The organism is Limnohabitans rimovensis (SeqCode), from assembly GCF_965234775.1.
In the GTDB taxonomy this organism is placed as follows: domain Bacteria; phylum Pseudomonadota; class Gammaproteobacteria; order Burkholderiales; family Burkholderiaceae_C; genus Limnohabitans; species Limnohabitans rimovensis.
Window position 1 is genome coordinate 1 of sequence record NZ_OZ248573.1, and the last position, 51,335, is coordinate 51,335.

Annotated in this window: 53 protein-coding genes and 2 tRNA genes; 26 read left to right on the plus strand and 29 right to left on the minus strand. The window is 58.9% G+C overall.

Features of this window, described 5'->3' with window-relative positions; translation table 11 throughout:
* The 17 genes from carB to rpsB form a co-directional block, all read right to left on the minus strand.
* The gene (gene carB, locus AC8GFZ_RS17030; protein WP_506646121.1) at positions 1-3,237 is read right to left on the minus strand and encodes a carbamoyl-phosphate synthase large subunit; all 3,237 of its coding nucleotides are present in this window, start codon (positions 3,235-3,237) and stop codon (positions 1-3) included.
* Between the two features lie 78 nt (positions 3,238-3,315).
* Entirely contained in the window at positions 3,316-4,482 is a 1,167-nt protein-coding gene (gene carA / locus AC8GFZ_RS17035; protein WP_506646122.1) for a glutamine-hydrolyzing carbamoyl-phosphate synthase small subunit, read from the minus strand.
* Between the two features lie 160 nt (positions 4,483-4,642).
* Positions 4,643-5,440 carry a TrmH family RNA methyltransferase gene (locus AC8GFZ_RS17040; protein ID WP_506646123.1) on the minus strand — a complete coding sequence of 266 codons (798 nt, stop codon included), beginning with the start codon at positions 5,438-5,440 and terminating at the stop codon, positions 4,643-4,645.
* Positions 5,437-6,066, minus strand: a complete 630-nt coding sequence (gene rnhB, locus AC8GFZ_RS17045) for a ribonuclease HII (RefSeq protein WP_506646124.1) — start codon at positions 6,064-6,066, stop codon at positions 5,437-5,439. Before rnhB ends, AC8GFZ_RS17040 begins: the two co-directional genes overlap by 4 nt.
* Complete coding sequence (lpxB, locus tag AC8GFZ_RS17050) at positions 6,038-7,186, minus strand: lipid-A-disaccharide synthase (RefSeq protein ID WP_506646125.1); 1,149 nt, start codon at positions 7,184-7,186, stop codon at positions 6,038-6,040. Before lpxB ends, rnhB begins: the two co-directional genes overlap by 29 nt.
* A 31-nt stretch (positions 7,187-7,217) precedes the next feature.
* Positions 7,218-8,012: an acyl-ACP--UDP-N-acetylglucosamine O-acyltransferase gene (lpxA, locus tag AC8GFZ_RS17055; protein WP_506646126.1), complete on the minus strand. Its 795-nt coding sequence runs from the start codon at positions 8,010-8,012 to the stop codon at positions 7,218-7,220.
* An 18-nt stretch (positions 8,013-8,030) separates the two neighbouring features.
* Positions 8,031-8,468, minus strand: coding sequence for a 3-hydroxyacyl-ACP dehydratase FabZ (fabZ, locus tag AC8GFZ_RS17060; RefSeq protein ID WP_506646127.1), 438 nt, complete (start codon positions 8,466-8,468; stop codon positions 8,031-8,033).
* An 8-nt stretch (positions 8,469-8,476) separates the two neighbouring features.
* A complete protein-coding gene (gene lpxD, locus AC8GFZ_RS17065; protein ID WP_506646128.1) occupies positions 8,477-9,457 on the minus strand; it encodes a UDP-3-O-(3-hydroxymyristoyl)glucosamine N-acyltransferase in 981 nt (326 codons plus the stop codon).
* 19 nt (positions 9,458-9,476) lie between these two features.
* Positions 9,477-9,974 (minus strand): OmpH/Skp family outer membrane protein, encoded by a 498-nt coding sequence (locus AC8GFZ_RS17070; protein WP_506646129.1) that lies wholly within the window; start codon positions 9,972-9,974, stop codon positions 9,477-9,479.
* An 8-nt stretch (positions 9,975-9,982) separates the two neighbouring features.
* Complete coding sequence (gene bamA / locus AC8GFZ_RS17075; RefSeq protein WP_506646130.1) at positions 9,983-12,277, minus strand: outer membrane protein assembly factor BamA; 2,295 nt, start codon at positions 12,275-12,277, stop codon at positions 9,983-9,985.
* 39 nt (positions 12,278-12,316) lie between these two features.
* Positions 12,317-13,684 (minus strand): RIP metalloprotease RseP, encoded by a 1,368-nt coding sequence (gene rseP, locus AC8GFZ_RS17080; RefSeq protein WP_506646131.1) that lies wholly within the window; start codon positions 13,682-13,684, stop codon positions 12,317-12,319.
* A gap of 10 nt (positions 13,685-13,694) precedes the next feature.
* Positions 13,695-14,885, minus strand: coding sequence for a 1-deoxy-D-xylulose-5-phosphate reductoisomerase (gene dxr, locus AC8GFZ_RS17085; protein ID WP_506646171.1), 1,191 nt, complete (start codon positions 14,883-14,885; stop codon positions 13,695-13,697).
* Positions 14,886-14,893: 8 nt separating this feature from the next.
* Positions 14,894-15,727, minus strand: coding sequence for a phosphatidate cytidylyltransferase (locus AC8GFZ_RS17090; protein WP_506646132.1), 834 nt, complete (start codon positions 15,725-15,727; stop codon positions 14,894-14,896).
* Positions 15,728-15,742: 15 nt separating this feature from the next.
* Complete coding sequence (gene frr / locus AC8GFZ_RS17095; RefSeq protein ID WP_506646133.1) at positions 15,743-16,303, minus strand: ribosome recycling factor; 561 nt, start codon at positions 16,301-16,303, stop codon at positions 15,743-15,745.
* Between the two features lie 28 nt (positions 16,304-16,331).
* A complete protein-coding gene (gene pyrH / locus AC8GFZ_RS17100; RefSeq protein WP_506646134.1) occupies positions 16,332-17,054 on the minus strand; it encodes a UMP kinase in 723 nt (240 codons plus the stop codon).
* Positions 17,055-17,161: 107 nt separating this feature from the next.
* Entirely contained in the window at positions 17,162-18,055 is an 894-nt protein-coding gene (tsf, locus tag AC8GFZ_RS17105) for a translation elongation factor Ts (protein ID WP_506646135.1), read from the minus strand.
* Positions 18,056-18,153: 98 nt separating this feature from the next.
* A complete protein-coding gene (rpsB, locus tag AC8GFZ_RS17110) occupies positions 18,154-18,906 on the minus strand; it encodes a 30S ribosomal protein S2 (RefSeq protein WP_506646136.1) in 753 nt (250 codons plus the stop codon).
* A gap of 194 nt (positions 18,907-19,100) precedes the next feature.
* Between rpsB and AC8GFZ_RS17115 the strand changes: the two genes are divergently transcribed.
* Together AC8GFZ_RS17115 and AC8GFZ_RS17120 are read left to right on the plus strand one after the other, a co-directional pair.
* Positions 19,101-20,351 carry a D-amino acid dehydrogenase gene (locus tag AC8GFZ_RS17115; protein WP_506646137.1) on the plus strand — a complete coding sequence of 417 codons (1,251 nt, stop codon included), beginning with the start codon at positions 19,101-19,103 and terminating at the stop codon, positions 20,349-20,351.
* 21 nt (positions 20,352-20,372) lie between these two features.
* Complete coding sequence (locus AC8GFZ_RS17120) at positions 20,373-21,833, plus strand: NAD(P)H-hydrate dehydratase (protein ID WP_506646138.1); 1,461 nt, start codon at positions 20,373-20,375, stop codon at positions 21,831-21,833.
* Between the two features lie 28 nt (positions 21,834-21,861).
* Here AC8GFZ_RS17120 and AC8GFZ_RS17125 read toward each other — a convergent pair whose 3' ends face one another.
* Together AC8GFZ_RS17125 and rnr are read right to left on the minus strand one after the other, a co-directional pair.
* Positions 21,862-22,617, minus strand: coding sequence for an SDR family oxidoreductase (locus AC8GFZ_RS17125; protein WP_506646139.1), 756 nt, complete (start codon positions 22,615-22,617; stop codon positions 21,862-21,864).
* A 35-nt stretch (positions 22,618-22,652) separates the two neighbouring features.
* Positions 22,653-24,863: a ribonuclease R gene (gene rnr / locus AC8GFZ_RS17130; RefSeq protein WP_506646140.1), complete on the minus strand. Its 2,211-nt coding sequence runs from the start codon at positions 24,861-24,863 to the stop codon at positions 22,653-22,655.
* Between the two features lie 53 nt (positions 24,864-24,916).
* Between rnr and AC8GFZ_RS17135 the strand changes: the two genes are divergently transcribed.
* Positions 24,917-25,001, plus strand: a tRNA-Leu gene (locus AC8GFZ_RS17135).
* A gap of 63 nt (positions 25,002-25,064) precedes the next feature.
* Here the strand turns inward: AC8GFZ_RS17135 and rimO are convergent.
* Complete coding sequence (gene rimO / locus AC8GFZ_RS17140) at positions 25,065-26,474, minus strand: 30S ribosomal protein S12 methylthiotransferase RimO (RefSeq protein ID WP_506646141.1); 1,410 nt, start codon at positions 26,472-26,474, stop codon at positions 25,065-25,067.
* A gap of 36 nt (positions 26,475-26,510) precedes the next feature.
* Positions 26,511-27,065: a polyhydroxyalkanoate synthesis repressor PhaR gene (phaR, locus tag AC8GFZ_RS17145; RefSeq protein WP_506646142.1), complete on the minus strand. Its 555-nt coding sequence runs from the start codon at positions 27,063-27,065 to the stop codon at positions 26,511-26,513.
* Between the two features lie 144 nt (positions 27,066-27,209).
* On the opposite strand from phaR, the gene AC8GFZ_RS17150 reads away from it, so the two are divergent.
* Positions 27,210-27,464: a tautomerase family protein gene (locus AC8GFZ_RS17150; protein ID WP_506646172.1), complete on the plus strand. Its 255-nt coding sequence runs from the start codon at positions 27,210-27,212 to the stop codon at positions 27,462-27,464.
* Positions 27,461-27,757: a hypothetical protein gene (locus tag AC8GFZ_RS17155; protein ID WP_506646143.1), complete on the plus strand. Its 297-nt coding sequence runs from the start codon at positions 27,461-27,463 to the stop codon at positions 27,755-27,757. Before AC8GFZ_RS17150 ends, AC8GFZ_RS17155 begins: the two co-directional genes overlap by 4 nt.
* A gap of 92 nt (positions 27,758-27,849) precedes the next feature.
* Here the strand turns inward: AC8GFZ_RS17155 and AC8GFZ_RS17160 are convergent.
* Positions 27,850-27,926: transfer RNA gene (locus AC8GFZ_RS17160), tRNA-Val, on the minus strand.
* A 165-nt stretch (positions 27,927-28,091) separates the two neighbouring features.
* On the opposite strand from AC8GFZ_RS17160, the gene AC8GFZ_RS17165 reads away from it, so the two are divergent.
* From AC8GFZ_RS17165 to tolA, 15 genes are read left to right on the plus strand one after another with little or no spacing between them, the layout of a single operon-like run.
* A complete protein-coding gene (locus tag AC8GFZ_RS17165; protein ID WP_506646173.1) occupies positions 28,092-28,595 on the plus strand; it encodes a GspH/FimT family pseudopilin in 504 nt (167 codons plus the stop codon).
* Positions 28,583-29,098, plus strand: a complete 516-nt coding sequence (gene pilV, locus AC8GFZ_RS17170) for a type IV pilus modification protein PilV (protein WP_506646144.1) — start codon at positions 28,583-28,585, stop codon at positions 29,096-29,098. The genes AC8GFZ_RS17165 and pilV overlap by 13 nt, the downstream gene beginning before the upstream one ends.
* Positions 29,095-29,868 (plus strand): hypothetical protein, encoded by a 774-nt coding sequence (locus AC8GFZ_RS17175; protein WP_506646145.1) that lies wholly within the window; start codon positions 29,095-29,097, stop codon positions 29,866-29,868. Before pilV ends, AC8GFZ_RS17175 begins: the two co-directional genes overlap by 4 nt.
* The gene (locus tag AC8GFZ_RS17180; protein ID WP_506646146.1) at positions 29,865-30,527 is read left to right on the plus strand and encodes a hypothetical protein; all 663 of its coding nucleotides are present in this window, start codon (positions 29,865-29,867) and stop codon (positions 30,525-30,527) included. The genes AC8GFZ_RS17175 and AC8GFZ_RS17180 overlap by 4 nt, the downstream gene beginning before the upstream one ends.
* Positions 30,524-30,937 carry a type IV pilin protein gene (locus AC8GFZ_RS17185; RefSeq protein ID WP_506646147.1) on the plus strand — a complete coding sequence of 138 codons (414 nt, stop codon included), beginning with the start codon at positions 30,524-30,526 and terminating at the stop codon, positions 30,935-30,937. Before AC8GFZ_RS17180 ends, AC8GFZ_RS17185 begins: the two co-directional genes overlap by 4 nt.
* An 11-nt stretch (positions 30,938-30,948) precedes the next feature.
* Complete coding sequence (gene ribD / locus AC8GFZ_RS17190) at positions 30,949-32,046, plus strand: bifunctional diaminohydroxyphosphoribosylaminopyrimidine deaminase/5-amino-6-(5-phosphoribosylamino)uracil reductase RibD (RefSeq protein WP_506646148.1); 1,098 nt, start codon at positions 30,949-30,951, stop codon at positions 32,044-32,046.
* Between the two features lie 19 nt (positions 32,047-32,065).
* On the plus strand, positions 32,066-32,707 hold the full coding sequence (locus tag AC8GFZ_RS17195) for a riboflavin synthase (protein WP_506646149.1): 642 nt from the start codon (positions 32,066-32,068) through the stop codon (positions 32,705-32,707).
* Positions 32,704-33,834, plus strand: coding sequence for a bifunctional 3,4-dihydroxy-2-butanone-4-phosphate synthase/GTP cyclohydrolase II (ribBA, locus tag AC8GFZ_RS17200; RefSeq protein WP_506646150.1), 1,131 nt, complete (start codon positions 32,704-32,706; stop codon positions 33,832-33,834). Before AC8GFZ_RS17195 ends, ribBA begins: the two co-directional genes overlap by 4 nt.
* Before the next feature lie 20 nt (positions 33,835-33,854).
* Positions 33,855-34,322, plus strand: a complete 468-nt coding sequence (gene ribH / locus AC8GFZ_RS17205; protein WP_506646151.1) for a 6,7-dimethyl-8-ribityllumazine synthase — start codon at positions 33,855-33,857, stop codon at positions 34,320-34,322.
* Positions 34,319-34,837 (plus strand): transcription antitermination factor NusB, encoded by a 519-nt coding sequence (gene nusB / locus AC8GFZ_RS17210; protein WP_506646152.1) that lies wholly within the window; start codon positions 34,319-34,321, stop codon positions 34,835-34,837. Before ribH ends, nusB begins: the two co-directional genes overlap by 4 nt.
* A gap of 26 nt (positions 34,838-34,863) precedes the next feature.
* On the plus strand, positions 34,864-36,054 hold the full coding sequence (locus tag AC8GFZ_RS17215; RefSeq protein ID WP_506646153.1) for a pyridoxal phosphate-dependent aminotransferase: 1,191 nt from the start codon (positions 34,864-34,866) through the stop codon (positions 36,052-36,054).
* Entirely contained in the window at positions 36,047-36,457 is a 411-nt protein-coding gene (gene ybgC, locus AC8GFZ_RS17220; protein ID WP_506646154.1) for a tol-pal system-associated acyl-CoA thioesterase, read from the plus strand. Before AC8GFZ_RS17215 ends, ybgC begins: the two co-directional genes overlap by 8 nt.
* Positions 36,454-37,146, plus strand: a complete 693-nt coding sequence (gene tolQ, locus AC8GFZ_RS17225) for a protein TolQ (protein WP_506646155.1) — start codon at positions 36,454-36,456, stop codon at positions 37,144-37,146. The genes ybgC and tolQ overlap by 4 nt, the downstream gene beginning before the upstream one ends.
* 14 nt (positions 37,147-37,160) lie before the next feature.
* Entirely contained in the window at positions 37,161-37,592 is a 432-nt protein-coding gene (locus AC8GFZ_RS17230) for a biopolymer transporter ExbD (RefSeq protein ID WP_506646156.1), read from the plus strand.
* Between the two features lie 16 nt (positions 37,593-37,608).
* On the plus strand, positions 37,609-38,526 hold the full coding sequence (gene tolA / locus AC8GFZ_RS17235; protein ID WP_506646157.1) for a cell envelope integrity protein TolA: 918 nt from the start codon (positions 37,609-37,611) through the stop codon (positions 38,524-38,526).
* Positions 38,527-38,532: 6 nt separating this feature from the next.
* On the opposite strand, the gene AC8GFZ_RS17240 is transcribed toward tolA, so the two are convergent.
* From AC8GFZ_RS17240 to aroC, 3 genes are all read right to left on the minus strand, one after another.
* Positions 38,533-38,916, minus strand: a complete 384-nt coding sequence (locus AC8GFZ_RS17240; RefSeq protein ID WP_506646158.1) for a c-type cytochrome — start codon at positions 38,914-38,916, stop codon at positions 38,533-38,535.
* Positions 38,917-38,979: 63 nt separating this feature from the next.
* Positions 38,980-40,176 carry an MFS transporter gene (locus AC8GFZ_RS17245; RefSeq protein ID WP_506646159.1) on the minus strand — a complete coding sequence of 399 codons (1,197 nt, stop codon included), beginning with the start codon at positions 40,174-40,176 and terminating at the stop codon, positions 38,980-38,982.
* Positions 40,176-41,276: a chorismate synthase gene (gene aroC / locus AC8GFZ_RS17250; protein WP_506646160.1), complete on the minus strand. Its 1,101-nt coding sequence runs from the start codon at positions 41,274-41,276 to the stop codon at positions 40,176-40,178. The genes AC8GFZ_RS17245 and aroC overlap by 1 nt, the downstream gene beginning before the upstream one ends.
* Before the next feature lie 88 nt (positions 41,277-41,364).
* On the opposite strand from aroC, the gene yghU reads away from it, so the two are divergent.
* Both yghU and AC8GFZ_RS17260 read left to right on the plus strand, forming a co-directional pair.
* Positions 41,365-42,246 carry a glutathione-dependent disulfide-bond oxidoreductase gene (gene yghU, locus AC8GFZ_RS17255; RefSeq protein WP_506646161.1) on the plus strand — a complete coding sequence of 294 codons (882 nt, stop codon included), beginning with the start codon at positions 41,365-41,367 and terminating at the stop codon, positions 42,244-42,246.
* Positions 42,243-43,088, plus strand: a complete 846-nt coding sequence (locus AC8GFZ_RS17260; RefSeq protein WP_506646162.1) for a class II aldolase/adducin family protein — start codon at positions 42,243-42,245, stop codon at positions 43,086-43,088. Before yghU ends, AC8GFZ_RS17260 begins: the two co-directional genes overlap by 4 nt.
* A gap of 9 nt (positions 43,089-43,097) precedes the next feature.
* Here AC8GFZ_RS17260 and AC8GFZ_RS17265 read toward each other — a convergent pair whose 3' ends face one another.
* The 3 genes from AC8GFZ_RS17265 to AC8GFZ_RS17275 all read right to left on the minus strand — a co-directional run bounded on the left by AC8GFZ_RS17265 (position 43,098) and on the right by AC8GFZ_RS17275 (position 45,818).
* A complete protein-coding gene (locus AC8GFZ_RS17265; protein WP_506646163.1) occupies positions 43,098-43,982 on the minus strand; it encodes an alpha/beta fold hydrolase in 885 nt (294 codons plus the stop codon).
* A 1-nt stretch (position 43,983) separates the two neighbouring features.
* The gene (locus tag AC8GFZ_RS17270; RefSeq protein WP_506646164.1) at positions 43,984-45,258 is read right to left on the minus strand and encodes an MFS transporter; all 1,275 of its coding nucleotides are present in this window, start codon (positions 45,256-45,258) and stop codon (positions 43,984-43,986) included.
* A 92-nt stretch (positions 45,259-45,350) separates the two neighbouring features.
* Positions 45,351-45,818: a CBS domain-containing protein gene (locus AC8GFZ_RS17275; RefSeq protein WP_506646165.1), complete on the minus strand. Its 468-nt coding sequence runs from the start codon at positions 45,816-45,818 to the stop codon at positions 45,351-45,353.
* Between the two features lie 108 nt (positions 45,819-45,926).
* Here AC8GFZ_RS17275 and AC8GFZ_RS17280 point away from each other — a divergent pair, with 108 nt between their 5' ends.
* Both AC8GFZ_RS17280 and AC8GFZ_RS17285 read left to right on the plus strand, forming a co-directional pair.
* Positions 45,927-47,267, plus strand: coding sequence for an O-acetylhomoserine aminocarboxypropyltransferase (locus AC8GFZ_RS17280; protein WP_506646166.1), 1,341 nt, complete (start codon positions 45,927-45,929; stop codon positions 47,265-47,267).
* On the plus strand, positions 47,264-48,079 hold the full coding sequence (locus AC8GFZ_RS17285; RefSeq protein ID WP_506646167.1) for an alpha/beta fold hydrolase: 816 nt from the start codon (positions 47,264-47,266) through the stop codon (positions 48,077-48,079). The genes AC8GFZ_RS17280 and AC8GFZ_RS17285 overlap by 4 nt, the downstream gene beginning before the upstream one ends.
* A 10-nt stretch (positions 48,080-48,089) precedes the next feature.
* Here the strand turns inward: AC8GFZ_RS17285 and AC8GFZ_RS17290 are convergent, their stop codons facing one another.
* Positions 48,090-49,295, minus strand: coding sequence for a YihY family inner membrane protein (locus AC8GFZ_RS17290; RefSeq protein WP_506646168.1), 1,206 nt, complete (start codon positions 49,293-49,295; stop codon positions 48,090-48,092).
* A gap of 110 nt (positions 49,296-49,405) precedes the next feature.
* On the opposite strand from AC8GFZ_RS17290, the gene AC8GFZ_RS17295 reads away from it, so the two are divergent.
* Both AC8GFZ_RS17295 and AC8GFZ_RS17300 read left to right on the plus strand, forming a co-directional pair.
* Complete coding sequence (locus tag AC8GFZ_RS17295; protein WP_506646169.1) at positions 49,406-49,768, plus strand: DUF2069 domain-containing protein; 363 nt, start codon at positions 49,406-49,408, stop codon at positions 49,766-49,768.
* Positions 49,765-51,174 carry an FAD-binding oxidoreductase gene (locus AC8GFZ_RS17300; RefSeq protein ID WP_506646170.1) on the plus strand — a complete coding sequence of 470 codons (1,410 nt, stop codon included), beginning with the start codon at positions 49,765-49,767 and terminating at the stop codon, positions 51,172-51,174. The genes AC8GFZ_RS17295 and AC8GFZ_RS17300 overlap by 4 nt, the downstream gene beginning before the upstream one ends.
* The last annotated feature ends 161 nt before the right edge of the window (positions 51,175-51,335 follow it).

Sequence of the window (51,335 nt, forward strand, 5' to 3'; positions counted from 1 at the left end):
TTATGCCGCCAATTGGGCGTGCAACTCCTGGACCGAATAAACCTCGAGGTGGTCCATGTGCTGCATGCCTTGCACCGCAGCCTCCGCACCGGCAATGGTGGTGAAGGTGGTGACCCGGGCCAGCAGTGCAGAGGTGCGGATTTGCCGCGAATCGGCAATGGCATTGCGCCGCTCTTCCACCGTATTGATGACCAGCGCGATCTCATTGTTTTTGATCATGTCCACCACATGCGGGCGGCCCTCGGTCACTTTGTTGACGGCCACCACGGCCAAGCCCGCTGCGGCAATGGCCTGGGCCGTGCCCTTGGTGGCCACCAAGTCAAAACCCATGGCCACCAAATCGCGGGCCACGGCCACTGCGCGGGGTTTGTCGTTGTTTTTCACGGTCAAGAAAACCTTGCGCACGGCATCGGTGGGGCGCGGCAACCTGGTGCCCGCACCCATTTGGCTTTTGACAAAAGCCTCGCCAAAGGTTTTGCCCACACCCATGACCTCACCGGTGGATTTCATCTCTGGCCCCAAGATGGTGTCCACACCAGGGAATTTGACAAACGGAAACACCGCTTCCTTGACGCTGAAATAAGGTGGGGTGACCTCTCGGGTAATGCCTTGGCTGGCCAAGCTCTGGCCGACCATGCAACGCGCCGCCACCTTGGCCAATTGAATGCCGGTGGCCTTGCTGACATAGGGCACGGTGCGGCTGGCGCGTGGATTGACTTCGAGCACATAAATCACGTCTTGGCCGTCCACATGCTGGATGGCGAACTGCACGTTCATCAGGCCCACCACATTCAAAGCCTCGGCCATGGCCGCCGATTGGCGCTTGAGCTCAGCCACCGTTGCGGAAGACAGCGAGTAAGGCGGCAAAGAACAGGCCGAGTCGCCGCTGTGCACACCCGCTTGCTCGATGTGCTCCATCACGCCGCCGATGAAGGTTTTGCCCTCGGGGTCGCGCAAGCAATCGACATCGCATTCAATCGCATCGTTCAAAAAGCGATCGAGCAACACGGGTGAATCGTTGCTGACCTTGACGGCTTCGCGCATGTAGCGCTCCAGGTCGCGTTGTTCGTGCACGATTTCCATCGCCCGCCCGCCCAGTACATAGCTGGGCCGCACCACCAAGGGGTACCCCAAGGCCGCGGCTTTTTCCAAGGCCTCTGGCTCGGTGCGTGCCGTGGCATTGGGCGGTTGGCGCAGCCCCAGTTTTTGCAACAGGCCTTGGAAGCGTTCGCGGTCTTCGGCCGCGTCGATCATGTCGGGGCTGGTGCCAATGATGGGCACACCCGCAGCCTCTAGGCCCAGGGCCAGTTTGAGCGGAGTTTGCCCACCGTACTGAACAATCACGCCCAAAGGTTTTTCTTTGTCCACAATTTCGAGCACATCCTCCAAGGTGAGGGGTTCGAAATACAAGCGGTCGCTGGTGTCGTAATCGGTGGACACCGTCTCGGGGTTGCAATTGACCATGATGGTCTCGTAACCGTCCTCGCGCATGGCCAGGGCGGCGTGCACGCAGCAGTAGTCGAACTCAATGCCTTGGCCGATGCGGTTGGGGCCACCACCGAGGACCATGATTTTTTGGCGCTGGCTGGGCTCGGACTCGCACTCGTCCTCATACGTGGAGTACATGTAAGCGGTATCGGTGGCAAATTCGGCCGCGCAGGTGTCCACCCGCTTGTAAACCGGACGCACCCCTTGTGCATGGCGCTTGGCACGCACCGCCTGCTCGCTGCTGTGGGTGAGCTTGGCCAAGCGGCGATCAGAGAAGCCCTTTTTCTTCAAGGCCCGCATGTCTGCCGCATCAATGGCGTCGAGCGCCGTGGTGTCGAGTTCCAACTCAATTTTGACGATGTCTTCAATTTGCACCAAGAACCAAGGATCGATCTTGGTCAAGGCATGCACCTCATCCACGCTCATGCCTTGGGCAAAGGCGTCGCCCACATACCAAATGCGGTCTGGCCCTGGTGCACCAAGTTCTTTTTCCAAGACCTCGCGGTCTTGGGTTTTTTCGTTCATGCCATCCACGCCGACTTCCAGGCCGCGCAAGGCCTTTTGGAACGACTCCTGAAAGGTGCGACCCATGGCCATCACCTCACCCACCGACTTCATTTGGGTGGTCAATCGGCTGTCGGCCTGGGGGAATTTTTCAAAGGCAAAACGCGGAATCTTGGTCACCACGTAATCGATGCTGGGCTCGAAGCTGGCGGGCGTGGCGCCGCCCGTGATGTCATTGCGCAATTCATCCAAGGTATAGCCCACGGCCAATTTGGCCGCCACCTTGGCAATGGGAAAACCGGTGGCCTTGGAGGCCAGGGCGGAGGAACGCGACACCCGGGGGTTCATCTCAATCACGATCATGCGCCCATCTTTGGGGTTGACCGAAAACTGCACATTCGAGCCACCGGTGTCAACGCCAATTTCCCGCAACACCGCCAAGCTGGCGTTGCGCATGATTTGGTATTCCTTGTCGGTCAAGGTTTGGGCCGGCGCCACCGTGATGGAGTCGCCGGTGTGCACGCCCATGGGGTCCAGGTTTTCAATGGAACACACGATGATGCAGTTGTCCGCTTTGTCGCGCACCACCTCCATCTCAAACTCTTTCCACCCCAGCAAAGACTCTTCGATCAACAACTCATTGGTGGGCGAGGCCTCCAAGCCGCGCTTGCAAATGGTTTCAAACTCTTCGGCGTTGTAGGCAATGCCACCGCCGGTGCCGCCCAAGGTGAAGCTGGGGCGGATGACGGTGGGAAAACCCACTGACTTTTGCACCACCCAAGCCTCGTCCATCGAATGGGCAATGCCAGAACGCGCTGATCCCAGACCAATCTTAGTCATCGCATCTTTGAATTTGAGGCGGTCTTCGGCTTTGTCGATCGCTTCAGGGCTGGCACCGATCAGTTCGACCTGGTATTTGTCCAGCACCCCGTTGCGCCAGAGGTCGAGCGCACAGTTCAGGGCTGTTTGCCCCCCCATCGTGGGCAAGATGGCGTCGGGGCGTTCTTTGGCGATGATTTTTTCCACCGTTTGCCAGGTGATGGGCTCGATGTAGGTCACATCGGCTGTGGCCGGGTCGGTCATGATCGTGGCCGGGTTGCTGTTGATCAAGATGACCTTGAACCCCTCTTCGCGCAAGGCTTTGCAGGCTTGAACGCCCGAATAGTCAAACTCACAGGCCTGCCCAATGACGATGGGGCCTGCGCCGATGATGAGGACGCTTTTGATGTCTGTGCGCTTAGGCATGCTGATCTCTCGGTGTACCGCTGTGAAGGGACTCAACCCCAATTGGGTTTAGAAAAACGATTGGCAGGCGCAGGGTGCTCATGCGCGCGCATCCATCAAACCGACAAAGCGGTCGAACAAATAGGCGATGTCGTGCGGGCCAGGCGAAGCTTCTGGGTGGCCCTGGAAACAAAATGCGGGCTTGTCGGTGCGGGCCAGACCTTGCACAGTGCCATCAAACAAGCTCACATGGGTGGCGCGTAAATGTGCAGGCAGGGTTTGCGCATCCACCGCAAAGCCATGGTTTTGGCTGGTGATGGACACCCTGCCTGAGTCGAGGTCTTTGACGGGGTGGTTGGCGCCATGGTGGCCGAATTTCATCTTGAAGGTTTTGGCACCACTGGCCAAAGCCATGATTTGGTGCCCCAGGCAAATGCCAAACGTGGGCAAGCCCGACTCGATCAAGGTTTGGGTGGCCGCAATCGCATAGTCACAAGGCTGGGGGTCCCCCGGTCCGTTGGACAAAAACACACCATCCGGTTTGAGCTTCAACACCTCTTGCGCGGGGGTTTTGGCCGGCACCACCGTCAGGCGGCAGCCACGTTGCGCCAGCATGCGCAATATGTTGTGCTTGACCCCAAAGTCATAGGCCACGACGTGAAAGCGCGGGGCCGCCAACTGACCATAACCTATGCCCAGTTGCCATTCGGTTTGCTGCCAATCGAAAGTTTGGGGGGTGGAGACTTTTTGCGCCAAATCCAAGCCAGCCATGCTGGGTGCAGCCTGGGCAGCCGCCAGGGCTTGCTGGCACAAAGCGGGGATAACGACCTGCCCGGCGGGCAAGCCCATGATGCAGCCGTTTTGCGCCCCATGGCTGCGCAAATGGCGGGTCAGCTGGCGGGTATCAATGCCGGCAATGGCCACCGTGCCTGACGCGTTCAAATAAGTGGACAAATCCTGCTGGCTGCGAAAGTTGGATGCCACCAAGGGCAGGTCTTTGATGATCAGGCCAGCAGCGTGGACGCGATCGGCTTCGACATCTTCGGCATTGGTGCCGTAGTTGCCAATGTGCGGGTAGGTCAAGGTGACCAGTTGCTGGCAATAGCTGGGGTCGGTGAGGATTTCTTGATAGCCGGTGATGGCGGTGTTAAAGACCACCTCACCCACGGTGGTGCCCGGGGCCCCTATCGACTGGCCTTGCCACAGCGTGCCGTCAGCAAGCGCCAAGATGGCCGCGGGATGTTTCCCCTGTAAAGACAAAAGCACTGGGTTCTCCGAAGTTCGGTGACGCCCCAGCGCGTTCAAAAAATCCCACAGAAAACTGGTTTCGGTGGGATCTGCGTCGCTGCTTGTGAAAGGGGGATGCTTGAGATCGAGCTGAGGGCGTGCGGTTGGGTGCGAAAAGCGCTCCATTGTAACCGAGGGGTTACCCCAGCGGCGCCTGTCCCGCTGCACTGGCATGCAAACACACCGCCGCTGCAGCGGCCACATTCAGCGACTCCTCACCCCCAGGCTGGGCAATGCGCACACAGCGCTGCGCGGCGGCCAGCAGACCGGCTTGAACACCCTGCCCTTCATGGCCCATCAACCAGGCACAGGGCCAAGGCAAGGCCAACGGGCCCACACATTGATGTAGCCAATCGCCCTGGTGAGAACTGGTGGCCAACAAGGGCACGCCCAAAGTCAAGGCGTCTTCCAGCGTTGCCGATTCGACCAAACGCAACGCAAAATGAGCCCCCATGCCGGCACGCAAGACCTTGGGGCTCCACAAGCCTGCCGTGCCCCGCAAGGCCAGGATCTGGGAAAAGCCAAAGGCGGCGGCACTGCGCAAAATAGACCCCACATTGCCGGCATCCTGCACCCGATCGAGCACCACGGTGGCCAACCCAGGCGCCATCACGGGGGCCACGGGCAAATCAATCACACAGCCCATTTTTTGGTCTTTGGCCAAAGGGCTCAAGGTGTCGAAGAGGGCGTCCGGCAGCAACATGATGCGCTGGGCAGAAAGGGGGGACATCTGGCCCAGGTGCTCCCACATCGATTGGGCCACCACGAGTTGTTCCACCACCCATCCCCGTGCCTGGGCAGCACGCGCCAAATGGTCGCCCTCCAGCCAAACCTGATGACGCTTGCGATAGGCTGAGTTGTCTTGGGCCAAAGCACGCAAGGCCTTGAAGGCCGGGTTGTGGCGCGACTCAATGGTTTGAACCAGCGCGGCTTTCATTGTGGCTCCCGAGACAACACGCGGGCCACCGGCGAAAAGCTGCGCCGATGCCAAGGCGTGGCCCCATGCGTTTGCAAAGCCAGCAAATGTTGCGCCGTGCCATAGCCTTTGTGGGCCGCAAAACCATAGGCCGGGTACTCGGCATCGATCTCCAGGCACCACCTGTCCCGCGCCACCTTGGCCAAGATGGAGGCGGCAGAAATGGCTGGCACCTTTCGGTCCCCTTGGACCACCGCTTCGGCAACGATGTCCAGGGTGGGCAAGCGGTTGCCATCTACCAGTACTTTGTGGGGTTTGAGGCGCAGGCCCATCACAGCACGGCGCATGGCCAGCAGAGTGGCTTGCAAGATGTTGAGGCGGTCGATTTCTTCCACGCTGGCTTGGGCCACGCTGAAGCACAGAGCGCGGGCATGGATTTCTGCGCTCAAACGCTCGCGTTGGCGCGGGCTCAAGGTTTTGGAGTCGGCCAGACCGGCAATGGGTTTCAAGTCGTCCAAGATCACCGCCGCGGCCACCACGGGGCCAGCCAGGGGGCCACGCCCAGCCTCGTCCACGCCGGCCACCAGACCAGGCACGTCCCAAGGCAAGGCAACTTGTTCAGCGCGCCAGGGTTTGTTCGATCGCATCGCAGGCCAACTGCGCGGTGTCGCGCAACAAAGAGTGGTGCATTTCAACAAACCGCTGCTGCAATTGCGCCACACGCTGGGCTTGGTTCAACCAGTCCAGCACGGCTTGTCCCAGGGCCTCGGGTGTGGCCTTGTCTTGCAAAAATTCCGGCACCACAAATTCAGCGGCCAAGATGTTGGGCAAGCCCACCCAAGGCTGCAACTTTTGTCGGCGCATGATTTGCCAACTCAATGGGTTCATGCGGTAGGCAATCACCATGGGGCGCTTGAACAATGCCGCCTCCAAGGTGGCGGTGCCGCTGGCGACCAGGCAGACATCGCATGCCGCCAAGGCCCCATGCGACCCCGCCTCTGTCACGGTTAAATTGAGACCTTCCCCCCAGCGGCTGATGCAAGCCTGCAGGCGTGGGCGCAAGGCCGCAAATGTGGGCAAGACAAAATGCAAGTCGGGCTCGCGCTTTTGCAGCCACGCCGCAGCTTGCAAAAAAACAGGGGCCAATTGATCGACTTCGGAGGCCCGGCTGCCGGGCATCAAGCTCACCACCCTGGTCTGCACGGGCAAATCCAATCGTTGGCGCGCTGCGGCTTTGTCGGATTGCATCGGGATGGTCGCCGCAAATGGGTGACCCACATAGGTGCTGGCAATGCCATGCGCTGACAACAAAGCCGGCTCAAAGGGAAAGATGCACAACATGTGGCGCACGCTGTGGCGGATTTTTTCCAATCGGTTGGCGCGCCAAGCCCACACCGATGGGCACACAAAATGCACAGTGGGCACACCGATCGACAGCAATTGGCGCTCCAAATCCAAATTGAAATCGGGCGCATCCACACCGACAAAAACCGATGGAGGGTCGGCCTTCAAACGCTCAAAAAGTTGTCGTCGAATGGCCACGATGCCTCGGTAATGGCGCAGCACCTCCACATAGCCTCGCACCGCCAACCGCTCGTGCGGCCACCATGCCTCAAACCCTTGCTCGGCCATTCGGGGCCCACCAATACCCTGGGCCTTGGCTGTGGGCCATCGGTGGCGCATGCCCTTGAGCAGCAGGCCGGCCAACATATCGCCCGAGGCCTCACCCGCGACCATGGCAAAAGTGGGCGCATTCGGGTCAGGCATGGGTGGGGACAAAAGGGGCTGAGTCCCAGGTTCAGCGAACAATGCCACGCTGAGGGGATGCTTGGCGCAAAAAACCCAGCATCAAATCCACATCCGCTTGGGTCTCGGCGTTTCTCAGGGCCTCAATGGCTTGAATGGACTGCTCCAAAGAAAGGTCGCTGCGGTACAGCGCCTTGTGCATGGCTTTGACCGCAGCCAGGCGTTCAGGCCCAAAACCGCGACGGCGCAAGCCTTCAAAGTTCATGGAGCGGGCCTGCGCCGGTTGACCCTGGCACATCACAAATGGCGGCAGGTCAGCAAACAACAACGAGTTCATGGCCGTGAAACTGTGCGCACCCAAGCGCACAAATTGATGCACCACCGTGAAACCGCCCAAGATCACCCAGTCTCCCACCTCCACATGGCCGGCGAGTTGGGTGTTGTTGGCAAAAATGGTTTGATTCCCCACCTGACAGTCATGGGCCAGGTGAACATAGGCCATGATCCAGTTGTCGTCCCCCAATCGGGTTGCGCTACCGCCCCCGGGTGAGCCGATGTTGAAGGTGCAAAACTCGCGGATGGTGTTGCCGTTGCCAATCACCAACTCGCAAGGTTCGCCGTTGTATTTTTTGTCTTGAGGGATCGCGCCCAAAGAATTGAACTGAAACACGCGGTTGTTGCGCCCCAGCGTGGTGTGGCCTTCGATCACGCAATGAGCGGCCACCGTGGTGCCCGCACCAATGCGCACATGGGGGCCAATCACGGTGTACGGACCGACCTGGACCGAACTGTCGAGTTCGGCTTGGGGGTCAATCAGCGCAGTGGGGTGGATCAGGGGTGGTGTCATCACGCTGCTGGGCTCGCGTCATGCAATGGTGCGCATGGTGCACATCAATTCCGCTTCGGCAGCAATCTCCTCGCCGACCTTGGCACAGGCTTTGAATTTAAAGATGCCCGCTTTCATCCGATCCAGCGTGACCTCCAAAATCAACTGATCCCCAGGTTCCACGGGCCGCTTGAAACGCGCCCCATCAATGCCAGCAAAGTAATAAACGGTTTTGTCATCCGGGGTGGTGCCCAGCATGTCAAAGGCCAACAATGCCGCGGCTTGCGCCAAAGCTTCCAGCATCAACACGCCAGGCATCACGGGCCGGTGCGGAAAGTGCCCCGAAAAATAGGGTTCATTGATAGAGACATTTTTCAACGCCTTGATGCGCTTGCCCTTGTCGATTTCGAGCACGCGGTCGACCAACAAAATCGGGTAACGGTGGGGCAACTGCTTGAGAATTTGATGGATGTCCATGGCGAGGCTCAAAGGGGTGGTTGGGGGCGCTGCTCCAGCGCCTTGATGCGCTCACGCAGTCGGTGAAGTTGGCGCAGGCTGGCGGCATTTTTCTCCCACGCCGCATTGTCATCGATGGGAAAAAAGCCACTGTAATGCCCGCTTTGATGGATCGAACGGGTGACCACACTGGCGGCAGATATGTGTACATGGTCGGCCAATGCCAAGTGGCCCAAAACGATGGCACCACCCCCCAAGGTGCAATGGGCACCAATGCGGGCACTGCCCGCCACCCCAGCACAGCCAGCCAAAGCACTGTGATCCCCAATGTGGACGTTGTGACCAATTTGCACCAAGTTATCGATCTTGACCCCTTGGCCAATGGTGGTGTCTTCCAAAGCACCTCGATCGACGCAGGTATTGGCACCCAGTTCCACCGAATCCCCCAGGCGCACGGCACCCAATTGCTCGATCTTGACCCAGGTCCCCTCATGGGGGGCAAAGCCAAACCCATCGGCACCCAACACCACCCCAGGGTGCAAGATGCAGTTTTGACCCACCACGCAATCGTGGCCCACATGGACGCGGGCATGCAAACGGCTGTGCGCGCCAATGCGGGCCCCGGCCTCGACCACACACAAGGGACCAATGTGGGCTGTTGCATCAACAAAGGCGGCAGGATCAATCACCGCAGTCGGGTGGATGCGCGGCCCCGCAGGCAGGGGGTGATGGGTGCGCCACAACTGGGTCAGTCGGGCAAAGTAATGGTAGGGGTCAGGGGTGACGATGCAAGCACCACGGGCCTGGGCGGCTGGCGCCAATTCAGGAGAAACCACCACGCAGGCTGCTTGGGTGCTGGTCAATTGGGACTGGTATTTGGGGTGGCTGAGGAAGCCTAAATCACTTGGACCAGCAGACCCCAGTGGGGCCAAGCGGTCGATGTGGGTTTGTGGGTTGCCATGCAACTCGCCCCCCAAGGCTTCGGTGATTTGACTTAAGTACAGTCCCACACCGTGCCGCCAACAGCGTTTACTTGGTGCCGTTGATGGCTTTGATCACTTTTTCGGTGATGTCGTGTTTGGGGTTGATATAAACCGCCTCTTGCAACACCAAATCATACTTTTCAGACTCAGCCACCTGTCGCACGACCCGGTTGGCACGCTCGAGCACAAGTTGAAACTCTTCATTTTTGCGGGCGTTCAAGTCCTCTTGGAACTCACGGCGCTTGCGCTGGAACTCACGGTCTTGCTCGCTCAACTGGCGCTGACGCGCAACGCGCTGGGTCTCTGACAAGGTGGGCGCTTCGCGCTCGAGCTTTTCAGAGTTGGTCTTGAGGGTGTTGCCCAAGTCCATCAACTCTTTTTCGCGCCGTGAAAACTCTTGCTCCAGTTTGGTTTGCGCTGCTTTGGCGGTATTGGCCTCGCGGAAGATCCGATCGGTGCTGATAAAACCAATTCGGAATTCTTGCGCCTGGGCAGACGCCCAAGTACCCAGCGCCAAAGCCACTGTCATAGAAAGTGTTCGCATGGTGTTCATCAAAACGATGTCCCGATCTGAAATTGCAATTTTTGTATTCTATCGCCCCGAAACTTGTTCATCGGCTCGGCCACCGCAAAACGCAGCGGACCAACCGGGCTGACCCAGCTGATACCTGCCCCCACAGAAGTTCTCATCAAGGCGAAATCCACGTTGTCGCTCACACCATAGACATTGCCAGCATCAAAGAAGCCATACAAACGCAAAGTGGGGTCGTTGCCCACGCCTGGGAAAGGAATGAAAAACTCGCTGTTGAACACCAGTTTTTTGGCGCCACCCACCACCAAACCCGTGGTGTCACGCGGCCCCAAGGAGCCTTGCTCAAAGCCGCGCACCGAACCCAGACCACCGGCGTAAAAGTTTTTGTAGGTGGGCAGTTCGTAATCTTGCAAGCCTTGCGCCACCCCCACGTCCCCGTTGATCCCCAAGGTATAGCGTTTGGTGAAATTGAAATACTGCTGATACAAGGCACTGGTTTTGGCATAGCGGGTGTCGGCCGCCACGCCGAACTCGGTATTGGCCCGCATCAGGCGACCTTTGGTCGGCGTGATGACACTGTCGCGTCCATCGCGCGCCCAACCCAAGGTGAGAGGGACAGAGGTGCAGGTCTTGTCATAAGAGCAAGACCCAATCAACGAAGCCGGCATGTTCGAGCCCGGCTTGGTGATGGTTTGCTCACCCGCAAGCCCCACAAAAATGCGGTCCAGTTCGGTCATCGGGACGCCAAAGGTCACGCCCGCATTGGTGCTCTCGGTTTGGTAATTACCCGCTTGGTCAATGTAGGGCTTGATGGAGCGGTGGGACACAGAGAAGGTGCGGGATACACCATCTTCGGTGAAGTATGGGTTGGTGGTGGCCACCGAGATCACTTTGTTGTATTCACTGGTGCTGAGTTGAATGCCCAAAAAGTTGCCGCTGCCAAAAATATTGTCTTGCTGCACACCAAAGGTCAAAACCAGTTTTTCAGCGCTGGAAAAACCCGCACCCAACTGCAAGGACCCCAGTGGCTTTTCTTCCACTTTGACCAACAAATCCACCTGGTCAAAGCTGCCAGGCACTTCTTGGGTTTCGATGTTGACATCTTTAAAGTAGCCCAAGCGCTTCAACCGGTCACGAGAAAGTTTGATGCGCTCGCCGTCGTACCAGGCCGACTCCAATTGTCGAAACTCTCGGCGAATGATTTCGTCCCGGGTTCTGCTGTTGCCCGTGAGGTTAATTTTTCGCACATAAGCGCGCCGAGAGGGGTCGGCTTGCAGCACCAATGCCACACGGTTGGTGCTGCGGTCGATTTCATTGACCGCCTCAACCCGCGCAAATGCAAAGCCAAAATTACCAAAATACTCAGTGAATGCAGCCGTGGTTTTGGTCACGTCTTCGGCGTTGTAGGCCTGCCCCACTTTGATGCCGATCATGGTCTTGAATTCGTCATCTTTGCCCAGGTAATAACCTTGTAAACGGACAGAGGAGACAGCGAACATCTCGCCTTCAAAGATATTGATGGTGACGCTCAGGTCTTGCTTGTTGGGCGAAATCGACACCTGTGTGGAGTCAATGCGAAAGTCCAAGTAGCCGCGTGCCAAATAAAACGAGCGCAAGGTTTCCAAATCGGCATTGAGTTTGGGGCGCGAGTAACGATCAGATTTGGTATACCAACTCATCCAATTGCCGGAATTCAAGTCCATCAAATCCTCAAGGGTGGAGGATTTGAAAACTTTGTTGCCCACAAATTGAATTTGCTTGATTTTGGCCATGTCGCCTTCGGTCACATTGAAGGTCAGGTTGACGCGATTGCGTTCCACCGGGGTGATGGTGGTGACGATGTCAACCCCATACAGGCTGCGATTGACGTATTGGCGCTTGATGTCTTGTTCGGCCAAATCGGCCAATGAACGGTCATAAGGACGACCGTCGGACAGACCAATTTCTTTCAAGGCCTTGCGCAATGCCTCTTTGTCAAATTCTTTGGTGCCAATGAAGTCGATGCTGGCAATGATGGGGCGCTCTTCGAGCAACACGACCACCACATCGTCCTTGACCTCGATGCGAATGTCTTTAAACAAGCCCAAACCAAACAAAGCGCGAATCGCTGCGGTGCCTTTTTCATCGGTGTAGGTCTCACCCACCCGAAACGGCAGGGTGGCAAAAACGGTTCCTGGCTCAACCCGTTGCAGGCCTTCAATGCGGATATCACGTGCGATGAAAGGCGACACAGCCCAAGCCATGCTGGCAGCCAATGAGAACAAGGTCAATGCCTGGGCTATTCGATACAAGGCGCGGGAAAACAAAGCATTCATGTCGTGATTGGGGTTTGAACTTGCAACCGGTGCCATTGATCAAAAAAGCCAGCGAGCCACATCGTTGTAAAGGGCCACGGCCATCAAGGAGAGAACCGCTGCCAGACCCACTTTTTGCAGCCCGGCCATCCAAGCCTTGGCAGGTGGCGACCCTGTCACTGCCTCCCAAAGATAACACATCAGATGCCCCCCATCCAAGATTGGAATGGGCAACAAATTCAGAACCGCCAGGCCAACGCTGACGAAGGCCAAAAAAGCCAGAAATGTGGTCCATCCTTGTTGTGCAGATTGGCCCGCCTGCTCGGCCATGGTTACCGGGCCAGACAGATTGCTCCAGGAAGCTTGCCCGACCAACATCCGCGCAAAAATGTGCAAGGTCGTGACGGACAACTCCCAACACCTTTGCACCGCCAGTTGAGCGGCTTGAACAGGTCCATGGCGCACCAAAGTTTGGGCCGGCGGCTCTCCCAAGCGCACCCCAATCCGCCCAACCCAAGCCTGGCCCTCTTGCATGCGCTCGGGCTTGACTTCGATCAACAAGGCACTGTCGCCACGGCGTTGCACCTCCCATATTTGCGCTTTGGGCGGGTCGTTTTGCCCCGCCTGGCGGATCAGCTGGCGCAATTCACTGGCATCTTCTGGCACTTTGCCATCCACCCGCAAAACCCGGTCGCCGCGTTTGATGCCTGCGCTCTGGGCCACACTGGCCACCACCACTTCGGTCACCACGGGCGCAGTCCATGCGCCTTGCAAACCCAAACTGCGCAGCCATTGGGCATCACTGGTGTCGGTGTGTGCTTGGGTCAAATCCAATTGCACCTGGCGTTGCTTGCCACTGTCACGCGACTGCACCAGCAAATCCAATACCGCACCGACGTTTTGCATCAGCGCCCAGTTCAAGTCAGGCATCGAATAAATGTCTTGGGGCGTGCCACCTTGATTTGCCACACTTAAAACCATGTCGCCACTGCGCAAACCCGCTTGATCGGCAATGGATGCAGAGACAGGTTTGGCCAAAATGGCTTGGGGCATGGAAACCCCCCATACATTCAAGACCCAAAGCAATACAAACGCCAGCAACAAATTGGCCATGGGACCTGCGGCCACAATGGCGCTGCGACGCCACAAGCTTTGTCGATTAAAGGCCCGTTCGCGCTCATGGACTGGGACCTCGGATTCGGTTTCGTCGAGCATGCGCACATAGCCGCCCAAGGGGATCCAGCCCACGACAAACTCGGTGTCTTGCCCCTGCCGAGGGCGGTTGGAACGCCAGCGCCAAATGGGGTGGCCCAGACCGATGGAAAACTGCAAAACCTTGACATCACATGCCACGGCCATGCGGTAATGGCCATACTCATGGACAGCAATCAATACCACCAGGGCCACCAAAAAAGCAAGCAAGGTCATGGATGCCGCTTCATGCGCCCCAGCGCTGGCACAAGCCCAAAGCCGTGCGTCTGGCTTGTTGATCGATGCTCAAGACATCCTCCAAATTGAGCGGTGCATCAGGCAAGCAGGCCGACAAAGTCTCCAAGTTGAGGTGGTGAATTTGGTCAAAGCGGATGCGCCCATTCAAAAAGGCCTCCACCCCCACTTCGTTGGCCGCATTGAGCACAGCCGTGGTACCTGGGGCGGCACGCAGCACTTGCCATGACAGCCACAGGCCAGGGAATCGCTTTGGGTGATCCAAGCTGTCGATGGCCTCAAATGTCATGGCTGACAGGGTTTGAAAGTCCAGGGCCTGGGCCCCAGAGGCGATGCGCTCGGGCCAACCCAAGCCAAAGGCGATGGGCACCCGCATGTCGGGGGTACCCAACTGCGCCACCACAGAGGTGTCGCGGTACTGCACCATAGAGTGAACAATGCTTTGAGGGTGGATGACCACCTCGATGCGCTCAGGCGCCAGACCAAAGAGGTAACGCGCCTCAATGACCTCCAAGGCTTTGTTCATCATGGTGGCCGAGTCGACCGATATTTTTCGCCCCATTTGCCAATTGGGGTGGGCACAGGCTTGGTCGGGGGTCACCGAGGACAACTCATGAACTGGTCGCTGGCGAAACGGACCACCGGATGACGTCAGGATGATTTTCTCCACCCGCGCGTCCCAAGTGCGCGCGTCTTCGGGCAGCGATTGGAAAATCGCAGAGTGTTCGCTGTCAATGGGCAGCAACGTCGCACCGCCCTCGCGAACAGCGGTTAAAAAAACTTCGGCCCCCACCACCAAGGCTTCTTTATTGGCCAACAACAAACGCTTGCCCGCACGTGCAGCAGACAAGCAGGAGGACAAACCTGCGGCACCGACAATAGACGCCATGACCGTGGTGACTTCGATGGCACTGGCCACTTGGTCCAAGGCGGAAGGGCCCGACAGCACCTCAATGGGCAAGCCCAATTCACGCACTTTTTCACGCAACTGTGCCGCATGGGGCGCGCTGCTCATCACCGCATAACGGGGCAAAAAACGCTGGCACTGGGCGAGCATGGTGTCAACTTGTACCGCTGCCGTCAAAGCGAAAACCGAGAACAGATCAGGATGACGCGCCACCACATCCAAGGTGTTGGCGCCAACGGAGCCTGTGGAGCCCAAAATAGTCAGGTTTTGCTTCATGGGCAGACTCATGCTTGCACCAGCATCAGGGCCAAAGGCAATGTGGGCAACAAGGCGTCCACCCGGTCCAACACACCCCCGTGACCGGGCAACAAGGCACTGCTGTCTTTGACACCTGCGCTGCGTTTGACCAACGACTCTGCCAAATCGCCCACCACACTCATGCCCACCAGCACAGCCACGCCCAAGAAAGCCCAAACCGGAGAGTGTTGCAACAGCATGCTGAACAGACTGGGGCTTGCACGGGTTTGATGATCATCCAATATCAACCAAATCAAAGCCAATACACACACGGCCAGCACACCACTGAAGACGCCCTCCCAACTTTTTCCAGGGCTGATGTTGCTCGCCAGCTTGCGCCGACCAAAGGCACGACCGCCAAAGTAGGCCGCCACATCGGCCACCCAGACCAAGGCCAACACCGATAAAAGGTAATTCACGCCCATGTTTTTGGACTGACACAAAGCCAACCAAGTCAGCCACAAAACCAAGATTCCACCCAGCCACCGGGCCCCACGGGGCCACAAGCCCCAACCCACCACGCCCCGGCGCAGCATCCAAGCCCCGCCCAGCAACCAAACCAAACCCGCTATCCACCACAAGGCCGCTGGCGCTTGGACGGCCCAACCCGCCCACCAACTGGCAGCACACAGAGATATGCATATGCCCGTCAAGATCAGGGAAGGGCGGAAACCCAGCCCGTTGAGGCGTCCCCACTCCCAACTGGCCGCAGCCATCAGGATCAAGGTGAACAAGGCCAAGGGCTCTGGGTGGGTGGCAAACAATGCCGGCAATAGAAGCGCCAACAAAACCAAGGCGGTGATGATGCGCTGCTTGAGCATGAAACCTTGGCCGTCTCAGACGGACATGATGTCCTGCTCTTTGGCCGCGATCAGTTTGTCCACTTCGGCAATGTGCTTGTCGGTGGTTTTTTGCACCTCGGCCTCGGAACGCTTTTGCTCATCTTCAGAGGCCAATTTGTCCTTGACCAATTTTTTTACCGCATCGTTGGCATCGCGGCGCAAATTTCGAATCGCCACCTTGGCGTTTTCACCTTCGCTGCGAACCACCTTGGTCAACTCCTTGCGCCGCTCTTCGGTCATGGGCGGCATGGGCACGCGGATCAAGTCGCCCATGGAAGCGGGGTTGAGGCCCAAATCGCTGTCACGGATGGCTTTTTCGATTTTGGCGCCCATGCCCTTTTCCCACGGTTGCACGCTGATGGTGCGGGCATCGAGCAAGCTGACATTGGCCACCTGCGTGATGGGGGTCATGTTGCCGTAGTAATCCACTTGCACCGAGTCCAGCAAACCCGGATTGGCCCGACCTGTGCGGATTTTGGTCAGGCCATGGCCAAAAGCTTGAATGGATTGGTCCATTTTGCTTTCCATGGTTTTTTTGATGTCAGCGATGGTCATGCGTCTTGTCTCCTGTGCTGAAGGTTGTTCAGGCGTGGACCAAGGTGCCTTCGTCCTCGCCCATGATCACCCGTTTGAGGGCACCATTTTTGACGATGGAAAAAACCTTGATGGGCAACTTTTGGTCGCGGCACAAGGCAAACGCCGTGGCATCCATGATGCCCAAATTACGCCCGATGGCTTCGTCGAAACTGATGGTGCTGTAGCGCGTGGCTGTGGGGTCTTTGTGCGGATCAGCCGTGTAAACGCCATCGACCTTGGTGGCTTTGAGGACCACCTCAGCACCAATTTCAGCCCCGCGCAAAGCCGCTGCCGTATCGGTGGTGAAGAATGGGTTGCCGGTGCCCGCAGCGAAAATAACCACCTTGCCTTCTTCCAGATATTGCAAGGCCTTGGGGCGCACATAGGGCTCGACCACTTGCTCAATGCCAATGGCTGACATCACACGGGCCGTCAAACCCGCTTTGTTCATGGTGTCGGCCAAAGCCAAGGCATTCATGACGGTGGCCAGCATGCCCATGTAATCTGCCGTGGCGCGGTCCATACCAACTGACCCACCAGCGACGCCGCGAAAAATATTGCCGCCACCAATCACAACGGCCAGCTGCACGCCCAATCGGGTGACTTCTGCCACCTCTTCGACGATGCGCACAATGGTCGCGCGATTGATGCCAAAAGCATCATCCCCCATCAATGCCTCCCCAGACAGCTTGAGCAGTATGCGCTGATGGGCGGGCTTGGGCGATGGCATGTTCAGGTTCCTTGCAGATCAGTCAAAGTGTAATGGCAGTCCCTGGCAAAACGATGCCCAAGAACCAGGTCACACCGAACTTCCTGCCCGGCGTGACCTTAACTTTATCAAGCGCCTTGTTTGGCGGCCGCTACCTGGGCAGCCACCTCGGCAGCGAAATCATCGACCTTTTTCTCAATGCCTTCGCCGACCACATACAAGGTGAATGAGTGGATGGTGGTTTGGGTGGCCTTGAGCATTTGCTCTACCGTTTGCTTGTCGTTCTTCACAAACACCTGGTTGAACAGCGACACTTCTTTGAGGTATTTTTGGACCGATCCTTCGATCATTTTGGCTGCGATATCAGCAGGCTTGCCTGATTCAGCCGCCTTGGCGGTGGCGACCGATCGCTCCTTTTCGATCAAATCGGCAGGGACATCTTGGCTGGTCAATGCCACGGGCTTCATCGCCGCCACATGCATGGCCACGTCTTTGGCAGCTTGCGCGTCACCGGTGTACTCGACGGCCACACCGATGCGCGTGCCGTGCAGATAGTGAGCGAAATCATGGCCGCGATCGAAACGCACGAAACGGCGCAGGCTCATGTTCTCGCCAATCTTGCCAATCAAGCCTTTGCGAACATCCTCCAAAGTCGGGCCAAACCCGTCTTGGCTGTAAGGCAGGCCGGCCAATGCGCTCACGTCGCTGGGGTTGTGCAAGGCCACCAACTCAGCCGTGGCGCTCACCAAGGCCAAAAAGCTGTCGTTCTTGGTGACAAAGTCAGTTTCACAATTGAGTTCGACCAGGGCACCCACTTTGCCATGGGCATGTGCAGCAACAACACCCTCAGCGGTGATGCGGCTGGCTGCTTTTCCGGCCTTGCTGCCGAGCTTGACACGCAGCAACTCTTCGGCCTTGGCCATGTCGCCCTCGGCTTCGGTCAAGGCTTTTTTGCACTCCATCATGGGGGCATCGGTTTTGGCGCGCAGTTCGGCGACCATGCTTGCTGTGATTGCGACCATAGGTGTTCTCCGTTAGAAATCAAATGTTGTTCAAAAAATAAAGTTGTGAAAAAGGGGCTGCTCGAGCCCCTTTTGGCAAACGCCTGCCACGAAAAATATCAGGCGGAAGCGGCCTCATTGACCTCAACAAACTCGTCATCACCCTCGCCCACGGCCTTGACGATGTCGTTGACGGCATTGGCGCGGCCTTCCAAGATCGCATCGGCAATGCCGCGCGCATACAAAGTCACGGCCTTGGAAGAATCGTCGTTGCCTGGAATCACGTAGTCAATGCCTTCGGGCGAATGGTTGGTATCCACCACACCAATCAACGGAATGCCCAGTTTTTTGGCTTCGGCGATGGCAATTTTGTGAAAGCCCACATCGATCACAAAGATCGCATCGGGCAGCGTGACCATGTCTTGAATGCCGCCAATGTCTTTTTCCAGCTTTTCGAGTTCGCGGGCGAACATCAATTGCTCTTTCTTGCTCATGGCATCCAAACCCAGCTCTTGTTGGGCTTTCATGTCCTTGAGACGCTTGATCGATGTCTTGACGGTTTTGAAATTGGTCAACATGCCACCGAGCCAGCGCTGGTCCACATAAGGAACGCCTGCACGCTGGGCCTCTTGGGCCACGGTGTCGCGGGCTTGGCGCTTGGTGCCCACCATCAAAACGGTGCCACGGTTGGAGGCCAATTGGCGCACGAACTTGGTTGCCTCTTGGAACAAGGGCAATGTTTTTTCCAAATTGATGATGTGAATTTTGTTGCGATGACCAAAGATGAACGGAGACATCTTGGGGTTCCAAAAGCGGGTTTGGTGTCCAAAGTGGACGCCGGCTTCAAGCATTTCGCGCATGGTGACTGACATGGTATTTCTCCAAAGGTTGGGTCTAAAATCCAGCCCTTCATTGACCCACTTGTGAAAACAGGTCAACACCTTGTGGGGGCTGGTTTGGGATTGATTCGTCAACTGTGAAAGACCAAGCCCTCACGCCAACAAAACCCAATGATCTTAACATACACACGCTCCGCCACCCCAGGGTCCCATGACTGGGATTCCCCATGAAGATCGCCGTCATAGGGGCGGGCATCGTCGGGGTGAGCACCGCCTATGAGTTGTCCCGCCAAGGACACACCGTCATAGTTTTTGAACGCCACGGCAGCGTGGGTGAAGAAACCAGTTTTGCCAATGCCGGCGTGGTTGCACCGGGATACGTCACGCCCTGGGCTGCGCCGGGCATGCCTTGGAAAGTTTTTTTGCATTTGTTTGGACGCCATGCGCCCGTGCGCCTGGGTTGGCCCAGCGGCGCTGAAGTCTCTTGGATGGCATCATGGCTCAAGGCCTGCCGCGCCAGCCGATATTTCACCAACCGCGAGCGCATGCAGCGTTTGGCGTTTTACAGCCGCGAACAACTGCATGACACTGCCGCGCGCGAGCGCATCGAATTTGATCGATCTGAAGGCTATATGGTGCTGTTGCGCAGCGCCAAAGACCTGGCGTTGGCACAAAACAATTTGCAGTTTTTGCGCGATGCCGGTGTCACCCACAAACTGCTTGATGCTGCGCAAGCCCTGGCGTTGGAACCGGCCCTGAACCCAGAAACCGCGCTGCACGCAGCCATTCATTTGCCCCAGGATGAGGTGGGCAATTGCCGCCAATATGCCTTGCTGCTGAAACAAAAAGCCGAGGGCCTGGGCGTGCAGTTTGCATTCAACACCACGCTTTTGCCCCTGTCGCGCAGCCAGCCCACCCAATTGCAGGTCAAAGGCAATGGCGCAGCAGAGTCCTTCGATGCCGTGGTGGTCTGTGCTGGCATGGGCAGCTTGCCTTTGCTTCGGCCTTTGGGTTTGCACCTGCCCATGATTGCCGTGCATGGCTACTCTGTCACTGCAGCCATTCGAAACCCCTTGGACGCCCCGCGCAGTGGTTTGATGGACGAACGCTACAAGGTGTCCATCTCACGTCTGGGTCAACGCATTCGTGTGGCGGGCAGCGCCGAGTTGGGTGGTACCGCGAAAAAGCACAACCCAGCGGCCTTGGAAACCCTGTACAAAGTCCTGAGCGACTGGTTCCCTGGCGGGGCCAAAATTTCCGACAACCTGCAAATTTGGAAAGGCGCTCGACCCATGTTGCCCGATGGCCCACCCATTTTGGGGGCCAGCGGTGTGCCCGGTGTGTGGCTCAATTTGGGCCACGGCTCCAGTGGGTGGGCTTTGGCCAGTGGCAGTGCCAAGGTCTTGAGCGACTTGGTCAGCGATCGCCCGCCGGAGATTGACATCAGCGGCCTGGGGTTGGATCGCTTTCGCCATTGACACCCAGATCTGTCAAACGCCATGCAACGGATCACCCCATTCACTGAATGGCCCTTGCACGGGGTAGCCAAAACGCGCGCCATTGAAGCCCAAGCCCAAAGCAGCCGTCCTCAACCGAGTTTGATGCAGTGTGCTGGCCAGTCAGTGGCCCAACTGGCGATGGCTTGGGCACCACATGCCCAACGCATTTGGGTCGCTTGTGGTCCTGGCAACAATGGCGGCGACGGTTTGCATGCGGCCATTCATCTGAATGCCCAGGGCAAAAGCGTTTGGCTCACCCTTTGCCCTGGCTCAAATCCGTCCGTTGAAGCCCTGGACGCTTTGGGCCAAGTGAAAAAAGAGGGCATCCCGATCCATGACCATGCCCCCACAGAATGGGACTTAGGGATCGATGCTTTGTTGGGTTTGGGCCATGCCCGCCCCCCAGAAGGCCAATTGCAACAGCACATGCATCGTTTGCGTCAAGCCCACACCCCCTTGCTGTGCGTGGACGTGCCCACCGGCTTGATGTCTGACAGCGGCCAATGGATGGACACCCAATTGAGCCCCCAACGCACAGCTCCCCTGGCGACGTTGAGCTTGCTCACCCTCAAGCCTGGTTTGTTCACCCTTCATGGCAAAGACGCAGCTGGTGAGGTTTGGTTTGAAGACCTGGGTCACCCTTCTGGCACGTTATGTCGTGCAGACGCCCGCTTGATCGCGCCCCGCCCTCTCAGCCACAAAGCCCACCACAGCCACAAAGGCAGCCATGGCCAAGTGTTGGTGTTGGGCGGCGCGCCAGGCATGACCGGGGCCGCTGTTTTAGCGGCCTTGGCCGCATTGCATGCAGGCGTGGGCAAGGTGGTATTGGGCTTGCTCAACCCCAGCGCACTTGCGGGCGTGCAAAGCCAATACCCCAGCCTCCTGGCCACGGCGTTGGATTCCCACACCCACTTGGCGCACACGGTGGTGTGCGGATGTGGCGGCGGCGAGGCGGTTCGCCCACACTTGCCCCGGGTGCTGTCGCGATCGGCTCAATTGGTGCTGGATGCCGACGCACTCAATGCCATCGCCCAAGACAGCGCCCTGCAAACTCTGCTGGCCCGCAGGGCGAGCGCTGGCTTGACCACGGTGCTCACACCGCACCCCTTGGAAGCGGCGCGCTTGCTGGGTTGCACGGTGGAACAAGTGCAAATGGATCGTCTGGCCGCTGCACAAGAGTTGGCCCAGCGCTGGTCGTGTGTGGTGGTGCTCAAAGGATCGGGCACCGTGATTGCGGCACCCAACGAAACACCGGCGATCAACCCCACAGGCAACCCACGACTGGCCTGTGCCGGTACGGGTGATGTGCTTGCTGGCTTGGTGGGCGCAGCCCTGGCGCGCGGGCTGGCAGCCTCACCCGCCGCGCACTTGGCGGTGTTTCAACATGGATCGGCGGCCGACCGCTGGCCAAACAACGAGGCACTCACCGCCGAGGCACTGGCCAAAGCCGTTCGGTTGTGATGCGCCTGGTGGCGAACAAAGCTTGCGTTCAGCCCCGACCGGCGAAAGGCATTTTGGTGGCCATGATGGTTTGAAACATCACATTGGCCTCCAATGGCAAATTGGCCATGTGCAAGACCGCTTGCCCCACCAAGTTCACATCCATCAAAGGCTCCACGGCAATTTGTCCATTGGCTTGCAAAATGCCGGTGGCCATGCGCATGGCCATGTCGGTGCCTGCATTGCCCACATCGATTTGGCCCACGGCGATGTTGTACTTGCGGCCATCCAAGGAGGCGGTTTTGGTCAGGCCCTTGACCGCATGCTTGGTGGCGGTGTAAGCAATGGAGTTGGGGCGCGGCGTGGTGGCCGAAATCGAGCCATTGTTGATGATGCGACCGCCTTGGGGTGACTGGGATTTCATCACCATGAAAGCTTGTTGAATGCAGTAAAACATGCCGTTGAGGTTGATGTCCACCACCTGCTTCCATTGCTCGATGGTCAGCTCCTCCAAAGGCACGCCAGGGGCACCGACACCAGCGTTGTTGAACAGCACATCCACCCTGCCCCACTTTTGAACGGTGGCAGCAAACATGGCCTTGACAGAGACTGGATCGGCGACATCGGTGGGCACAACCAAGGCTTCATCGGACTTGGCCGCCAATTCGGCGACCACCGCGTGCAAGGGCTCTGCGCGGCGTCCGGCCAAGGTGACGCGGTAACCCGCGCCCAACAAAGCCTGTGCGGTGGCTTTGCCGATGCCCGTACCGGCGCCAGTGATGATTGCGATTTTGGGGCTGCTCATACGGTGGTCCTCTTGAATGCGATTTGTGTGGGGGTTCAGCGCTTTTTGCGCCCTTTGCCTTTGGCCACCGCTTTTTTCACAGCGGCCTTGAGCGCTTGGATGGGTGATTTTGCCGCACGTTGCGGCGCACTGGCCTTGCCCAGCCCTTTGCCACTGCGCTTGCCACGGGTGGGTGGCGGGACATTCAAACCTGATGCCGCAGGGCCCTTGCTGGTCAAGGGCGTGCCTTCGGTGACCAAACGAAAATCAATTTTTCGACCATCCAAATCGACCCGGCTGACTTGGATGCGCACCCGCGTACCAATCGCAAACCGTATTCCGGTGCGCTCGCCACGCAGCTCTTGACGCACCTCATCCAAGCGGAAAAAGTCACCACCCAACTCGGTGATGTGGACCAAACCTTCTACATACAAGTTGTCCAACGTGACGAACAAGCCAAAACCGGTCACGGCCGTCACCACGCCGCCATACTCCTCGCCCAAATGCTCGCGCATGAATTTGCATTTGAGCCAGGCTTCGACGTCACGGCTGGCTTCATCGGCACGGCGCTCAAAAGCGCTGCAATGCAAGCCTGCCGCTTCCCAACCACTGGCGTCGGGCCCAGCGGCAACGGGTTTGACCACTTTGGCCACGGCACCCGGGGCTGGTTTTTTGGTGATTTTGAATCGACCTGGGGGCTCTGGCGGCCGCACCGGAAGCTTGTAGGTTTTCTTGCCCAAGATAGCCTTGATCACGCGGTGCACCAGCAAATCCGGGTAACGGCGAATCGGGCTGGTGAAATGCGTATAGGCCTCGAAAGCCAAGCCAAAGTGACCACTATTGGTAGGCGTGTAAATGGCCTGTTGCATGGATCGCAGCAACATGCTGTGGATTTGTTGAGCGTCTGGCCGCTCTTTGGTCGCTTGCGCAATCGCCTGGTATTGCGCAGGGCTGGGGTTGTCGCTGATCGACAAGCCCAATCCCAAAGCCTTGAGGTAATTGGCCAAGGTCTCGCGTTTTTCGGGGGTCGGTCCCTCATGCACCCGAAACAATGCGGCGTGCTTGCTTTGCAAAATGAAGTCTGCGCTGCAAACGTTTGCGGCCAACATGGCCTCTTCGATCAACCGGTGGGCATCGGTGCGCACGCGGGGCACAATTTTTTCAATCCGCCCGCTGTCGTCGCACACGATTTGGGTTTCGGTGGTTTCAAAATCCACCGCGCCGCGAACCTGTCTGGCTTGCAACAGGGCGCGGTAGACATCGTGCAAATGTTCCAAATCATGGATGCGATCTGGATGTCGCGCTGCCTCTGGCCCCCGAGTATTGGACAAAATGGCCGCCACCTCGGTGTAGGTCAACCGCGCATGGCTGCGCATGACCGCAGGGTAAAACTGGTAGGCGTGGACTTCCCCTGTTGACGTGACGAGCATGTCGCACACCATGCACAAACGTTCCACCTCGGGGTTGAGCGAACACAAACCGTTGGAGAGCTTTTCCGGCAACATGGGGATCACGCGACGCGGAAAATACACGCTGGTGGCGCGCTCATAGGCGTCCACATCAATCACCCCACCAGACTCCACATAATGGCTCACATCGGCAATCGCCACAAGCAAGCGCCAGCCTTTGCCCCGGCCCACGCGTGAGGGCTCGCAATACACCGCATCATCGAAGTCGCGCGCATCTTCACCGTCGATGGTGACCAAGGGCACATCGGTCAAATCAACCCGGTCTTTTTTGTCCTGAGCGCGCACCTTGTCGGGCAGGCTGCGGGTGAGGTCCAAACAAGCGGCTGAAAACTCATGCGGCACGCCATATTTGCGCACCGCGATTTCGATTTCCATGCCAGGGTCATCGAGTTCTCCCAGCACCTCTTTGATGCGGCCCACCGGTTGACCATACAAGCTGGGCAGCTCGGTCAACTCAACCACCACCACCTGACCGACCTTGGCCTGTCCGGTGGCTGCCTTGGGAATCAAAACGTCTTGGCCATAGCGCTTGTCTTCGGGGGCCACCAACCAAATGCCCCCTTCTTGCAGCAAACGCCCAATGATGGGCTGGGGTGGCCGTTCGATGATTTCCACCACGCGGCCCTCAGGCCTGCCTTTGCGATCGAGTCGCAACACCCGCACCTTGACGCGGTCCAGATGCAACACGGCGCGCATCTCATTTGGTGCCAAAAATATGTCTGCCGCGCCATCATCTCGGCGGACAAAACCGTGTCCGTCGCGGTGACCCAACACGGTGCCTTCGATTTCCTCCAGCAAACCTGCGCTGGGGTGACTGAATTGTTTGATAGAATTTCTCTCTTTCCTGAAATGCCCAGGTGGCGGAATTGGTAGACGCACTAGTTTCAGGTACTAGCGAGTAACATCGTGGGGGTTCGAGTCCCTTCCTGGGCACCACCTACATCAACAGTTGCAAATGTTTGCAGCTGTTTTCGTTTGGGGCTTTGGCATTTTTTGGACCTATACAGCCTGAGCCACCAGATCGTGCCCTTGTGTATCCACGATGTGAACCATGGTGAATTCTCCCACACGCAAGGTTTTACTGGCTTTTTGCGGTGGCAAGATGCGCACCACGCCATCGATCTCAGGAGCATCGGCATAGGTGCGCGCCACAGCTCCCTTGCGCCCCAAGCCTGGCGCTGAGTCCACCAAGACCTGCATGCGGGCGCCGATGCGCTGGCGCAATTTCTCCACCGACACGGCTTCGGCCACCGCCATGAAACGGGCACGGCGTTCTTCGCGCAGTTCTGCCGGGACCATGCCTGGAATGTCATTGGCCGCGGCCCCCGACACCGGGCTGTACGCAAAACAACCGGCGCGGTCGATTTGTGCAGCCCGCACAAATGCCAACAAATCCTCAAACTCGGCTTCAGTTTCGCCAGGAAAGCCCGCAATGAAGGTGCTGCGCACCACCAGTTCAGGGCAGATCTCGCGCCAACGCTGCAAACGCTCCAGGTTGCGCTCACCGCTGGCGGGTCGCTTCATGCGGCGCAACACATCGGGATGGCTGTGCTGAAAGGGCACATCCAGGTAAGGCAAGATTCGCCCCGTGGCCATGAGCGGCAAGATGAGGTCCACACTGGGATAGGGATAAACGTAGTGCAAGCGCACCCAGGCGCCGTAGGCATGGGCCAAGTCGGCCAAGGCCTCGACCAGTTCCAGCAATCGGGTTTTGATTGGTTTGCCATCCCAAAAACCCGTTCGATAGGCCACATCCACGCCATAGGCTGAGGTGTCTTGGCTGATCACCAACAACTCCTTGACGCCCCCTTCAAACAAGGCCCGTGCCTCATTGAGCACATCACCGATGGGACGCGACACCAAATCGCCTCGCATCGAAGGAATGATGCAAAAAGTACAACGGTGATTGCAGCCCTCGCTGATCTTCAAATAAGCATAGTGCCGTGGCGTGAGCTTGATGCCCGCCACACCCATGGGGGCTGGCATCAAATCGACAAATGGGTCGTGCGGTTTGGGCAGGTGCAGGTGCACCGCATCCATCACCTCTTGGGTCGCGTGTGGACCGGTGACCGCCAGCACACTGGGGTGTACATGGCGCACCAAATTACCGCCCCGCTCATCTTCGCGCGCCCCCAGACAGCCGGTGACAATCACCTTGCCATGGGCCGACAAAGCCTCGCCAATCGTGTCCAGGCTTTCCTTGACCGCATCGTCAATGAAGCCGCAGGTGTTGACGATCACCAAATCCGCGCCTTCAAATGACTTGGAAGTTTGATAACCCTCGGCGCTCAGTTGGGTGAGGATGAGTTCTGAGTCGGTCAAAGCCTTGGGGCAACCCAAGCTGACAAAACCCACTTTGGGTGGCGTGGCGCGCGGGCCCGCTGGGGCCTGGATTTCAGATATTGACATGCTCGCATTGTCCCCGCAATTCGAGCCTGGCGTGGTTCAGCGTTTCAGCCCCATGGCGGCCAGCATTTGTTCGGTGTGTCGGTTCATGTGCTCTTGCATTTGGGCCTGCATTTGGGCCACGGCTTTTTGCGACTGCTCCATGTAACCACTGATCATGTGTTGGACCGCAGGGGCCTGCATGCCGGCAAACGGTTTACCAGGGTTGCCCGACAAAGGAGATACATGAGCGTTGTATTGCCCCACCATGTCTTTGAGCATGTGCATGTTTTTTTCAATGAAACTGCCCATGTGGGTTTGCATGGTGTGGCCATAAAAACGAATCATGTCGGCCAAGGCTTTTTCGGTGAACAAAGGCGAACCACAGGCCTCTTCCTCCAAAATGATTTGCAACAAAATGCTGCGCGTGAGGTCTTGGCTGTTTTTGGCGTCCACCACTTGGATGGGCACCCCATCAATCACCCATTGTTTGATGTCTGCCAGCGTGATGTACGAAGAAGATGCGCTGTCGTACAGACGTCGATTGGGGTACTTCTTGATCACCCGCGTTGATGCGGCATCGGCAACCCGGGTCTCAGGCGATTTTTTGACCATCCTGTTGCTCTCTTGTGGTGATGTATTGAAGGATTTTGGGTCATTCTAGGAATGACCTCTCGCAATCGAATCCAGGTTTTCCCGGGGGAGCGGGCAAGCACGGGGTCAACCCATTTGCAAGCTGCACAGACAATGTGAAACTCCATATCTGCACCACAACGAGGAAAAACCATGCCTGAAATTTACATCTATGCGGTGGAGGGTCGCAGCTTGGATCAAAAACGCGCCTTGGTGAAAGACGTGACGGATGCCGTGGTGCGCCACTTTGATGTCACACCGGGCGACGTGATGGTTCAAATCATGGAAACGCCCCCCACATCCAAGGCCAAAGGTGGCATCTTGTTTTCTGACCGGCCTGGCGCACCAAGCGCCAAACTGGGACCGGCAGGTGGCACATGAAATGGCTGCTGCGTTTGTGGCTGCTGGCAGTGGGCTTGGCTTTTTTGCTGGGCATGTTGGTGATCGGATTGATCCTGTTCGTGATCTCACTGTTGAAGTGGGCAGTGACAGGCCGTCGGCCAAACATCATCATGGCCCTGAACAGTTATCAGCGGTGGACCCGAAAAGCCCCGCCTTGGGCCCAACACCGAGGCCAGGCCGAGGGAGAAATCATTGATGCAGAAGCAAAGGTGGTCAAGGATGGCACGCCCACATTACCCGCCACCCGTTCCAAAGGTCACGACCCCTTGTGAGTCAGGGTACCCGAGAAGAAACCAGAAATGTATTGAAAGAACCAAGCCACTGGTCAAGTGAAAAGTTGCTTACTGGTGAAGCAACGAGGCATTGGTAGGCGCGATTGGACTCGAACCAACGACCCCCACCATGTCAAGGTGGTGCTCTAACCAGCTGAGCTACGCGCCTAAAGATTCGAAGCGGCGGATTCTATCAGGATTCCACCACCATCTCTTCAATGAACCCCCAACCCATGTGCACGGCCCGGGCCATGCCCCACTTGCCAAGGGCATGAAAGCAGATTAAAAATGAGTTATTTGTCATTAAACAACCATGCACGCATTGCGCACCCATATGCAACAAAAGCCCCCCAAAGGATTTGGGCTGGCAGAGGTTTTGTGCGTGTTGGCTCTCACAGCGATCGGCGCGGCTTGGGGCATGTCGTCGTGGCAATTGGGCATGCAAAAGGCAAAGGTTCAGGCGGCTCGAGAAGGCTTTGTCCACAGTCTGCAATGGGCGCGAATACAGGCCATCCAACAAGGCGTGGATGTGCGGATGGTGCGGTCCACCGATTGCCCTGGGATCAGCTCCCAAGCCAGTGACTGGCGCTGCGGCTGGCGCGTGATCACTTTGGACGACAAAACCCTGGCGCAGCAAAGCTTGCCTGAGGGTGTGGCCATGAAGCACAACCAGGGCACCGACAAACTCAGCATCAACCGCCGAGGAGAGCCGGGCACGGTGGGTGACAGCTTTGTGTTCAGGCCCCAAAACGACTTGCGCAGCTCAGTGGCCAGCACGGTGTGCATCAGTGCTGCGGGTCGGGTTCGCTGGCTATCGGGGGACAAATGCAGCAACTGAAGGTCCACTCTGTGGGCAACAGCCGTTGTTCGGGCTGGGGCTTGCCCGAGGCCTTGGTCGCTTTGGGCGTGCTCTCCTTGGGCGTTCTGGGCTTGCTGTGGCTGCAAGGCAAGACGGCCATCTCATGGCGCAGCCAGTTCAACACCGAACAAGCCGCTTGGCTGGTTCAAGACATGGCAGAACGCATGCGCGCCAACCGAGGGCAATTGGACGCCTATCGCCTGAACTGGGGCCAAGCGCCCAACAGCGTGGACTGCAACAACCGCCCCTGCGCCTTGGTCGAATGGGCTTGGGCCGATCTGTGGGCATGGACCCGAGAAGTGCAAAGCCGCATGCCCGGCGCACAAACCCAGATCTGGCCTTCGCCATCCGATCCGCAACACATCGGCATTGCATTGGCCTGGCGCGATCCGGACAAAGCCCTGATGGAATCGAACACACAGCCCCCGGGCCTGAACTGCCCGGCTCAGCACCGTTGCTTTTGGTTGCATGTGCGGCCATGAAAAAGCCAAAAAGCAATCCCCATCTGGTCGCATCTTGGGGGTTGCCGCGCCAATCCGGTCTGAGTTTGGCCGATTGGTTGGTGGGCCAAGCTTTGGCGGCCATGGTGGTGTTGGCCGCCATGGGCACTTGGGGTTTTGCGCAACAAAACCACACCCTGACGCAAGAGGGCCTGCAACAAGCCCAACAAATGAGCTGGGTGTGGCGCACCCTGGGTCAACACATCCGGCAAGCCGGTGCGGCACAGGCGACGCAAGTCGCTGCGGGCCCCATTGCTTTGTCCACCCCCACGCCCATGTGGGTTGCCACAGATGGCACGGGCACACAAGCAGACAGCTTGACCACGGCCCACCTGCGCAGCCTAGAGGGACGTGACTGCCAAGGCAACACCAAAGGCAGCAACAGCACCATGCAAAACCGTTTCACCGTCAACACCAAATCAGAGCTGACATGCCTTGACGCATCCAACCCCAGCGCCAGCGCACAGGCCTTGGCCGAGGGCATCGAGGACCTGCAGTTGCGCTATGCGCAAAGCACCATAGATGGCAATGGCTTGACCCAATTGCAATGGGTGCCAGCACAAGCGGGCATGGTTCCCAACCAAGTGCTGGCCGTGGAAGTGTGCATTCGTCGCACGGGCGCACCTGCTTCAAAGGCCATGCCCAACACCTTGAAAGGTTGTCGCGGCGAAAGCCTGCCCAACGATGGCCGCGTGCGTTGGGTGCAACGCCAAATTTTCGCCTGGCGCCAAGCGGCCAACCCAGCCCCATGAAACACCCCCGAAGCGCCCATCAAGGCTGGGCATTGCCCACGGTCATGGCTGTGTTGGGTCTTTGTGCCCTGAGCGCCACGTCTTTGGCGCGGGGCTTGTGGTTGCATGCCAATTTGCTGCGCAGTGATGGCGACGAGTTGCGGGCGCGCTGGGCCGCAGAGGCCTTGCTGCGCGAAGCTGAACAAGATTTGCTGGCCAGCTTTGCGGCCATCAAGGACGCACGCCACAGCACCCCAGCGCCAGAGACATTGCCCCAAACACCTTTCATACCCCACACCAGCGCCGGTTTGGCGCAGTTGAAAAAAGCCTTGCCGTCTGGCCTTTGCATGGATGGCATTTGCGCGCCCGATGCATTGGAGTCCACCTCTGCCACACAGTGGCTACAGCGCTTGAACACGGCTGCACGCTATGGCCAGTACACCGGTGGGGGACCCAATTGGGGCAGCCAAATCAACCCCGCTTTGGCTGAGCGCAGTGGCTATTGGTTGGAGGCTTTCTCCAGCGCTGACGCCACCAAGACCACACCGCTGTGGCGCATCACGGCCCTGGCCCAAGCCTCGCCGCGGTCTGCGCCCATCGTCTTACAAGCTTGGTGGCAAGGGGCAAGCGACAACACCACCGGCGGGCGATGGCTGAGTTGGCATGAGGTGCTGCCATGAGAATTCGCCAACAGTCCGGATTGAGCTTGATGGAAACACTCTTGGTGCTGGCCCTGCTCGCCGTGGTCATGAGCTGGGCGGTGCCCCAATACCAAAACCATTTGCGCCGGGGCCAGCGTCAATTGGCAAAACTGAGCTTGATGCAAACCGCGCAATGGTTGGAGCGTGCCGCAGCCACCCAAGGCTCTTACCCCACCCCCACACAAGTGCCCCCTGCCCTGCTGCAGGTTTCTGGCGGGGCCTACCAAATTCAACTGCAAACCGACCCTGCCGCCAACACCTTTTTTCTGCAAGCTGTGCCGCAAGCCAGCCAAGCACCTGATGCCTGCGGTGTGTTGACCCTGAACCATTTGGGCGAACAAGGCGTGCAATACGCCAGCCTGTCGGCCAAAGAATGTTGGGGCCGCTGATAATCAGTGCCATGTCTGACCGCGATGCATTCTGGATGGACCAGGCCCTGCGCTTGGCCGAACAAGCCCTCTACATCACCACCCCCAACCCCCGGGTGGGTTGTGTGCTGGTTTCTCCCCTGGGTCAAAGCATTGGCCAAGGCCATACCCAGGCTGTGGGCCAGGCGCATGCCGAGGTCATGGCCTTGCAGCAGGCGCGGCAAGCGGGCCATGACACCCGTGGCGCCACCGCCTACGTCACCCTAGAACCCTGCAGCCACCACGGCCGCACACCGCCGTGTTGCGATGCGCTGATCCAAGCCCAGGTGGCCCGGGTGGTCATCAGTGTCCAAGACCCCAATCCCTTGGTTGCAGGGCAAGGCATGGCCCGGTTGCGTGCAGCTGGCATCGAGGTGACTTTGGGTGTGGGCCAAGCGCGGGCACAAGAGCTCAATATTGGTTTTTTCAAGCGCATGCAAACGGGCTTGCCCTGGGTGCGCATGAAGGTGGCGGCGTCGATGGACGGCCAAACCAGCCTGAGCAACGGTGTCAGCCAATGGATCACCGGGACAGCGGCGCGCCAAGATGGGCACCACTGGCGCGCCCGCGCCTGTGCGGTCTTGACCGGCGTGGGCACGGTGCTGCAAGACAACCCCTTGCTGGACGTGCGCATGGTCGCCACCCCACGCCAGCCGCCTTTGGTGGTGGTGGACAGCCAATGGCAAACACCCCTCAACGCCGCGCTGTGGGGGCCCCAGCGGCCGGTCTGGGTTTACGGCGCTCAGGCCAACGCAAACGCGCGCGAGGCATTGGTCCAGCGCGGCGCGCAAACCACCTTGCTGGCCAACCCCAGCGGCAAGGTGGACTTGGCCGCTTTATTGGCCGATTTGGGCCAGCGTGGCATCAACGAATTGCACATCGAAGCCGGCCACAAACTCAACGGCTCGTGGTTGCGCGAAGGCTTGGTGGACGAATTGCTGCTTTATTTGGCACCGTGTCTGATTGGACCCGGCCAGGGCATGGCCCAATTGCCCACCCTGGAGCGCCTGGAGGCGGCCATCCGCTTGCGCTGGGTCGACACCACCCCCTTTGGCGACGATCTGCGCTTGATGGCCAGGGTACTGCGCTGAACCCTGCGAGAATACGCACATGTTCACCGGAATCATCACCGGCGTGGGTCGCATCGTCGACGTCCACGACCTGGGTCGCTCTTTACAACACGGCAAGCGCCTGAGCCTGTCCGTGCCCGATGGCTATTTGGCCGATGTGGGCCTGGGCGACAGCATCGCCATCAATGGCGCTTGCATGACCGTCACCGACCTGCAACCCCAAGACAACCGCTTTTGCATTGACATCTCTGCCGAGTCGCTGGACAAAACCAGCGGCTTGGACGGCTTGGGCGAAGTCAACCTGGAAAAAGCCCTGCGTGCCAACGACCGCTTGGGCGGACATCTGGTGTCAGGCCATGTCGATGGCATGGGCAGCGTGGTTCAATTTGAACCGGTCGGCGAGAGCTGGATATTGCGCCTGCTGGCCCCCGCCGAACTGGGCAAATACCTGGCTTACAAAGGCTCTATCACCGTCAATGGGGTGAGCCTCACCGTTAACCGCGTCCTTGACCATGCAGACGGCACCGAAATCAGCATCAACCTGATCCCCCATACCGTGCAAAACACCGCTTTGCACCGGCTCAAAGCCGGGTCAAAAGTCAATTTGGAAATCGATCTCATTGCCCGCTACGTCGAGCGCATGTTGCGCGCCGACCCCAGCTTGGCGCCTCCTCACCCATGAATGCAGCTTTAAAACCCATACCCATCTCCCCTGTTGAAGACATCGTGGCCGAGCTGCGCGCTGGCCGCATGGTGATCTTGGTCGACGAAGAAGACCGCGAAAACGAAGGTGACCTGGTGCTCGCCGCCGACCACGTGAGTGCAGAGGCGATCAACTTCATGGCCCGCTTTGGCCGTGGCTTGATTTGCCTGACCCTCACGCGCGAGCGCTGCCAGTACCTGGGCCTGCCACCCATGACGATGCGCAACGGCACCTCCCACGGCACCGCCTTCACCGTGTCCATCGAGGCCGCCGAGGGGGTCTCCACCGGCATTTCTGCGGCCGACCGGGCGCGCACCGTGCAAGTCGCGGTGGCCGCCCACAGCCGTGCCCAAGACCTGGTGCAACCCGGCCATGTGTTTCCCCTGCAAGCGGTGGATGGCGGCGTGTTGATGCGCGCCGGCCACACCGAAGCCGGATGCGACCTAGCCCGCATGGCCGGTTGCAACCCCAGCAGCGTGATTTGCGAGATCATGAAAGACGACGGCACCATGGCGCGTTTGCCCGATCTGCAACTGTTTGCAGCCGAGCACGGCCTGAAAATTGGCACCATCGCCGACCTGATCGAGCACCGCAGCAAAACCGAGTCTTTGGTCAGCAAAGTCGGCAGCCGCGCTTTGAACACCGCTCACGGCATTTTTCAAGCGCATGCGTTTCAAGAACCCAATTCAGGGGATGTGCACTTGGCCTTGGTGCGCGGACAATGGGATGCACGCACACCGGTCTTGGCCCGGGTGCACGAGCCCTTGTCGGTGCTCGACGCCCTCGAGGTCGGGCGCACCATGCACTCTTGGAGCCTGGACGCTGCCTTGCAACGCATTGACCAAGACAACTGCGGCGTGGTGGTGCTGCTCAATTGCGGCGAATCGGCCCCGCAATTGCTGGCCCAGTTTGATGGCACCGCCCGTTCTGCCCACGGCCCCGAGCGCGGCCGCATGGACTTGCGCTCGTATGGCGTGGGCGCCCAAATCCTGCGTGAATGCGGTGTGCAACGCATGCGCTTGATGGGCACGCCGCGGCGCATGCCCAGCATGACCGGTTATGGCCTGGAAATCACCGGCTACCTGATCCCTGGCGACAGCGCCTGACCTGAACCCTTGGAGCGGCCATGTTCACCCCACAAAACCCACCCCAGACTGCGCAACTCAATGGTGCAGGCCTGCGCATCGGCATTGTGCAAGCCCGCTTCAATACCGACATCACCGATGCGCTGCACCAGGCCTGTGTGGCCGAGTTACAGGCCCACCAAATAGAACCCCAAAACATCGAGACGGTGCAGGTGCCTGGCGCGCTGGAAGTGCCTCTGGCTTTGCAAGCCTTGGCCGAGCGCGATGACTTTGATGCCTTGATCGCCTTGGGCTGCATCGTGCGTGGCGAGACCTATCACTTCGAGCTGGTCGCCAACGAATCCGGCGCCGGCGTCACCCGGGTGGGTTTGGACCACGGCATCCCCATCGCCAACGCCATCTTGACCACCGAAAACATGGCACAGGCCGTGGCGCGCCAAACCGACAAGGGCCGCGACGCGGCCCGGGTGGCCATCGAAATGGCTTTGTTGTTGGAGCGTTTGCGTTGAGCACCGTGCGCCCCCCACGCCAAATCCGCACCGGCACCACCCAAACCGGCGCGCGCAAGGCCGGCAGCAAAACACCCCGCAGCCGCTCACGCGAATTTGCCCTGCAAGCCTTGTACCAAGTCCAAGTCGGTGGTAACGATGTCGCAGCGGTGGACACTTTTACCCGCGAGCTCGCTGGCTTTCACAAAGCCGATCCGGACCATTACATGGCGCTTCTTGAAGGCTGTGCCCAACACAGTGCCGCCTTGGATGTGCTGATCACCCCTTTGCTGGACCGGCGCATGCTGGAGATATCGCCGGTGGAGCACGCCATCATGTGGATCGGCGCTTATGAGCTTCAGCACTGCGTGGACGTGCCCTGGCGCGTGGCCATCAACGAATGCGTTGAACTGGCCAAAGAGTTTGGTGGCACCGATGGCCACAAATACATCAACGCCGTGCTCAACGGTTTGGCCGCGCAACTGCGCCCACACGAGGTAAAAGCCGACCGAGACGCGGGCTTGGCACGAGGCTGATACCCCTCACCACCATGCCACACGCCATGAAACTGTCGCAACGCGCCCAACGCATTGAGCCGTTTTATGTGATGGAAATGGGCAAGACCGCGGCACTGTTGGCGCAGCAATTCGCCCACACCGACCGCCCCATGATCGCGCTCAACATCGGAGAGCCCGACTTCACGGCCCCGCCCTTGGTGCAAGCGGCAGCCCATCAAGCCATCCAAGATGGACAGACCCAATACACCCACGCCCTGGGCTTGCAAGCTTTGCGCGAGCGCATCAGCCAGTGGTATGCAAAGCGTTGGGACTTGGCTGTGGCCCCTGAAAGAATTGTGGTCACTGCGGGCGCATCAGCTGCCCTGCACCTGGCCTGCATGGCACTGGTGGACGAAGGCGACGAAATATTGCTGCCCGATCCCAGCTATCCCTGCAACCGCCAATTTGTGCAAGCGGCTGGCGGTCGCGCTGTGCTGCTGCCCACCAGCGCAGCGCAGCGCTACCAGCTCGATGCCGCTCAAGTGCGGCAAGCTTGGAGCCTCAAAACCAAAGGCGTGCTGCTGGCCAGCCCCTCCAACCCCACCGGCACATCCATCCACCCCGAAGCCTTGCGCGACATCGACCAATTCGTGCAACAACGTGGCGGCGTCACCATCGTCGATGAAATTTACCTGGGCTTGTCGTACGACAGCACTTACGGGCAAAGCGCTTTGCGACTGGGGGAGCATGTGATCAGTGTCAACAGCTTCTCCAAATACTTCCACATGACCGGCTGGCGGCTGGGCTGGCTGGTGGTGCCGCCCTCACTGGTGCCGGTGCTCGAGTCCTTGGCCCAACACCTGTTCATTTGCCCCAGCACCATTGCCCAGCGCGCCGCCTTGGCCTGTTTTGAGCCCGAGAGCTTGGCCATTTACGAGCAACGCCGCAGCGAGTTTCAGTTGCGCCGCGACACCGTGGTGCCAGCCTTGAATGAAATGGGCATGGCCGTCGACGTCATGCCCGATGGCGCTTTTTACGCTTGGGCCAACGTAGCCGCCATTTGTGAACGCATGGGCTTGACCAACAGCTGGGACTTTTGTCTGGCCGCCATGCAACATGCCCACGTGGCCATGACGCCTGGGCGCGACTTTGGCCAGCACGGCACTGAACACCACGTGCGTTTGTCCACCGCCAGCAGCCTGCCCGACTTGGTTCAGGCCATGCAACGCTTAAAGCAATGGTTGTCGCATGGCTGATTTATTTGTTCACCCGATTCGCATTTATTGGGAAGACACCGATGCCGGCGGCATCGTTTTTTATGCCAACTACCTGAAGTTTTTTGAACGCGCCCGCACCGAATGGCTGCGCCATTTGGGTTTGGAGCAACAGCACTTGCGCGAAACCACCGGCGGCATGTTTGTCGTCACCCACACCAGCTTGCGCTACTTGTTGCCTGCACGGCTCGACGATGTCATTCATGTCAGCGCTGAACTGCAAGACAAAGGGCGCGCCAGCTTGAGCCTGATGCAGCAAGCCTCGCGCCAAGACGGTGCCAGCGCCACTTTGCTCTGCGAAGGCAGTATCCGCATTGGCTGGGTGGATGCCGCCAGCATGCGCCCTGCGAGAATACCCACTTCCCTTCTGGACCTGTTGCCATGACCCAAGATTTTTCAATCATCCACCTCCTGCTCAATGCCAGCTGGGTGGTGCAAGCCGTGGTGCTGTTGCTGATGGGCGTGTCGGTCGCCAGTTGGACCGCTATTTTTCGCAAGGCCATTGCGCTCAAGCAAATCAAAGCCCTGAATGAAAACTTCGAGCGCGACTTTTGGTCCGGCACCAGCCTGAATGACTTGTACGCCGCTGCCACCAGCAATGCCAAGCTGGCCGGTCCCATGGAGCGTATTTTTGCCAGCGGGATGCGCGAATACCAAAAACTGCGCGAGCGCCGCATCAGCGACAGCGCGGTGTTGATGGACGGCGCGCGCCGCGCCATGCGCGCCAGCTACCAGCGCGAGATGGATGCCATCGAATCGCAGTTGTCGTTTTTGGCTTCGGTCGGTTCAGTCTCGCCCTATGTGGGCTTGTTTGGCACGGTGTGGGGCATCATGCACGCCTTTACCGGCCTGGCCAGCATGCAGCAAGTCACCCTGGCCAAAGTGGCGCCCGGCATAGCCGAGGCCTTGGTCGCCACCGCCATTGGTTTGTTTGCCGCCATCCCCGCCGTGCTGGCCTACAACCGCTTCAGCCGCGACATTGAACGCGTCGCCATCCGTTTGGACACCTTCATGGAAGAGTTCTCCAACATCTTGCAACGCAATGTGGGCAGCCAGTCCACATCGGGTCATTGAGCGGGGCTACCCACATGCCCTCTGCCTCACCCCGCAGCGCCCGTGGTCGGCGGGCCATCAACGACATCAACATGGTGCCCTTCATCGACGTGATGTTGGTGCTGTTGATCATCTTCATGGTCACGGCCCCGCTGATTTCGCCCAGCGTCATCGACGTGCCCAGCGTGGGCAAGGCCGCCGCCCAGCCCGAGCAAGTGATCCAAGTGCTGATCGACGCGCAAGAAAAAATCGAACTCAAGTCGACCGGCAGCACCAGCACCCAAATTTCGGTCACCCTGTCCTCTTTGCCGCAACAAGTGATGCAATTGCAAGGGGGCAATGCCAACACGCCGGTGGTGATCAGTGCCGACAAAGGCATCAAATACGAAACCGTGGTCAAGGTGATGGACAGTTTGCAACGCGCAGGGGTGCAACGCGTGGGTTTATCGGTGCAGCTCCAACCTTGATCAACTCGGCCACCCCATGAGCACCGCTTCGATGCACCTGGAACTTGCACCGCCACCGGCCCAAGGTTTGGGGCGCTCGCTGGGCCTGGCACTGGTGGTGCACTTGCTGTTGCTCATTGCCCTGACCTGGGGCATCAGCTGGCCCACCGACAGCACCCCAGCCGTGGAAGCCGAGCTGTGGTCAGCCCTGCCCAAAGCCGCCGCACCCCCGCCCCCACCACCTGCGCCAGAACCCACGCCCGAGCCTCCACCGCCACCGCCGGCACCAAAAGTCAAGCCCACGCCACCGGCCCCCAGCCGAGATGCCGACATTGCCATCGCCAAGCAAAAGAAGGCCGAGCAAGAGAAAAAACTCGAGCAGGAACAACTCAAACTCAAAAAACAGATCGAACAAAAAGAAAAGGAAAAAGCGCTAGAGCAGCAGCGCCAGCGCGAGAAAGAAAAAGCCCAGGAACAGCGCGATAAAAAAGAGCTTGCCCTGAAAGAGCAAAAAGAAAAAGACCGCAAGGACAAAGAACGCAAAGAGCAAGAGGCCAAGCGTGCCGCCCAAGACGAGCGCAAATTGCAAGCCATGCGCGACGAAAACCTGCGCCGCATGGCGGGCATGGCCGGTGCCACGGGCAGCCCCAATGCCACGGGTGACGCATTGCGGGCCTCTGGCCCCTCACCCAGCTACGGAGGGCGCATCATTGCCCGCGTCAAACCCAATATCGTGTTCAACCCCGATGATGTCAGCGGCAACCCCGTGGCCGAGGTGGAAGTGCGCACCGCGCCTGACGGAAAGATCATGTCGCGCAAGCTCATCAAGTCGAGTGGCAACAAAGCCTGGGATGAAGCGGTGATCAAAGCCTTGGACAAGACCGACACCTTGCCGCGCGACACCGATGGCACCATCCCGACCATGATGGTGCTGGGGTTCAAGCCCCGGGACTGAGCCGAATTACTTTTTCGCTTTGAGCGCTTGCTCGCGCTTGACCACTTCTTTTTCCATCTGACCCAGCAGGGCCGCATTGGGTGGTGTCCATTTGCCACCCGATTGATTGACCATGTGCACCAAGGCGCCGGCAAAATCTTTCAAAGCCAAATCGGGCTTACCACCCTTGGCGGGCATGCCCCGAACACCCACAAACCCATGGGCGGTCAAAATCACCTGGCCTTCGGCAATCAATGGGGCCCACTTCTTGTTGTCCCCCACCTTGGGCGCACCCGCCACACCCGCTGCGTGGCAAACCGAACAAACCTGCTGGTAGACAGGATCGGTGGCGGCCTCTGCGCTTGAAAAAGCCAAGGCAGCACACACCGACAAAAAGCCTTTGAAAGTCATGTCATTCTCCAGAAAGAAGCGCCATTGTGCGCCTTTCGCACAGCCCATTTGTGGCCCAGATTTTCAAAAAGTACCCAGGCCATGGCTCTTGGCCAGGCTGAACCGCCATGCACAAAACAGCGCCCCCACAGCACTGATGGCCGCCACCTGAAACACCACGTCCATGCCCCAGACTTGGCTGATGGCCCCGCCTCCCAAGGCACCCAGAACCCCAGTGAGGCCATAGCCCAGCACCGAATACAAGGCTTGACCACGGGCGCGCAAGGGCCCTGCGAAAGCTTGGCTGATCCATTGCACACAGGCCGAGTGGTGGGCGGCAAATGTCCAGGCATGCAGGACCTGGGCCAGGGCCAACACCCACCAGACATCGGCGGCTTGAGCGGTCAGCACCATGCGCAGCAACGTCAAAGAAGCAGCCAAAATCAGCCAACTGCTCAAAGCCATGCGGTGCATCCAACGGCCTTGAAAATAGAACCAAATCACCTCGACCACGACCGACAAAGCCCAAAAAGCGCCAATCATGGTTTTGCTGTAACCCAAGCCGTCCAAATACAAAGACAAGAAAACATAAATGCTGGTGTGGGCCAAGATGTGAAAAAACAAGGTGGCGAAAAACCAGCGCACCGGGGTTTGTCGCAGCACAGGCCCCAAACGCCCAGCCAGGTTTTGCGCCGCAGGTGGATCCACCTGATGGGGCAGCCACCAAACCGCCACATTCAAAACAGCCAAAGTCGCCACCGTCCAATGGGGAAAATCGGCCATGCCATGGCGTTCAAACCAGGCACCGGCAACAAATACGGTGACCAAAAAGCCCATCGACCCCCACAGCCGAACGCGGCCATAGCGTTGGGTGCTGAATTGCCCGCCCACACTCACGCGCTGGGCCATGGCCGCTTCGCTCAGCGACATCAAGGGGCTGGTGTGAAAGAACAACAGCACCATCACCAAACTCAGCCACCACAACTCTTGGCTGAGGTAAAAACCCAGTGATACGCACCAAGCCACCAAGGCCCCCAGGCGCATCAAACGCACCCGTTGTCCCGTGTGGTCGCTCAGCCAGGCCCATAAAAAAGGGGCGAACAAGCGGGTCGCCGATTGCATCGCTGTGAGGGCCCCAATGGCCAACACGCTCAGGCCCAGGTCCTGCAACCACAGTGACAAATAGGGATTGAAAAAACCAATGTGGGTGAAATAGGCCGCGGACAAAAAGCCAAACGGCCACAAACCTTGGCGCAGCCCTGGGCCTATGGAGAGGGGCATCAGCTTTTGCGCTGTGCAGCAATCGGGGGCAAAACAGTTTGTACATCGCCACACTGCGCACGGTGACGCAGCGCATGGTCCATCACCACCAGCGCCAAGAGCGCCTCGGCAATGGGTGTGGCGCGAATGCCCACGCAGGGATCGTGGCGGCCCTTGGTTTGCACCTCAACGGCGTTGCCCGCGCTGTCGATGCTGTCGCGCGGCGTGAGGATGGAACTGGTGGGCTTGATGGCGATGCTCACCTCCAAGTCCTGCCCCGTGCTGATGCCGCCCAGCACGCCACCGGCGTTGTTGTTGGCAAAACCCTCGGGCGTCAAGCTGTCGCCATGGGTCGAGCCGCGCTGCGCCACGCTGGCAAAACCCGCGCCCATCTCCACGCCCTTGACCGCGTTCAAGCCAATCATGGCGTGGGCGATGTCGGCGTCCAATCGGTCATAAATCGGTTGGCCCAAACCAACCGGCATCCCCCGCGCCACCACACGGATGCGAGCGCCGCAAGAGTCGCCGGCTTTGCGCAGGCTGTCCATATAGGCCTCGAGGTGGGCCACATCGGCAATGGGTGCGTAAAAGGGGTTGTTTGGCACATGGTCCCAGTCTTCATAGACGATGGGGTGTTCGCCCAGCTGCGTCATGCAGCCGATGAATGTGGTGCCATATTTTTCTTTGAGCCATTTTTTGGCGACAGCGCCAGCTGCGACGGTGGGCGCGGTCAAACGGGCTGAAGAACGGCCACCACCGCGCGGGTCACGCACACCGTATTTTTGGGTGTAGGTGTAGTCGGCATGTCCTGGGCGGAAGGTTTGCAAGATGTCGCTGTAGTCTTTGCTGCGCTGGTCGGTGTTGTGAATCAACAGGGCAATGGGTGTGCCGGTGGTCACGCCTTGGTAGACGCCGCTCAAAATTTGTACTTGGTCGGGCTCTTGGCGTTGCGTCACATGGCGGCTGGTGCCAGGGCGGCGGCGATCGAGGTCGTGTTGGATGTCGGCCTCGCTCAAAGCCATGCCCGGTGGGCAGCCGTCAATCACGCAGCCAATGGCTGGACCGTGGGATTCACCAAAGTTGGTGACTGCGAAAAGGGTGCCAAAGGTGTTGCCGCTCATGCAATCCATTATCCCTGAGCGCCAAGACGCCCACCCTGCCAGCCGGATTCCTTTATGCTTGCCAACCTGCTGACCAAGGAAATTCAAAATGTCTGACGACACCCCCTACACACCCCCCAAAGTCTGGACCTGGGACCAAGCCAATGGTGGCCAGTTTGCCAACATCAACCGGCCCGTGTCCGGGGCCACCCATGAAAAGGCCTTGCCGATTGGCAAACACCCCATGCAGCTGTATTCCTTGGGCACCCCCAACGGGATCAAGGTGACCATCATGCTGGAGGAGCTGCTGGCCTTGGGCCACAGCGGTGCCGAATACGACGCTTGGTTGGTCCGCATCCGTGATGGCCATCAATTTGGCAGTGGCTTTGTCGAGGTCAACCCGAATTCCAAGATCCCTGCGCTGATGGACCGCAGCGGCACTGAGCCCGTGCGGGTTTTTGAGTCCGGCGCGATTCTGATGTACCTGGCCGAAAAGTTTGGCGCCTTTTTACCCACTGACATGGCGCAGCGCGCCGAATGCTTGTCGTGGCTGTTTTGGCAAATGGGCAGTGCGCCCTATTTGGGTGGCGGCTTTGGCCATTTCTATGCCTACGCACCTTTCAAAATCGAATACGCCATTGACCGCTTCGCCATGGAGGTCAAACGCCAATTGGACGTGCTGAACCAGCGCTTGGCGAACCACCGCTTCATCTGTGGCGACACCTACACCATTGCCGACATGGCCATTTGGCCCTGGTATGGCGCCACCGCCAAAGGGCAAATGTACGAAGGCGGCGAGTTTTTGAGCGTGCACGAATACACCCACGTCCTGCGTTGGACCGATGAAGTGGCCCAACGCCCCGCCGTTCAGCGCGGCCGCAAAGTCAACCGGGTCACCGGCCCCTTGGAAGACCAATTGCATGAGCGCCACGACGCCAGCGACTTCGACACCCATACCCAAGACAAACAGGCTGGGAAGACCTCCCAATGAATGCGCCCCACCCGCTTGACTCAGCCAACCCGGCAGATGGTTTGGTGCCCACTGCAAGGGATTCACTGGCAAGCAGTGCAACGGCCCCCATCGACCACGCCGAATGGCAACTTCGCCTCAGATTGGCTGCTGCCTATCGTGCCGTCGACCATTTTGGGTGGTCTGAATTGACAGCCAACCACATATCGCTGCGGGTGCGCAACGACCCCTCAGAGTTTTTGATCAACCCCTATGGATTGCTCTATTCAGAAATCACCGCATCCAATTTGGTTCGCATCGATGGTGATGGCCATGTGCTCACCCCCACCGAATACCCCATCAACCCGGCTGGATTCAACATCCACGCCGCCATCCACAACGCGCGTGACGATGCGCACTGTGTGCTGCATGTGCACACGGTTGCAGGCATGGCGGTGGCTTGCTTGAAGGATGGCTTGTTGCCGCTGACCCTGGAGGGGACAGACTTTCACAACCGCATTGGTTACCACGACTTTGAAGGGCCCAGCCTGGAGGTGGATGAAAGAAGCCGTTTGGTCGCAGCTTTGGGCAACAACGTGGCCTTGGTGCTGCGCAACCATGGTCTGGTCACGGTGGGTGAGACTGTTGACTCGGCTTTTTTGCGCATGTACCGCCTGATGCTGGCATGCCAGGTGCAAATGCAGGTGATGATGTCAGGTCAAGCCTTCACCCGATTGAGCGATGACATCCTGGAGAAATCAGCGCAACGCCACGAATGGTTTTTTCGCATCGGCCCTGGGGGCAAAAAGGTGGGGCATGGCGAGTTGGATTTTTCAGCCGTGATGCGCTTGATGGCCAAGATAGACCCCTCTTACCAAACGTGAGCCGTCAGCTCACTTGCCAAACCCCAAAATACCGGCCTTGAGCGACCTGGGGTCACGCAATCCATATCGGCCTGACAACACAGCCAGATAAAAGTCCATCAAGTGGCGGTTGAAGGTATCGGGGTCTTCCAAGTTGTTGGTGTGCCCTGCCCTGGGCAACACCACCAAAGAGGCGCTGGGGATGTGCCGCTTCATCAACAAGGCGGGCTCCAAGCAGGGGTCGTCTTCGTCGCCGGTGATGATCAAGGCCGGCACGTGGATCGACTTCATTTGCTCGACCAAGTCCCACAGCGAGGGCCGCATTTTTTGCACCCCCAGCAAGGTGTTGGCCGATCCCACGGGGTCGTGCTCGGCCATTTGGGCGGCAAACTCGGCCCATCCTCGGGGGTCTTTGTTTTGAAACTGCACCCGCGTGGGGCCCATGGTGTACTTGCGCGCCGCCTCGATGGGGCCCGCTTGGTGAAACATCGCCGCAGCGGCGTCGGCCTCGGCCTGAAAGACAGCGCGTTGATCGGGCTCGGCCCCGTAACCACAACCCGCAATGACCAAAGACAAGACCCGCTGGGCATGGTGAATCCCCATGTGCAAGCTGGCAAATCCGCCCATGGACAAACCCACCACATGGGCTTGGGCAATCCCCAAATGGTCGAGCAATGTGACGATGTCTTGCACCGCCCGCGCTTGCGAGTAAGACGATGGGTCAGCCGGCACGTCTGAAGGCAAATACCCACGGGCCGAAAAAGTGATGCAGCGGAAATGGCGTGAGAAAAAGCGCATTTGCGGCTCCCAACTGCGCCAGTCACCCGCAAATTCATGCACAAAGACCAGCGCTTGGCCAGTCCCGGCCTCTTCAAAATACAGCTTCACGCCGTCGTCGGTGGTTGCAAATGCCATGTCATGCCTCCATGGGTTTGGAATTCAAGTGGCGCCAGCCCAACAGGCCTGCCGTGGCCAACAGCATAACCATAAAAAACCAGGGCCACCATTGCAAAGACTGGGCAAACACCGCCATGTCTTGTGCTGAAAGATTCATGTCCTGGGCCAACCAAGCCGTGTGCCAACCAAACAACAAGGTCATGCCGCCGTAGGCCAGGTTCATGCTCAAACCCCGAAAACTCAAAGCCGTGGCCCGCTGCTCGGACGGCACAATGGCATTCATGTAATGGGACAAAAAGAAGTGCAAAAACCGCATGCCCACAAACAAGGGCACCACCCCCAGCACACCCCACCAACCGGGTCTGGCGCTGGCCACACCCCACAAACCCACCCACAGCAGCGCGCCCAAGCCCACAAAATTGGCCACACCACCCCAGCGCAAAGTGGCCCATTTCATGGAGGACGCCAGCAACAAGCCCAACAAGGCTGTAGCGCTGCCAATCACGCCAAACCACGCGTCTTCAATGCCAATCAAGCGGTAAAAATTGCTGTTCACCGTCATGAACACACGCACCAAGCTGTCAAAGACCAAACCCACCACGATCAAAGCAAAAGCGACTTGTGAATGCCAAATCCAAGCACCAGTGCGCAAAATGTCGCGCCACGTGGCACCTATGCTGCGCCACACCGTCGCCTGCGTGGGTTTGGCCCAGGACTCGGTCATTCGCCAAGCCACGGCCAAGCAGGCCAGCGCACTGATCAGGCACAGCACCACCGGCCATTTGGTCCATTGGGTGTACAGCCAAGCACCGCTGATCGAGGTGAAGACCACCGCCACCGCCGAATAGCGCATCAACTGGGCCATCACGTTCGGCCACAAGGTGGTGCGCTCTGTGGGGGGCAATGAGTCGTAAGCCAGGGCTTCGTCGGCGCCGCTGGCGCAGGCCTCGGCAGCGCCACTCAAAATGCGGTTGACCACAAACAACCAAAACACCACCTCGGGCTGACCGGGTTGCATGGCGCACAACACCAACATTTCCAACACCATCAGCACGCTGGCTGCGATGACCAAGGGGCGGCGCCCATACCGGTCGGCCAAGGCGCCGCTGGGCACCTCCAACAAGACAATGGTCACGGCCCAAACCACATTGAGCGCTGCAAATTCGCCCAGGGTCAAACCCAGGTCCAAAAACAAAATGGTGAAGATGGGGTAGTAAAAACGGGCGTTGAAGAGCACCCGAAACCAAATGAACAAACGCGCGTTGGCAGACATGGGCAAGGAAGGGTTCCTCATGGGTTCGATCGGCAACACCCCCCTCAGGGCGTGGGGCTGTTGTCAGGCTTGCGCAAAAGAAGGGGGGCGGTCGGCAAGCCAGGCCCGCGGGTTCAGGCCTTGGGGGCTGCAGACGATGCGCCGGCTTCAGAGGGCCAGTCGCGGATGTAGGCTTTGAGCATCTTGTTTTCAAAGTTTTGGCTGTCGACCACGGTTTTGGCCACATCGTAAAAACTGATCACGCCCATCAGCATGCGGCTGCTCATCACCGGCATGTAGCGGGCGTGGCGCTCGAGCATCATGCGGCGCACCTCGTCGAGTTCGGTCTCGGGGGAACAGGTCAAGGGGTGGTCGTCCATCGCGCCGCGCACCGTGGTGTCGCCCACCTGACCGCCGTTTTTCACAATGGCTTGGATCACCTCGCGAAAGGTCAGCATGCCCACCAAATCGCCATGGTCCATGACCACCAAAGAGCCCAAGTCTTTCTCGGCCATGATCTCCACCGCATGCATCAATGGCTCCAGTGGCGCCATGGTGAACAGTGTGCTGCCCTTGACGCGCAAAATGTCGCTGACTTTCATGGAGATACTCCTTGCTTGAAACCGTGAGGATCGATTTTTATGCAAGGAATATAGCCCACAATGGCGATTCAAAATCACCATTGCCACTGCGCTTGACGAGAGAACACCATGCCTGGTTACGCCGACCCCCACTTTGACACCCTGACCCTGCATGCGGGCGCGGGGCCAGACCCTGCCACCGGCGCCCGCGCCGTGCCCATCCACCTGAGCACCTCGTTTGTGTTTGAGTCCAGTGAACACGCTGCGTCCCTCTTCAACCTCGAGCGCGCTGGCCACGTCTACAGCCGAATCAGCAACCCCACGACTGCGGTGTTCGAGCAGCGCATCGCTGCCTTAGAGGGGGGTATCGGTGCTATCGCCACCGCTAGCGGCCAAGCCGCGCTGCACCTGAGTGTGGCGACTTTGATGGGTGCGGGCTCGCACATCGTCTCAAGCTCGGCTTTGTATGGCGGTTCGCACAACCTGCTGCATTACACACTGCGCCGTTTTGGCATCGAGACGACCTTTGTCAAACCCGGTGACATTGACGCTTGGCGAGCCGCCATCCGCCCCAACACCAAGTTGTTGTTTGGCGAAACCGTGGGCAACCCGGGCTTGGATGTGCTGGACATCCCCACCCTCTCGCAAATGGCGCATGACAACGGTGTGCCCTTGTTGGTCGACGCCACACTCAGCACGCCTTACTTGATGAAGCCTTTGTCCTTGGGCGCAGATTTGGTCTACCACTCGGCCACCAAGTTTTTGAGCGGCCACGGCACGGTGATTGGCGGCGTGGTGGTCGATGGCGGTTCCTTCGATTGGGAGGCCAGCGGCAAATTCCCCGAACTCTCCGAACCTTATGCCGGTTTTCACAACATGGTGTTCACCGAGGAAAGCACCGTGGGCGCGTTTTTGCTGCGGGCGCGGCGAGAGGGCTTGCGTGACTTTGGTGCCTGTTTAAGCCCGCATTCGGCGTGGTTGATTTTGCAAGGCATGGAAACCTTGCCGCTGCGCATGGAGCGCCACTTGGTCAACACCGAAAAAGTGGTGGCGTTTTTGGCGGCCCACCCCATGGTGTCGAGGGTCGGTCATCCACTCATGCCCGATCACCCCAGCCATGCTTTGGCGCAAAAATTGTTGCGCGGTGGCGCACGGGGAGCGGGGTCGGTGTTCAGCTTTGACATCAAGGGTTCACGCAACCAAGGCCGTGCTTTCATAGAAGCGCTGAAAATTTTCAGCCACTTGGCCAATGTGGGCGACAGCAAATCGCTGGTCATCCACCCCGCCAGCACCACGCATTTCCGAATGAGCGACGAGGCACTGGCCCAAGCGGGCATTGGTGCAGGCACCATCCGTTTGTCGGTGGGTTTGGAAGACGCCGATGATTTGATCGACGACTTGAAGCGGGCTTTGAAAGCCGCTGAAAAAGCGGCCAACCAACCCACCACCCCAAGCCAGGGGGCCGCATGAACATCACCTGGCCCGGCTTCAACGTGTATGCCTACACCGGGGGCAAAGCTTTCAACCCAGAGCAACCCACCGTGGTGTTTGTCCATGGCGTGCTGTGCGACCACAGCGTTTGGGTGCTGCAAAGCCGCTACTTGGCCCACCATGGTTGGAATGTCTTGGCCATTGACCTGCCAGGGCATGCCCGCAGCGCAGGGCCCGCAGCGGCCAGTGTTGAAGATGCGGCCGATCAAATCCACGCCATGCTCGATGCCGCCGGTTTGGATCGGGTGGCTGTGGTGGGGCACAGCTGGGGATCCCTGATCGCCTTGGAAGCGGCTGCGCGCTTGAAGCAGCGCATCAGCCATTTGGCCTTGGTCGGCACGGCCTTTCCCATGCCGGTGGCGGCCCCCTTGTTGGCGGCATCGCTGACCGAGCCGGACAAAGCCATTGCCATGATCAATGTGTTTTCGCGCGCCACCTTGGCCGCACCGCCGTCCGCCTTCGGCCCTGGCACTTGGGTGCATGGGGCCAGCACCGCTTTGAACCGGCGGGTATTGGCCAGCAACCGCGAGGTCAACTTGCTTCACCAAGGATTTACCGCCTGCAACAACTACACCCAAGGCTTGCAAGCCATGGCAGACCTGAGTTGCCCAGTGCTGTTCGTGAATGGCGCTTTGGACCAAATGACACCACCCAAAACCACGCAGGCTTTGATCGAACAAGGTCAGAGATCAGGCAAAAAAGTGCAGGTGGTCACGGTGCCCATGGGCCACCACCAAATGAACGAGTCGCCCGAGGAAACTTTGCAAGCCTTGCGCCAGTTTTTGCGCTGACCCACCCAGGCTACAAGGCATCGGCCAAGCGCAGGCCTTGCCACTGCGCCCACAGGGCTTGGTTGGCGGGCACATCGGCCAACAAGTAGCGAACCATCAACGGTGCCAAAGGCAGTTGGCTGACATCGGCCAACCACACATATCGCGGCGCTTGGGTTTCATCGCTGGGCACCAAGCGCCCAGCCCAATCAAAATCAAGCAAGGTGACCAACACCGCTTCCACCTCGCGGGGGTCGGCCTGTAACTCGCTGGCCACATCCAGCACCGTCATGCCATGAGGTGCTGTGCCGCGCTGCTGAATCAATTTGCGAATGACCTCCAAAGCCAGTTGAAACATCCACCCGGGTGAACTGCTGTCGCGCACCGCGCCGCTCAGCCAGGCAGGCAAACTGGCCACGGCAACGGCACCCACCAACACAATGACCCAGGTGATGTAGATCCACACCAGCAAAATTGGCACCGTGGCAAAGGCGCCGTACACCGCAGCGAATGTGCCCACCTTGGCCAGGTACTGGGCCAGCGCCCATCGCGCCAACTCGAGCACCACTGCGGCCAGCGCACCACCCCACCACGCATGCCGCGCCGGCACATGGGTGTGGGGCACGTATTTGTACAAAGCGCCAATGCCCACTGCGGTGAGCCCAAACTCCAGAACGTCCAAAATGAAGCGCAGCCACGCTTGCCCCGGCCCCCAGCTTTGCCCACCCCAAGTCAGCGCAGTGGTCAGCATGAACAAACTGGTGGCCAGCGCCAAGGGGCCCAGCGTCAAAGCGGCCCAGTAGATCAACACCCGCTGCCCCCACGGGCGCGCTTGACGCACCCGCCAAATCGCATTGAGCGTGCGGTCGATGGTGAACACCAACGCGACCGCAGAAACCAACAAGGCCACAAAACCCAAGGAGCCCAAGCGGCTGGCCTTGCTGGTGAACTGGGTCAAATAACCCAGCACCTGGCGCGCAATGCTGTCGAGGATCAGGCTTTCCACCAACCAACGCTGCAACACGGTTTGAAACTGGCCAAACAAGGGGAACGCGGTAAGCACCGCCAAGGCCACCGTCAACAACGGCACCAAGGCAATGGTGGTGGTGAAGGTCAAAGCCCCAGCGGTTTGGCCCAAGCGGTCGTCTCGGAAGCGTTGGCGCAAACCAGATAAGGCCACACGCCACGGAAACCGTTGCAAAGCTTCAAAGCCCAATTTCAAATGCGAGACAATCATGCTGCGATCATGCCATTGCGCCCCACCTTGAGGCAAAACCCTTGACCCTTGCAACCACCTCCCCCCCATCCCTGCCCAACGAAGCCGCCCACGTGACATGGACGAGGCGCATGGCAGTGCTGAGTTTGGTCGGACTGATCATTCTCGGTCTGGCCTGGGAGCTGTGGCTGGCACCCTTGCGCGAGGGCGGCAGTTGGTGGGCGATCAAGGTCATCCCGCTGTGTTTTCCGCTGGCGGGCTTGCTGCGCAACCGCATGTACACCTACCGCTGGGTCAGCTTGCTGGTGTGGCTGTATTTCACCGAAGGCGTGGTGCGCGCCTATGGCGACGCGGGCTGGAGTGCTGCCTTGGCTTTGGGCCAAGTGCTCTTGTGCTTGGTCTTGTTTGTCGCTTGCGCACTGCATGTGCGCTTGCGTTTTCGAGACGCCGCCCGGGCGGCCCAATCCACTGAAACCCCAAACCCCATGCCATGAATCCCTTGATCGAACAACTGCAACACATCCTGGGTGCCCTCCATGTGCTGAGCGACGGCAACTTGGAAGCTTATGAAAAAGATTGGCGCGGGCGTGTTCGCGGGCGCGCCCTGTGCGTGGTGCGCCCAGGCAGCACCGACGAGGTGGCTGCCGTGGTCAAAGCCTGTGCCCAAGCTGGCGTGTCCATCGTGCCCCAAGGCGGCAACACCGGCTTGGTGGTGGGCTCCATCCCGGATGAATCGGGCCACCAGGTGTTGCTCAGCTTGCAACGCATGAACCGCGTGCGCCACATTGACCCAGCCAACCTCACCGTCACGGCCGAAGCCGGCTGCGTGTTGCAACAGTTGCAGCAAAGCTGCGCAGAACAAGGCCTGCTGTACCCGCTGAGTTTGGGCTCGGAGGGCAGTTGCACGGTGGGTGGCAATTTGTCGACCAACGCCGGCGGCACCCAGGTGCTGCGCTATGGCAATGCGCGAGAGCTGTGCTTGGGGTTGGAGGTGGTCACCGCGCAAGGCGATGTGTGGCACGGCCTCACCGGCTTGCGCAAAGACAACACCGGATACGACCTGCGCGACCTGTACATCGGCAGCGAAGGAACGCTGGGCATCATCACCGCCGCCACCCTAAAGCTGTATCCGCAGCCCGCGGCGCAATTGACCGCTTGGGCGGCGGTGGCCTCGGTGGAAGCAGCGGTGCAATTGCTCGGCTTGGCCCAACGCGAGCTCGGAGCGGGCCTCACCGGCTTTGAAATGATGGGCCAGTTTGCCTTGAGTTTGGTGGACAAACATTTCCCCGAGATGCAGGTGCCCTTGTGGCTCGACAACGCCTACTGCGTGTTGCTGGAAAACACCGACAGCGAGTCGCAAGACCACGCCCGTGAGCGCTTTGAGCATGTACTCGAACAAGCCATCGAGCAAGGCATCATTGGTGACGCCGTGGTGGCCGAAAGCGTAGCCCAAGCGCGCAAGCTGTGGCACATCCGCGAAAGCATCACCCTGGCCCAGGTGCAAGAAGGGCTCAACATCAAGCACGACATCTCTCTGCCCATCTCATCCATCGCCGCCTTTGTGGATCAGGCCGAGCGCACCCTGGCCCAAGCCATCCCCGGCATGCGCTTGGTCAACTTTGGCCATTTGGGCGACGGCAATTTGCACTTCAATGTGCAAGCCCCAGTGGGCGTGGACCCAGCAGCGTTTTTACAAAGCCACGAGGACGCCATCAACACCTTGGTGTACGACAGCGTCAAAGCCTTTGATGGATCGATCAGCGCCGAACATGGCGTGGGCAGTTTGAAAGTGCACACCCTGCCCGATTACAAAGACCCGGTGGCGATGGCGCTGATGCGCCGGGTCAAAGATGCGTTGGACCCGCACAACCTGATGAATCCGGGGCGGGTGTTGGCTTGAGAGCATAAAAACGCAGGCTGCTCTTTTGCCACAACCCTTGATTTACCAATGAAAAAGCCGCTAGGTGGTGAAACCTAGCGGCCTTTAAACCTTCATCTGGTGGGCTGGAGTCCATTGAATGATGGTTTAAAACCCAAATGAAATATAGGATCTTCACTACC

Coding starts and splice junctions, on each gene's coding strand:
- carB (WP_506646121.1), bottom strand. CDS start 3,237: ATGCCTAAGCGCACAGACATCAAAAGCGTCCTCATCATCGGCGCAGGC.
- AC8GFZ_RS17040 (WP_506646123.1), bottom strand. CDS start 5,440: ATGAAAGCCGCGCTGGTTCAAACCATTGAGTCGCGCCACAACCCGGCC.
- rnhB (WP_506646124.1), bottom strand. CDS start 6,066: ATGCGATCGAACAAACCCTGGCGCGCTGAACAAGTTGCCTTGCCTTGG.
- lpxB (WP_506646125.1), bottom strand. CDS start 7,186: ATGCCTGACCCGAATGCGCCCACTTTTGCCATGGTCGCGGGTGAGGCC.
- lpxA (WP_506646126.1), bottom strand. CDS start 8,012: ATGACACCACCCCTGATCCACCCCACTGCGCTGATTGACCCCCAAGCC.
- fabZ (WP_506646127.1), bottom strand. CDS start 8,468: ATGGACATCCATCAAATTCTCAAGCAGTTGCCCCACCGTTACCCGATT.
- AC8GFZ_RS17070 (WP_506646129.1), bottom strand. CDS start 9,974: ATGCGAACACTTTCTATGACAGTGGCTTTGGCGCTGGGTACTTGGGCG.
- bamA (WP_506646130.1), bottom strand. CDS start 12,277: ATGAATGCTTTGTTTTCCCGCGCCTTGTATCGAATAGCCCAGGCATTG.
- rseP (WP_506646131.1), bottom strand. CDS start 13,684: ATGACCTTGCTTGCTTTTTTGGTGGCCCTGGTGGTATTGATTGCTGTC.
- dxr (WP_506646171.1), bottom strand. CDS start 14,885: ATGAAGCAAAACCTGACTATTTTGGGCTCCACAGGCTCCGTTGGCGCC.
- AC8GFZ_RS17090 (WP_506646132.1), bottom strand. CDS start 15,727: ATGCTCAAGCAGCGCATCATCACCGCCTTGGTTTTGTTGGCGCTTCTA.
- frr (WP_506646133.1), bottom strand. CDS start 16,303: ATGACCATCGCTGACATCAAAAAAACCATGGAAAGCAAAATGGACCAA.
- pyrH (WP_506646134.1), bottom strand. CDS start 17,054: ATGCCATCGCCCAAGCCCGCCCATCAGCGCATACTGCTCAAGCTGTCT.
- tsf (WP_506646135.1), bottom strand. CDS start 18,055: ATGGTCGCAATCACAGCAAGCATGGTCGCCGAACTGCGCGCCAAAACC.
- rpsB (WP_506646136.1), bottom strand. CDS start 18,906: ATGTCAGTCACCATGCGCGAAATGCTTGAAGCCGGCGTCCACTTTGGA.
- AC8GFZ_RS17115 (WP_506646137.1), top strand. CDS start 19,101: ATGAAGATCGCCGTCATAGGGGCGGGCATCGTCGGGGTGAGCACCGCC.
- AC8GFZ_RS17120 (WP_506646138.1), top strand. CDS start 20,373: ATGCAACGGATCACCCCATTCACTGAATGGCCCTTGCACGGGGTAGCC.
- AC8GFZ_RS17125 (WP_506646139.1), bottom strand. CDS start 22,617: ATGAGCAGCCCCAAAATCGCAATCATCACTGGCGCCGGTACGGGCATC.
- rimO (WP_506646141.1), bottom strand. CDS start 26,474: ATGTCAATATCTGAAATCCAGGCCCCAGCGGGCCCGCGCGCCACGCCA.
- phaR (WP_506646142.1), bottom strand. CDS start 27,065: ATGGTCAAAAAATCGCCTGAGACCCGGGTTGCCGATGCCGCATCAACG.
- AC8GFZ_RS17155 (WP_506646143.1), top strand. CDS start 27,461: ATGAAATGGCTGCTGCGTTTGTGGCTGCTGGCAGTGGGCTTGGCTTTT.
- AC8GFZ_RS17165 (WP_506646173.1), top strand. CDS start 28,092: ATGCAACAAAAGCCCCCCAAAGGATTTGGGCTGGCAGAGGTTTTGTGC.
- pilV (WP_506646144.1), top strand. CDS start 28,583: ATGCAGCAACTGAAGGTCCACTCTGTGGGCAACAGCCGTTGTTCGGGC.
- AC8GFZ_RS17175 (WP_506646145.1), top strand. CDS start 29,095: ATGAAAAAGCCAAAAAGCAATCCCCATCTGGTCGCATCTTGGGGGTTG.
- AC8GFZ_RS17180 (WP_506646146.1), top strand. CDS start 29,865: ATGAAACACCCCCGAAGCGCCCATCAAGGCTGGGCATTGCCCACGGTC.
- AC8GFZ_RS17185 (WP_506646147.1), top strand. CDS start 30,524: ATGAGAATTCGCCAACAGTCCGGATTGAGCTTGATGGAAACACTCTTG.
- ribD (WP_506646148.1), top strand. CDS start 30,949: ATGTCTGACCGCGATGCATTCTGGATGGACCAGGCCCTGCGCTTGGCC.
- AC8GFZ_RS17195 (WP_506646149.1), top strand. CDS start 32,066: ATGTTCACCGGAATCATCACCGGCGTGGGTCGCATCGTCGACGTCCAC.
- ribBA (WP_506646150.1), top strand. CDS start 32,704: ATGAATGCAGCTTTAAAACCCATACCCATCTCCCCTGTTGAAGACATC.
- ribH (WP_506646151.1), top strand. CDS start 33,855: ATGTTCACCCCACAAAACCCACCCCAGACTGCGCAACTCAATGGTGCA.
- AC8GFZ_RS17215 (WP_506646153.1), top strand. CDS start 34,864: ATGAAACTGTCGCAACGCGCCCAACGCATTGAGCCGTTTTATGTGATG.
- ybgC (WP_506646154.1), top strand. CDS start 36,047: ATGGCTGATTTATTTGTTCACCCGATTCGCATTTATTGGGAAGACACC.
- tolQ (WP_506646155.1), top strand. CDS start 36,454: ATGACCCAAGATTTTTCAATCATCCACCTCCTGCTCAATGCCAGCTGG.
- AC8GFZ_RS17230 (WP_506646156.1), top strand. CDS start 37,161: ATGCCCTCTGCCTCACCCCGCAGCGCCCGTGGTCGGCGGGCCATCAAC.
- tolA (WP_506646157.1), top strand. CDS start 37,609: ATGAGCACCGCTTCGATGCACCTGGAACTTGCACCGCCACCGGCCCAA.
- AC8GFZ_RS17240 (WP_506646158.1), bottom strand. CDS start 38,916: ATGACTTTCAAAGGCTTTTTGTCGGTGTGTGCTGCCTTGGCTTTTTCA.
- AC8GFZ_RS17245 (WP_506646159.1), bottom strand. CDS start 40,176: ATGCCCCTCTCCATAGGCCCAGGGCTGCGCCAAGGTTTGTGGCCGTTT.
- aroC (WP_506646160.1), bottom strand. CDS start 41,276: ATGAGCGGCAACACCTTTGGCACCCTTTTCGCAGTCACCAACTTTGGT.
- yghU (WP_506646161.1), top strand. CDS start 41,365: ATGTCTGACGACACCCCCTACACACCCCCCAAAGTCTGGACCTGGGAC.
- AC8GFZ_RS17260 (WP_506646162.1), top strand. CDS start 42,243: ATGAATGCGCCCCACCCGCTTGACTCAGCCAACCCGGCAGATGGTTTG.
- AC8GFZ_RS17265 (WP_506646163.1), bottom strand. CDS start 43,982: ATGGCATTTGCAACCACCGACGACGGCGTGAAGCTGTATTTTGAAGAG.
- AC8GFZ_RS17270 (WP_506646164.1), bottom strand. CDS start 45,258: ATGAGGAACCCTTCCTTGCCCATGTCTGCCAACGCGCGTTTGTTCATT.
- AC8GFZ_RS17275 (WP_506646165.1), bottom strand. CDS start 45,818: ATGAAAGTCAGCGACATTTTGCGCGTCAAGGGCAGCACACTGTTCACC.
- AC8GFZ_RS17280 (WP_506646166.1), top strand. CDS start 45,927: ATGCCTGGTTACGCCGACCCCCACTTTGACACCCTGACCCTGCATGCG.
- AC8GFZ_RS17285 (WP_506646167.1), top strand. CDS start 47,264: ATGAACATCACCTGGCCCGGCTTCAACGTGTATGCCTACACCGGGGGC.
- AC8GFZ_RS17290 (WP_506646168.1), bottom strand. CDS start 49,295: ATGATTGTCTCGCATTTGAAATTGGGCTTTGAAGCTTTGCAACGGTTT.
- AC8GFZ_RS17295 (WP_506646169.1), top strand. CDS start 49,406: ATGGCAGTGCTGAGTTTGGTCGGACTGATCATTCTCGGTCTGGCCTGG.
- AC8GFZ_RS17300 (WP_506646170.1), top strand. CDS start 49,765: ATGAATCCCTTGATCGAACAACTGCAACACATCCTGGGTGCCCTCCAT.